Genomic DNA, 56,966 nt, shown 5'->3' on the forward strand with positions numbered 1-56,966 from the left:
GCACGGTGACGGGTGCGTACGAGAACGACGGCCTGCCGTTGCCGCTTGACGCGACGGGCTCGACGGAGGGTGAGGTGGTGTGTCGCTTCTGGAGTGCGCGACGAGCCTTCGCGCGGCGCACGCGCACCACCGAGCACTACCAGTACACCGACACCCCGGCGGGAACGTTCTTCGAGTCCACCCAAACCGGCACCGGCACGCCAGACGACTTCTCCATTACGTTGGGCGTCCCGTACGGCGAGTCCAAGTGGTTCCGTGGCCGCGAGACCCAGCTGCGCGAGGCGTCGACGTGCCCCGATGCGACGTGTTGCCGGCGTCCCCAGGACGGTCTTGCCGAACGTTGGGAGGGCAAGGGCTGGGCAAGCCCCCGCGTGCGTACGCACCTGTTTGCGCCGCTGCCTCACGGCACCTACCCGGGCGTGGACGACCGTGAGCTCCACGAATTCCTCGAGGCTCACGCCGGCATTGAGGCATAGTGAGGCGTGAAGTGCCGCGAGGCTGGCATCCGCGGACGATGCCAGCCTCTGCTCGATGCGTCCTAGACGTTACGGCCGGGTCTCACAGGCCAAGCCGTCATTGTCGGCATCGAGCCGGGCGAAGTCGCCGTAGTACGGGTAGTACTTCCGATACCAGGCCTGCGCCTCAGCGTGCGTCGCGAAGTCGGCGCAGTCCTTGTCGGCGGGCATCGACGGCTCGCTGGTGGTGGGCGCGGGTGGATTGCAGCTCGTCCAGTACAACGGCGTCCCGTTGCCCGTTTCGTAGCGGTACAAGAATGCCGCCATCGCTTCGCGCGTGATCGGGTCCTTGGGGCGGAACTCGCGGCACCCGTAGCCGGTGTTGAACCCGGTCGTGATGCCCTCCTGGGCGAGCCAATCAATCTCGTCGTAGAACTTGTCGTACCAGTCGACGTCCGTGAAGAGCTCGTCGTAGCTCGACCAATGATCTGCATCTGCCGCACGGTAGAGGAAGGCGGCCATCGCCTCGCGGGAAATGGCGTCCTTGGGGCGGAAGGTGCCGTCTGACCATCCCGTGGAGATCCCGCTCTTGGCGAGCCACACGATCTCTCGGTAGAACTGATCGCTCGTCTTGACGTCCACGAAGGGGGATCGTGTGGGGAGCGTCACCTTCGGCGAACCCTCGAGACGGAAAAGGAAGGCCGCGAAGGCCTCGCGGGTCACCGATGCTCGAGGCCTAAACGTGCCATCGGCATAGCCGGTCGTGACGCCGCGATTCGCGAGCCAGGTGATCTCGGAACTGAACTGGTGTGACGACGGGACGTCGCTGAACCGGCCGCCGGCGTGTGCCGGTGCTGCCGCCACGATTCCCGCCGTCATGGCAAGCACAACGGCGGCGATGGTCGGTCGAATGGCGCGCACGCGCGCCACGGCGTGGATTCGCATGGATTCCCCCTCAGAAATCTCTGTCGCGTGTCCTCAGCGACACGCTGGGAGGAGGCTATCAGTGCGTCCTTACGCGAGGAAGGCCAGCGCCAGCCCCGCGACGGCCGCCGCGACGGCGCCCACGCCCACCCAGTCGACGCGGCGCGAGAAGGCCGGGGCAGGGGGATGTCCGAGGGCCGATGCCGCGGTCGGCTCGACCGCCGTGTCCGCCGAGGCGCGGTAGGCATCCCACGCGGCGGTGATGAGCCCCGCAACCTCGGCCGACTTGCCGTCCTCCGCGGGGCGGACCCGGTCGCGGCCCGTGCGCGACGGCGCGGCGAACGCGCCCGCCTTCTTGTCGTCGTCGCCGACCAACTCGAGGGACCAGTGCGCCTCGAGGCCCGCGAGTCGAGAGAACGGCGCGACCACCGTCTGGGTGACGTTGCGCAGCTCCACGTGGTCCTCTCCCACGGCCACGCTGGGGCGGAGGAACGCCGCGTAACCCGCGGCGGCGAAGGCGACGGCGATGCCCAACGCGACGTGAATCTGCTCCAGCCCCGAGCCGATCAGCTGAATGAGGAGAATGAGCGCGCCGAGTCCGACGCACAACCATCCCCATACCTGCGACGACCGGCTGCGATAGATCTGCATGGCGACCATGGTCCCACGCACGCGGGCCGCCCGGCCCGCCGCAGCATCGGCCGCCCGTACGCGCGCCCTATACAATGGCCCCGTCCGTCCCGTTCGGGACCGCCTTCTCCCTCAACGAAACGAGACTCTGCTATGCCTGTGCGCTCCGACCTGCGCAACGTCGCGATCGTCGCCCACGTCGACCACGGAAAGACCACCCTCGTGGACGGCATGCTCGTCCAGGGCGGCGCCTATGGCGACCACGCCCACGTCGAGGAGCGCGCCATGGACTCCGGCGACCTCGAGCGCGAGAAGGGCATCACCATCCTCGCGAAGAACACCGCCATCCGTTACACGGGTGAGGCGGCGACCGAGGGCGGCGTCACCATCAACGTGATCGACACCCCGGGCCACGCCGACTTCGGTGGCGAGGTCGAGCGCGGCCTGTCGATGGTCGACGGCGTCGTGCTCCTCGTCGACGCCTCCGAGGGTCCGCTGCCCCAGACCCGCTTCGTGCTGCGCAAGGCGCTCGCGGCCAAGCTGCCCGTGATCATCGTCGTCAACAAGGTCGACCGTCCCGACGCTCGCATCAGCGAGGTCGTCGAGGAGACCCACGACCTCCTGCTGGGCCTCGCGTCCGACCTGTCCGACGAGGTCCCCGACCTGGACGTCGACTCGCTGCTCGAGGTGCCTGTGGTGTACGCGTCGGCCAAGGCCGGCCGTGCGTCGCTGAACCAGCCCGCCGACGGCGACCTGCCCGACTCCGAGAACCTCGAGCCGCTGTTCCAGACCATCATGCAGCGCATCCCCGGCCCCTCGTTCGAGGAGGGCCACCCGCTGCAGGCGCACGTCACCAACCTCGACGCGTCGCCGTTCCTCGGCCGCCTCGCGCTGCTACGCATCTTCAACGGTGAGCTGCGCAAGGGCCAGCAGGTCGCGTGGGCCCGCGCCGACGGCTCCATCTCCTCGGTGAAGATCACCGAGCTGCTCGAGACGAAGGGCCTCGAGCGCGTGCCCGCCGAGGTGGCGCGCCCCGGTGACATCGTCGCCGTGGCCGGCATCGAAGAGATCACCATCGGCGAGACGCTGACTGACATCAACGACCCGCGCCCCCTGCCGCGCATCACGGTCGACGACCCGGCCATCTCGATGACCATCGGTATCAACACCTCGCCGCTGGCCGGACGCGTCAAGGGTGCGAAGGTCACGGCGCGCCAGGTCAAGGACCGCCTCGACAAGGAGCTCATCGGCAACGTGTCGCTGCGCGTCCTGCCCACGGACCGCCCCGACGCGTGGGAGGTGCAGGGCCGCGGCGAGTTGGCACTGGCAATCCTCGTCGAGCAGATGCGCCGCGAGGGCTTCGAGCTCACCGTCGGCAAGCCCGTCGTCGTCACCAAGGAGATCGACGGCAAGAAGCACGAGCCGATGGAGCACATGACCATCGACGTGCCCGAGGAGCACCTCGGCGCCGTCACGCAGCTCATGGCGAGCCGCAAGGGACGCATGGAGTCGATGTCGAACCACGGCACCGGCTGGGTGCGTATGGAGTTCATCGTCCCCGCGCGTGGTCTCATCGGCTTCCGCTCGACCTTCCTCACGGATACTCGCGGCACCGGCATCGCCTCGTCGATCTCGCACGGCTACGCCCCGTGGGCCGGCCTCATCGAGTACCGCACCAACGGCTCGCTCGTCGCGGACCGTCAGGGCGCCGTGACGACCAACGCGCTCCTCACGCTTCAGGACCGCGGCACCTTCTTTGTCAAGCCCACCGAGGAGACGTACGAGGGCATGGTCGTCGGCGAGAACTCGCGCGGCGAGGACATGGACATCAACATCACCAAGGAAAAGAAGCTCAACAACATCCGGTCGGCGACCGGTGACGAGCTCGAGCGCCTCACGCCCCCGCGCCAGCTGACCCTCGAGGAGTCCCTCGAGTTCGCCGGCGACGACGAGTGTGTCGAGGTCACGCCCGAGAACATCCGTATCCGCAAGGTGATTCTCGACGCGACCGAGCGCGGCCGCGCCGCCTCGCGCGCCAAGCGCCAGGGCTAAGTCTCTACGCCTTCGAGGGCCCCGTCCGGTTCGCCGGGCGGGGCCCTTCTTTTCGTTCGGGCGGCCGATGTGGTCGTGCGGTGGGATGACTAGCATGCCTGGTATGCGGGGAATGCGAACAGTAGTGCCAGCGGTGCTGGCGGTCATGATGCTTGCGGCGTGCAGCGGGGGCGCCACCGAGACGGGGGCCGACGCCGAGGCCGCGTGGCCCGCGTGGGCGCCGCTTCCCGAGGGGGAGGCGCTCGCGTGGTACCACTCGGACACAGGCGGCGCTGAGACGTGGGGCGTCGCGCTCCCGGGCGGCGACCTGGGTGATGACGTGGTCTACGAGTCGGGTGCCGAGGACTGGGAAAGAGTTGCCTCCGGTACGGCGATCATGGTGGAGGGCATGTACGCCGGGCCCGACGGCCGCGACTGGATCCTCTGCCGTGACGGGGCGATGATGCAGATCTACGACTTCCCCGAGGAGTCCACGTTCGTCGACGGCACTGGCTTCGCGCAGGGAACCACCCAGGTATACGTCTACGAGCCTGGCACCGGTTGCTCCTGAGCCGGGTGGCGGCGCGGCGGCGTCGCCCTCACCGCCTATCCTGTGACCCATGAAGGACTCCATGGGCTACGTCGTGCTCGCGGTCGGGGGGCTCATCGTGGCCACGGTGGGCTCGATCGCGTACCGCTCGATCCCGCCCTGGGGGGCCGTCCTGGCGTGCGTGATGGTGTTGCTCGCGGCGGTCTTTGCGCGGGTGTGGCTGTCGTGGACCGGGCTCGGCACCTTCGCCGCGCTGTTTATGAGTGCGGCATTCGTGTGGACGCTCGAAGGGCCGGGCGGATCCGTGCTGATCGCGGCGGATGCGCTGGGGTACGCATGGCTCGCCGGGGGAGTCGTCGCGATCGTCGTGGCAGCGCTGCTGCCCAGGAAACTGCTGGTGGGGGACCATGTCAAGAGCTAGGAATCAGGCGCGCCTCGAGGCCGAGGCGCAGCGCGAACGTCGTCGTCACGGCGCCGCACACCGCGCGTTGCGCTCGCGCGCCGCTCGTGGCCAGGGCGCGCATTCGGATGCGACGCCGGTCCCCGTTGTCGAGCACACGCCCACCTCGGAGTTGGCTGCGCCGACCTGGCTCGCGGACGCCCCCGACGCGCCGCCGCTGGGGAGCACTCTCCCCGACACCGAGACCCCAACCTCCGACGACGACGTTGTCGAGGCCGACACCGACACGCGCCCGGTGGCTCGCGTGAGCCTGGCGGCCGCTGGAGCGGCAGCCGCCACGGCATCGGCTGAGACCGACGCCGAATCCGACGCCGACGCGACGGCGGTGCAGGCCGAGCCTGTCACCGCACCCACCACCGTGTTCCCGGCCGCCGCAGCGGCCCCCCGCGAGCCGTCCGCCTGGCCGGCCAGCGTCGACGACGTGCGTACGGAGGCCATGCTGAGCTCGCACCAGGCCACCGGGGAGCGCGGCTCCCATTCGAACAAGCGCGGCCGCGGCTGGCTCGCCGTGCCCGTCGTCGTCATCGTGCTGGCGGGACTCTATGTCGGAGCCCAGGCGCTGTTGTCAGGCACCGTGCCGCGCGAGACCGAGACGCTTGGTGTGGCGATCGGTGGGCAATCGACAGGAGCGGCGATCGCCTCCATCACCGAGGCGGCCGACGCTCTCGCGGCCCAGGACATCACCCTCACCGCCGAGGACGAGTCGACCGCATTCCCTGCCGCCGATGCCGGCCTGGGGGTCGATGCCGAGGCGACCATCGCCGATCTCACCGGTTTCACGTTGCGCCCCGAACGCCTGTGGCAGCACCTCGCGGGCGGCGGTCACATCGACCCGGTGGCGACCGTCGACGATGAAGCTCTCGCGTCTGCTGTGACGGCGGCCGCCGCGGACCTGGACCGCGAGGCCGTCGACGCTTCCGTGGAGATCGTCGGCACCGCGGGAGTCTCGCACCCCGGCACCGACGCCATCGAGGTCGATGTCGACGCGACCGCCGCGCTCGTCGACCAAGCATGGCCCACGTCGCTGACGGTCGAGGCGGTCGCGACGGTGACAGCCCCCTCCGTCACCGACGAGACGGCCGATTCTTTTGCGCAGGACCTGTCGCGACAGTTCCTCGCCGGTGACGTCACCCTCAGCGCGGAATCCGGCGAGGCCGTAATTACCGCCGACCAGGTGGCCGCGCACTCCAGCGTGCAGTCCGAGGGCGGCGACCTGACGCTCGTCGTGGATGGCGAGGCGATCGCGCCCGAGGTGATCGAGGCGCACCCGGAGCTCGAGACGGAACCCAAGGACGCCTCGGTCGAGTTCGCGTCCAACTCCGAGCTCACCATCGACGAGGGTGCCAACGGCATCACGATCGACGGCGCCGCGCTGGGCGATGCGATCGTCGCCGCTGCCGGCTCGCCCAACCGCGCCGGGGAACTGCCCGTAACGGTCGTGGAACCGGAGAACTCCGCCGAGTCGCTCGGCGTCAACGACTTCAAGGAGATCGTGTCCGCCTTCGACACACCTCTGACCAATGAGTACGTGCGCACCCAGAACCTCCGCACCGCAGCGGCCGACGTCAAGGGCACCATCATCATGCCGGGCGAGCAGTTCAACCTGCACGAGATCCTGTCGCCCATCACCGAGGCCGAGGGCTACGCCGACGCTCACGTGATCGTCGACGGGATCCTCACCGACGGCATCGGCGGCGGACTGTCCCAGATGGCGACCACCAGTTACAACGCCGCCTACTTCGCCGGCTACGACCTCATCCAGCACCGGCCGCACTCCGTGTGGTTCCCGCGCTACCCCGCGGGCCGCGAGTCGACGCTGTGGGGCACCACGATCAACGTCATCTTCGAGAACAACACGCCGTATGCGGCGCTGTTCAACTCGTACATCTCCGGCGGAGACCTGCACGTCGACGTGTGGTCGACGCCCCACTTCGAGGTAGAGACCTGGGCATCCGACAAGACGAACATCACGCAGCCCGGCGTCGACGAGGTGACGGCGGACAACTGCCAGGCCAAGGGCCCCGGCGAGCCCGGCTTCACCATCACGAATACGCGTGTCGTGACGCTCGACGGGGAAGAGGTCGACCGCAACGTGGATACCTGGACCTACGCGCCGAACGATGCGATCAAGTGCGTGGCGGACGACACGTCCGAGGACGATTGATGTCGCGCCCGCGACCGTGTCACCCCCGCGCTCACTCTGTCCTCGCGCCGTGTGTCCCGACCGGGGACCCGGCGCTATGATGAAGCGATCCGTATCGCCCCGGTTGGAGGAGACAAAGTGACTTACGTCATTGCATTGCCTTGTGTCGACGTCAAGGACAAGGCCTGCATCGACGAGTGTCCGGTCGACTGCATCTACGAGGGCGAGCGTTCGCTCTACATCCACCCCGACGAGTGCGTGGACTGCGGCGCATGCGAGCCCGTGTGCCCCGTCGAGGCGATCTACTACGAGGACGACGTCCCCGACAAGTGGGCCGACTACTACAACGCGAACGTGGAGTTCTTCTCCGAGATTGGTTCGCCCGGCGGCGCCGCGAAGATGGGTCTGATCGAGCACGATCACGACCTCATCAAGTCGTTGCCCCCGCAGAACTGACGCGGGCCGGCGCGCATGGGTCTGAGCCCACGCTCCCTGCCCGACTTCCCGTGGGACTCGCTCGCTCCCTTCCGTGAGCGCGCCTCGGCGCACCCCGAGGGCGTCGTGGATCTGTCGGTGGGCACGCCGGTCGACCCCACGCCCGAGGTGGTCCGCCATGCCCTCGCGGCAGCGGCCGATGCCCCCGGCTACCCCACGACGATCGGCACCGCGCAGCTGCGTCAGGCCATCATCGACTGGTTCGCCCGCACGCGCGGCGTCGCCGGTCTGACGCTGGACGGCGTCATGCCGACGGTGGGCTCCAAGGAGCTGGTGGCGTGGCTGCCGGCGCTCATGGGGCTCGGCGAGGGCGACATGGTGGTGCATCCCGCATCGGCGTACCCCACGTATGACGTGGGCGCGCGGCTGACCGGGGCCACCGCCCTCGCCACCGACGACGTCTCCGACTGGGCCGGCCGCGACGACGTGAAGCTCGTGTGGCTCAACTCGCCGTCCAACCCGACCGGCAAGGTCCTCGGACGGGACGAGCTGAGCGAGGTGGTCGAGGCTGCGCGCGCCATCGGTGCCGTGGTGGCCTCCGACGAGTGCTACGCGGCCCTCGCCTGGGAGGAGCCGTGGGCGAGCGGCGGTGTGCCGTCGGTTCTCGACCCTGCGGTCTGCGGCGGCTCCTTCGATGGTCTTCTCGCCGTCTACTCGTTGTCCAAGCAGTCCAACCTCGCGGGTTACCGTGCGGCGTTCGTGGCCGGCGACCCGGCGCTGGTCGGTGCGCTCGTCGAGGTGCGCAAGCACGCGGGCATGATCGTCCCTGCGCCGGTGCAGGCCGCCATGACGGTCGCGCTCGGCGACGACGCGCACACCGCCGCCCAGCGCGAGGTCTACCGGGCGCGGCGCGAGGCCCTGCTGCCCGCCGTGCAGAGCGCGGGCTTCTCGGTGCCGGGCTCCGAGGCCGGGCTCTATCTGTGGGCGACTCGCGACGAGGATTGCTGGGAGACGCTGGGCTTTCTCGCGGATCGGGGCATCATTGCGGCCCCGGGGGCGTTCTACGGTCCGGCGGCGCAGCAGTATGTGCGCATCGCCCTCACTGCGACGGACGAGCGCATCGGGCAGGCGGTCCTCCGTTTGTCCAAAGATGGGTAAACTCGCCCTCAAGCGAACGCACACAATGGCGCTGCGGTGCCCTGGAGGGTTTTCGGAATGACACGAGTGGTCGACGCACGTCTCACGGTCGATGGGACGACTCGAGAGTTGCCTATCGAGCGGTCAACGATCGGTAATGACGGTGTGGCCGTCTCCACCCTGCTGAAGGACACCGGTCTCGTCACCGTGGACCCGGGGTTCATGAACACCGCCTCCTGCGAGAGCTCGATCACCTACATCGATGGCGACGCGGGCATCTTGAAGTACCGGGGCTATCCCATCGAGCAGCTCGCCGAGAACTCGACGTTCCTCGAGGTCGCCTACCTGCTCATTCACGGTGAACTGCCCACCGAGGACCTTCTCAACGCGTTTAACAACCGCGTCTCGCGCCACATGCATGTGCACGAGGGCATCAAGACCTTCCTGGGTGCCTTCCCGCGCGACGCTCACCCGATGGCCGTGCTGTCCGGCGCGATCTCGGCGCTGTCGACCTTCTACCCGGAGTCGGTGGGCTCGGACGAGGAGCAGCTCGAACTCGCGACCGTCCTGCTGCTCGCGAAGTCCGCCACCGTCATCGCCTACCTTCAGCGCCGCGCCTCCGGCGGCGAGCTCATCGAGCCGCGCCAGGGCGGCAAGTACGTGGACGAGTTCATGCGCATCTGCTTCTCGGGTGCCGACGGTGAGCTCGACATCGACCCGGTCATGCGCAAGGCGCTCGACCTGCTGCTGATCCTCCACGCCGACCACGAGCAGAACTGCTCGACCTCGACGGTGCGCATCGTGGGCTCGTCGCAGGCCAACATTTACGCCTCGGTGGCCGCGGGCGTGGGCGCGTTGTCCGGTCCGCTGCACGGCGGCGCCAACGAGGCCGCACTGCGCATGTTCGACCAGATCAAGGAGTCGGGCGACTCGGTCGAGACGTTCGTCGCGAAGGTCAAGGACCGTGTCGAGGGAGCCCGCCTGATGGGCTTCGGGCACCGCGTCTACAAGTCGTACGACCCGCGCGGCGCGCAGGTCAAGAAGGTCGCGAACCAGGTGTTGGCGGAGCTGGGCGGCAACAACGAGACGTTCGAGATGGCGCAGCGCCTTGAGGAGATCGCGCTCTCCGACGAGTACTTCATCGAGCGCAAGCTGTACCCGAACGTCGACTTCTACACCGGTCTGCTGTATTCGGCCATGGGCTTCGACACCCCCATGTTCACGCCGCTGTTCGCGCTGGGCCGCATGCCCGGGTGGATCGCGCATTACCGCGAGATGCTCGCGGACCCGCGCACCAAGATTGGCCGCCCGCGCCAGATCTACACGGGCGAGACCGACCGCACGTACGCGCCCCTGTCGGAGCGCTAGGGGGCGCTCAATCCTCGCCGGGCGCCGCCGTCCGTAGCCACACCTCCGTGCCGTCGCCGCCGGTGACGGCGCCGGGGGAGGGGGAGACGGTCGCGGCGTCCTCGGCGCGCACCCACGTGCCGCCGCTACCGGACGCCACCGTGACGCCTTCGAATGCCGCCACGGCGACGGCCCACTCCTGGACGGCCCTGTCGGCCGTCGTATCGACCCCGCGCACGCGTAGCGCCGTGTCCGAGCCTGTGCCGGCGGTCCCCGCGACGCCGACGGCCTCGACTGCAAAGGCGCCGTCACCGAAGTCGTCTGCCAGGCGCTGCGTGAACGCGGCGGCCGTCGTGGGAGCATCGGCCTGGTCCAGGTCGCAGGTGACCGTGCCGCCGTGGCCGGTGAGGGCCGACGCCCACAAGCGCCCCTCCTCTTCGTGGTCGGCGTACGCCTCGGGAAAGCCTGAACGCTGCACGGCCTGCGCAGCGACCGTAATCTCGGCATCGGTCCAGCCGTCGACCTTGATGAGCGCCTCGTAGAACCGATCGGTCGCGTAGTACGGGTCCATGATTTCGTCGATCGAGCCCCAGCCCTGGGAGGGACGTTGCTGGAACAGGCCGATGCTGTCGCGGTCCCCGTAGTCGATGTTGCGCAGCGTGGATTCCTGGATCGCGGTGGCGACGGCGATGGTGGCTGCGCGTGCGGGCAGGCCCCAGCGCATCGAGCCGGCCACGATGATCGCAATGTTGTTGGCCTGCTCCGCGGTCTTGGAGTCGGTGCGCTCGCCGACCGTCACCGTGCAGGTGGTGGACGCGAAGTATTCGTCGCCGTAGCGCTCCCACAGGCGGGGCACGTAGACCACCGCCGCGACCGTGACGGCGGCGATGAGGACGAGCGCGAGCCAGCCGGCGCCGCGCCCGCGACGCCGGGCGGCCACGCTAGTTCGCGTGCAGGGCGGCGTTCAGCTCGATGCCCGAGCCCTGACGTGTGACGGCCTCGATGGCGCCGGTCACGGAGTTGCGCCAGTACTGGATGCCGTCGTGGCCGGACAGCTCACGGGCCTTCACGATGACCGGGTTGCCGTCCTCGTCGGTGCGGCCCTTCAGCGTGACCTTCGTACCGGCGGTGATGTACGTGCCGGCCTCCACGACGCAGTCCTCGCCGAGCGCGATGCCGACGCCAGCGTTGGCGCCCAGCAGCGAGCGCGCCCCGATTGAGACGACCTCCTTGCCGCCGCCAGACAGCGTGCCCATGATGGAGGCGCCGCCGCCGATGTCGGCGCCGTCGTGCACCACGACACCCGCAGAGATGCGGCCCTCGACCATCGAGTGGCCCAGCGTGCCGGCGTTGAAGTTCACGAACCCCTCGTGCATCACGGTGGTGCCCTCGGCGAGGTGAGCACCCAGGCGCACGCGGTCGGCATCGGCGATGCGCACGCCGGACGGCACGACGTAGTCCACCAGCCGCGGGAACTTGTCGACGCCGAACACGGTGAGGTGCTGGCCGGCGGCGCGAAAGCGCAGGCGCGTGTCCTCGAGCGTCGCGATCGCGCACGGCCCGGCAGAGGTCCACGCCACATTGGTGAGCGCGCCGAACAGGCCGTCGAGGTTGAGGCCATGGGGCTGCACCAGGCGGTGCGACAGAAGGTGCAGGCGCAGGTAGGCGTCCTCGACCGAGGCCGGGGCGGCATCAAGGTCGATGACCGTGCGCACGGCGCGGATCTCGACGGCGCGCAGCGCGTCGGTGCGTTCGGCCTCGACGAGCGCGTCCGGGATCTGCTGGCCCGCGGGGGCGTCCCCCAGGGCAGGGGCGGGGTACCACGTGTCGAGGGCCGTGCCCTCGGCGTCGTACGTCGCAAGTCCGAAACCATATGCGGGGCGAGTCATAGCGCCCATCCTACGGGCGGCCGATGTTCGGGCTCGGCGGGCGGACGCTCGGCAGGGTGCGCGGCCGTCGTCGGCCGCCTGGTTAGGCTGACGACATGGCCGCCCTCGACCTCACCGCCCCCGTCGCGCAGCTCGCGGCCGCCCTCATCGACATCGCCTCGGTCAGCGGAGGCGAGCACGAGATTGCCGACGTCGTCGAGGCGGCCCTCGCCGCCCATGCCCCGCACCTGAGCGTCACGCGCGACGGTGACGCCCTGATTGCCCGCACCGAACTGGGCCGCGCCGAGCGCGTGATCGTGGCCGGCCACCTCGACACCGTGCCTATCAAGGGCAACGTGCCGCACTCGTGGGAGAACGGCGGCGACACCCTCGTGGGACGTGGCAGCGTTGACATGAAGGCCGGGGTCGCCGTCATGCTCAGCCTCGCCGCGGCGCTGGACGCACCCACGCGGGACGTCACCTGGGTGATGTACGACCATGAGGAGGTCGAGGAGTCCAAGAACGGTCTGGGTCGCCTTTCCCGCCGCCACCCGCACCTGCTCGGGGCCGACTTTGCCGTGCTGGGCGAACCCACGAGCGCCGGCATCGAGGGCGGCTGCAACGGCACGCTGCGAGCCGACATCTCCGTGCGCGGCCGCGCCGCCCACAGCGCCCGCGCTTGGAAGGGTGTCAACGCGATCCACGGCCTGGCTCCGCTGCTGACCGCCCTGGCCGCCTACGAGCCGGCGACCGTCACGGTGGACGGCCTCGAGTACCGCGAGGGTCTGAACGCCGTCGGTGTGCGCGGCGGCATTGCCGGCAACGTCATCCCCGACGCCGCGACCGTCACGGTCAACTACCGCTTCGCGCCTGACAAGTCCGTGGCCGATGCCCAGGCTCACGTCGAGGGCGTCGTCGCCGCGAGCGGTGTCGCCGACTACGCCCTTGAGTGGACCGACCTCGCCGCCGGGTGCCGGCCCGGACTCGACGCCCCCCTCGCGCAGTCCTTCGCGGCCGCGGTGGCCGCAGTCGGCGGGGGAGCGCCCCGCGCCAAGGTGGGCTGGACCGACGTCGCCCGCTTCGGCGCTCTCGGTATCCCCGCCGTGAACTATGGCCCCGGAGACCCCGAGCTCGCCCACGCCGACGACGAGCATTGCCCGGTGTCCCACATCGTCGCGTGCCGCGCCGGCCTGGAGGCGTGGCTGACCGCCTGACCACGACCCGCGGCGAGGCGAGTAGGTCGCCCAGCCACGGCATCGGCCCCAACCGAGGAGGAATCCTATGAGCGAGTACCGCAAGGGACCCGTGCTGCTGCGCGGGCGCAACATCCCCCAGAGCTCGACTTCCGGCAGGTTGCTGGGCCACCAGGAGGCACCCGATTGGTTGCACGAGGACCCGTGGCGGGTGTTGCGCATTCAAAGCGAGTTCGTGGAGGGCTTCGGCGCGCTCGCGGAGATCGGTCCTGCTATCTCGGTGTTCGGATCGGCCCGCACCAAGGAGGGCGCGCCCGACTATGAGCAGGGCGAGACCATTGGCAGGCGCCTGGTCGAGGAGGGCTTCGCCGTCATCACCGGCGGTGGCCCCGGCGTCATGGAGGCCGCTAACAAGGGGGCGCAGGAGGCCGGCGGTGTATCGATCGGTCTCGGCATCGAGCTGCCGTTCGAGCAGGGCGTCAACCGGTTCGTGAACCTCGGCATCAACTTCCGCTACTTTTTCGCGCGCAAGACCATGTTCGTGAAGTACGCGCAGGGCTTCATCGCGCTGCCGGGCGGGTTCGGCACCATGGACGAGCTGTTCGAGGCGCTGACTTTGGTGCAGACCAGGACGATCACACGGTTCCCGATCGTGCTCGTCGGTCACGCCTACTGGGATGGATTGGTGCAGTGGCTGCGCGACTCCATGATCGCCGACGGCAAGGCGGCAGCGACGGATCTGGACCTCTTCCACGTGACCGACGACATCGAGGAGGCGATTGCGATCGTCAGCGACTACGCGCGCGGCGAGGGCACGGGGCCCGTGGAGCCCGAGCCTGGCCCGGTCACCGGGAGCATGTGACGCACCTCACCGCTGTGCGGGGACTATGGTCCTGAGGCCGTAGAATAGAGCCCGGTGCCGCGCGGCCTGCGCGGCTCATGCAGGAGAGCTTTCGAGGAGAAACGCATATGGCTGCGATGAAGCCCCGTACCGGTGACGGCCCCATGGAGGTCGTGAAGGAGGGTCGCGGCTACGTGATGCGCGTGCCGCTCGAAGGCGGTGGCCGCCTGGTCGTCGAGATCAATGCCGACGAGGTCGCGGCCCTGCGCGACGCCCTCGCTGGCGCCCTGCAGTAGGCGCCTCACCCCTCACTGTTTTCGCTTCAGTCCGGACGGCCGATGACATGGCCGCCCGGGCTTTGGCGTGTCCGGTGGCAGGGGGCATAGCCGCGCGCTGACGCGCGAGCCTCGGCCCGGAAACGAGCCGTTAGGGCGCGTTCTTGACCGCGACGAGCAGGCCGTCGCCCGAGGGCGTGAGCACGGCAGTGAGGCGCTCGTCGTCGCGCACCAGCTTGAGCGTCGAGCGGACGGCCGTGGTGGACTCGTCGCGCTGAGCGGGGTCGGGGACGCGTCCGTGCCACAGGGCGTTGTCGATCACGACCATGCCCCCCACGCGCAGCAGGCGCAGCGCCTGCTCGAGGTACTGGGGGTACTCGGCCTTGCGCGCGTCGATCAACACCATGTCGTAGCCGGCATCGGTCAGGCGCGGCAAGACGTCGAGGGCGCGGCCCGTGATCATGCGCGCACGCTCGGGGCGGAAGCCGCCGGCGCTCAGGGTGCGCTTGGCGGCCTTGTGATGCTCGGGCTCCATGTCGATGGTCGTGATGACGCCCTCGTCGCCCATGCCGCGCAGCAGATACGTGGTGGAGACGCCCGCGCCCGTGCCGATTTCTACGATGGAACGCGCGCCACTGACCTGGGCGAGCACCTGCAGCAGCTGGCCCGCACCAGGGTGCACGGGGGTGCAACCCAACTGGTCCGCCGTGTCCCGGGCCTCCAGGAGGACACGGTCCTCGGGCCGGAAGTCCTCGCAGTACGCCCAGTTCGCCGCTTCGATGCTCATCATCAGCCTCCTGGGAAGCATCGTAACGGCCCAGGTGGGACCGGGGTCTCAGCAAACTCCCAGCAAAGGGTGGGAACATGGTCCTAGCGACATCCGTTGACCCGAATGTGGAGGAGGGAAACACCATGACTCAGGCGCAAGACCTTGCCGCCGCGTCCTCCGCGACCCCTACGACCGCTACACACGATCTGACGTGGGAGCGCATCGTCGAGGAGCACTCCGGCCGGGTGTACCGGCTGGCCTATCACCTGACGGGCAATCAGCACGACGCCGAGGATCTCACGCAGGATGTGTTCATCCGCGTCTTCAACTCGCTGTCGCAGTACAAGCCCGGCACATTCGAAGGCTGGCTTCACCGCATCACGACCAACCTGTTCCTCGATCGTGTGCGCCGCAAGAAGCGCATCCGGTTCGACTTCATGGCCGACGACGATGCCTCCGTCGCCACGTCCGACAGCTTCGACCGCCACGAGCGGTCGGGACAGCCCGAGGACGCCTTCGACATGTCCCATCTGGGCGATGACATCATCGCCGCCCTCGCCGACCTTCAGCCGGAATACCGCGCCGCCGTGGTGCTGTCCGACATCGAGGGTCTGTCGTACGAGGAGATTGCCGCGACGCTCGGCATCAAGATGGGCACCGTCCGTTCCCGACTGTCTCGCGCCCGTGCGAAGCTTCGTGAGTCCCTGGCTCACCGCGCACCGACGCGAGGTGACGGGTGAGCGACGCACACCTCGGGAATCGCATCCACGACCTGCTCGACAATCGGCTGAGCGCCGAGCAGACGGCCGATGCCATGGCGCACCTTGACGCGTGCGCGGACTGTCGTCTCAGGTGGGATGACCTGCGTTCCGCGCGCGAGGCGCTACGCACCTCCTCCGCAGGCATCGACATGACCTTCGCGCGCCAACTGCTCGACCGCGACCACATGGCCGAGGTGGCGCGAGGCGAGTCCAAGCACGTCGCGCGGGCAGCCTCGGGACGGGGACACAACCCCGTGCTGATGCTCGCGATCGTGATGGCCGTCGTGGGCGCCTCCGTGGGCGTCCTGTATTCGCTTGGAGCGCCTCAGGAGGTGACGCTCGCAGCCGCGGAGGGCTCCGCCGATCAGGCAGCCGCGGTGCCCGTCAGCTTCTATGAGGCCTCGAAGATGCGCAGCGGTGACGAGCTGCGCGACTGGGCGAGTCCCGCATGGGACTCGGCCGACCTGGTGCCGGTCGAAGCGAAGGTGGTGACGGACAGCGCGGGTGGGATCGTGCTGGTGCAGTCACTCCTGTCCGGGCTCGACACCATCGTCATTACCGAGCAGCGCGGTGAGCTGGTCGACGATCTCGCCGAGCGATTCCCGACCGTCGACGTGGCCGGTAGCGCCGTCTATCTCGTCAACGAGAACCCCCATCAGATCGTGTGGCAATGCGGCGAACTGGTGATCTCGGCGACGTGTGACTGCGCCGTGGACACCCTCGAATCCGTCGCTGCCAGCTTCCCCTCCGATGATCCCGCTGGGGTCCTCGCCCGCGTCGTGGACGGCGTGGAGCGGATCGCCGACGTGGTCGCAGGAGACTGACCTTCAAAGGAGCCCCCTCATGTCTGACAACCCCTTTGCCTCCCCCAACGCCGACGCGTCCCGCCCTCAGGGTGGTGCGGGCGTGTCCAGCGACGACACCGAAGTGATCCCGACGCAGGGCGGCTCGCCCGCGCCGACGCCGGCCGCGCAGCAGGCCGCGCCCGCCACGAGCCCGGCCGCCCCGGCGGCGCCCGCTCAGCCCGCGCCCGCTCAGCCCGTGCCCCCTGTCGACGAGACCGCGCCCTACACGCCGCCGCTGACCCCGGCCTCCGACGGCACGATGTCGACTGCGCAGCCGCCGTATGACGGCACCGGCTACGGTGCGCCAGCACCGGTCGCTCCGCCCAAGGAGAAGAAGGGGCGCGTGGGTGCAGGCGCCGTCGCAGGGATCGCCGCCGGCGCGCTCCTGCTGGGCCTCGGTGGAGGCGTCGCCGGCGCCTGGGCGTTTGACGAGTTTGGCTCGCCCAGCGCGTCCCTGGCGATGACGACGGGCCAGAGCGTGGACCGTCCCGAGGGCTCCGTCGCCGCGGTCGCGGCCGCCGTGATGCCGTCCGTCGTGTCCATCGAGTCGACGATGCAGGGCGGCGCGGCCACCGGCTCGGGCTTCGTCATCCAGGACGACGGTTACATCCTCACCAACAACCACGTGGTCGACGGCGCCCAGGACATCACCGTGGTGTTCTCGGACGGCTCCGAGCACTCCGCCGAGCTCATCGGCGCCACCGCCGACTACGACCTGGCCGTCATCAAGGTCGATATCACCGGGCTCACCCCGCTGACCTTCGCCGACTCCGACGAGGTCGTCGTGGGTGACGCGACCATCGCCGTGGGCTCGCCGCTGGGCCTCGAGGGCACGGTGACGACCGGCATCGTGTCGTCGATGCATCGCCCCGTCACGGCAGGGGACACCCAGTCGCAGGCCTACATCGACGCGCTGCAGACTGACGCCGCCATCAACCCCGGCAATTCGGGCGGGCCACTGCTGAACGCCAACGGCGAGGTCATCGGCGTGAACTCCGCGATCGCCACCCTGTCGGGCGCAAGTTCGGAGACCGGCTCGATCGGCCTGGGTTTCGCGATCCCGTCTAACCAGGCCCAGCGCACCGCCGAACAACTCATCGAGAACGGCGTTGCTACCTACCCGGTCATCGGCGTTCAGCTCGACGGGCGTTACACCGGCGAGGGCGTGCAGGTGGTCGACAGCGATGCCGGCGTGGTCGCCGACGGCCCCGCCGACCAGGCGGGCATCGAGCCGGGCGACGTGATCACCGCGATCGACGGCCGGCCCATCACGCAGTCCGATGAGCTCATCGTCGCGATCCGTGCGAAGGACGCCGGCGACGAGGTGGTGTTGACCGTCCAGGACGGCGATAGCGAGCGCGATGTCACGGTCACGCTGGGCTCGAGCAACGAGGTCACGTACGAAGAGACCCCGTAAGCGGGCACAATAGTCGCGTGTTTGGCATCAACGGCGGCGAGCTTCTCGTCATCATCCTGGTCGCGATCCTGGTGGTCGGGCCCGAACGGATGCCCTCCTACGCCAAGCAGCTGCGCGACTGGGTGGTGCGCGGCCGCGACTACGTCAACCAGGGCAAGGACCAGCTGAAGAACGACGTCGGCGGCGACGTCGACTGGTCCCAGTACGACCCGCGCCAGTACGACCCGCGCCGCATCGTCCGCGAGGCGCTCGCGGAGCCCGCTCAGGCTCCGCGAGCGACCTCCGGCGCGGCCGCGGGCGGGACCGGCGCCGCCACCCCTGCCGCGGCCAACCCCGCCACGGCATCGGCTCCCGGCACGCCGGAAGGCGACGTCACGCTCAATGGTGCGCCGTACGACACCGAGGCCACGTAAGAAAGCCCGCCGCGGCATCGGCCGGTGTCCGCGTGGTCTCGCATCCACGCCAGTGACAAAGTGACGGTGATCCCGACGGGGTACTGCGTGTCGCGGCCGCTGACACGGCGTGTCCGCCAGAACGCCGTCACTTCGTCACTCGTGGGGCGTGATGCGTGGCGAGGCGAGCGGAAGCGGTCCCCCTGGCCCCGCGGAGTTTGGAATGATGGGGTGCATGAAGCCCCGCGTGTTTTCCGCCATGCAGCCCACCTCCGATTCCCTCCACCTGGGTAACTACCTGGGCGCGTTGGTGAACTGGGTGGCGCTGCAGGAGGACTACGACGCGATCTACTCGGTCGTCGACCTCCACGCCCTCACGGTGTCTCCCGAGCCCGAGCAGCTGCGTTCGCGCACCCGCCGCACCGCCGCGCAGTTCCTGGCCGCGGGGGTGGACCCCGCGCGCTCGCTCGTCTTCGTCCAGTCGCACGTCCCGGAGCACGCCGAGCTCGCATGGTTGCTGTCGACCTTCACGGGCTTCGGCGAGGCGTCACGCATGACGCAGTTCAAGGACAAGTCCGCGAAGGTGGGGGAGTCGGGCACCAATGTGGGCCTGTTCACCTACCCCGTGCTGATGGCCGCCGACATCCTGCTGTACGACACGGACCTGGTGCCCGTGGGCGAGGATCAGCGTCAGCACCTCGAGCTGTCCCGTGACCTCGCGGAGCGCCTCAACACGCGCCTGGGCGAGGGCTCGGCGACCGTGCCCGAGCCGTACATCGTCAAGGAGACGGCGAAGATCTACGACCTGCAGGAGCCCACCAAGAAGATGTCGAAGTCGGCATCCAACGGCAAGGGTCTCATCGAGATCCTCGAGGACCCGAAGAAGGTCGCGAAGTCCATCAAGTCCGCGGTCACGGACACCGGCGCCGAGATCCGCTTCGACCGCGAGACGAAGCCTGGCGTCTCGAGTTTGCTGTCGATCTATTCGGCGATCGACGGACGCTCCATCGAGCAGCTGGTCGAGGACTACCAGGGCAAGATGTACGGCCACCTCAAGGTCGACCTGGCCGATGCCGTGGTCGCGTACCTCACGCCGATTCGCGACAATGCGATGGAATGGATCGAGTCCCCCGACAGTTTGGACTCGGTACTGGACGAGGGCGCGACCAAGGCCTCCGCGATTGCTCGCGGAACGCTCGAGCGTCTGTATGACCGCGTAGGACTGTTGAAGCCACAGCGCTGGAGGTGAGCCGATGAGCGGCCGTGACGACCCTCACGCCCACGCCGCGCAGGCAGCGCACGAGACGCAGGTCTCGGTGCAGCGGCGTGCCCGCGAGGAAGACATGGGCGCCATCGACCGCACCAAGGAGGCGATCGGTCAGGCCAAGGAGAAGAAGGCGTGGTTCGAGTCCACCCGCGCGGGCCGCACGCTGCAGGTCATGAAGGATCGCAACGCGATGATCCTGTCGGGCGGCATCGCCTACTACTCCTTGACGTCGCTCGCGGCCGGGGTCGTCATCGCGATCACGCTGTCGAGCTTCCTCCTGGCGGGTAACGAGGAGTGGCAGGACCGCTTCTATTCGTTCTTGAACGAGGCCATTCCCGGGGTCGTCGCCACGGGCGGCGAGGAGGGGCTCATCACCCCGGATTCGATCCAGCCCGAGACCATCAACGGGATTGTCGGTCTCGTGTCCTTCCTGGTCCTGTTCAACACCGCGACCCGATACCTCCGCGGCGTGCGGCTCGGAGTGCGCGCGATGCTGGGGCTCAGCGAGGCGTCCCCGGCGCAGGGCAAGATCCGTGACTTCATCGCGCTCTTCGCGATCATCATCCTGGTGGTCTCCGGCATTGTGCTGCAGGTGCTGGCCTCCCAGTTCGCCACGCTGCTGGCGTCGTTCCTATCCGACGGGCTCGCCTCCGATTGGATCATCCGCGGTCCCGCGATCGCCGTCGGAGTGCTCCTCGATGCCGCGTTTGTCGCCCTCGCGATCGTGGTGCTCGGCGGCTACCGCGGTCCCGTGAGACCGCTGCTGTGGACGCTGCTGCTGTCCGCACTGGCGATCGGGGTGCTGCGCCAGGGCGTCAACATCATGGTCGAGTCGGTGTCGTCGAACCCCGTCCTGGGATCCGTGACCGCAGTGTTCACCATCATGATCTTCGTGGACTTCACCGCACGGATCATCTTGGGAGCCGCCGCCTGGCTGGGCACCCACCCGGAGGTCGCGGAGAGCATCGACGATGAGCCGATCGCCGAGATGCCGACGCCCTCGCGCCGCGCGCGCGGGTCGGTCACGACGCGCCGCGCGACGGGGCGTGCCGCGTCCTAGCGGGTGACCGTCGGGCAGGCTCGGGGTGGCGCGAACCGGCGGTTACCAGTACATTCTCTCGCGTCAGCGACGAAGGAGAATCCGTGACCGACTACGACCCGTTCCGCCAGCCCTCCTCGGGCTCGCGCAAGGACTCCGACGTCCCCGTCACGGAGCCGATGCCCACGACGCCGCAATCGTTCGAGCCCCAGGCAGCGCCCTCGTGGGCGCCCGAATCCGGCACGCCGGCGTCGCCCGCCTACGCCGCCACGCCGGCGCCGGGCTCCTCGTCGGCCTACGGCGCCTCCTCGGCAGCCCCGCCCACCACGCCTCCGCCCGCCTATGGCGCCGCCTACTCCTACGGTCAGACGGGCCCGGCAAAGCCCAGTTACGACGGCGTCTCGATCGCCGCCTTCGTCACCGGTCTGCTGGGCTTCGCGGTCGTGTCGATCGCGCTCGGCGCTGTGGGCTTGCGCCGCACCGCTCAGGACTTGCGTCGCGGCACCTGGATGGCCGTGACGGGGCTCGTCCTGGGCGTGATCGGGACCATCGCCTGGGCCGCGGCTGGCACCGCGATGATCATGGGCGCCGCGTTCCTCTCCGGACTTGAGACCTCGGACGGCGAGAGCTTCACGGAGCAGTTTGAGGATTCGTGGGACAACTACAGCGCCCAAAACTACGGGGACGACCCCCAGCTGGACGCGCTCTACGACCAGTGCGCCGCGGGAGACAACGTTGCCTGCGACGACCTGTATTGGGACAGCGGTACGGGCTCGGAGTACGAATCGTTTGCGCAGGATTGCGGCGGCCGCGGCATGCCCGAAGGTCAGCTGTGGTGCGACCCCGACTCGCAGTGGTGACGCCCGGACGCTAGGCGGCCACGGCATCGGCCGTCCGCTGTGGTCCCGCCGCTCCTGGCGGCCGAAAATGCGGCACCAGACCGCCGTTCGCGCCGCAAATGGCCTCATTTGCGGCGCGAACGGCGGGTGGGCTCAGACGTTGCCCGTGGTGAGCGCTCGCTTCACCTCGGAGATGGCCTTGGTGACCTCGATGCCGCGCGGGCACGCCTCGGTGCAGTTGAACGCCGTGCGGCACTTCCACACGCCGGCCTTGTCGTTGAGGATCTCGAGGCGGTCCCACTCGCCCTCGTCGCGCGAGTCGAAGATGAACCGGTGTGCACCGACGATGGCCTGCGGGCCAAAGTACTGGCCGTCGGTCCAGAACACCGGGCAGCTCGTCGTGCACGCCGCGCACAGGATGCACTTCGTGGTGTCGTCGAACTTGGCGCGGTCCTCGGGGGACTGCAGGCGTTCGCGCTCCGGGGTGGGGCCGCTCGTCATGAGGAATGGCATGATCTCGCGATAGGACGCGAAGAACGGCTCCATGTCGACGATGAGGTCCTTCTCGACCGGCAGGCCCTTGATGGGCTCGACGGTGATGGGGCGCGAAGGGTTGAGGTCCTTCAGGAGCGTCTTGCAGGCCAGGCGGTTGCGCGCGTTGATGCGCATCGCGTCCGAGCCACACACGCCGTGCGCGCACGAGCGACGGAACGCGAGCGTGCCGTCGATGTCCCACTTGATCTTGTGCAGGGCGTCGAGCACGCGGTCGGTGGCGTGCGCCTCGACCGTGAACTCCTCCCAGTACTCCGAGCCCGGTTCGCGGCCGTCGAGGCCATCGGGGTCGAAGCGCAGGATCTTCAGCGTCACCGTCATCGACGGGACGGCGCCGGCCTTCGCGGGCGCCTCGGCTGTTGCGGTCATGTCGGTGCCCTCCCTTAGTACTTGCGCTCCATCGGCTGATACCGGGTCACCACGACGGGCTTCCAGTCCAGCTCGACGGTGCCGTCGGCGCGCTTGTAGGCCATGGTGTGCTGCATGAAGTTCTCATCGTCACGCGTGGGGAAGTCCTCGCGGTAGTGGCCGCCGCGGGACTCCTTGCGGGCCTCGGCGCCGGCGATGACCACCTCGGACAACTCCAGCAGGAAGCCCAGCTCGATCGCCTCCAGCAGGTCCGTGTTGAAGCGCGTGCCGCGGTCGTGGATCGCGATGTTCGTGTAACGCTCCTGGAGGTCCTTGACCACGCGGTGGGCCTCGGCCAGCGACTCGGCCGTGCGGAACACCTGGACGTTCATGTCCATGGTCTCCTGGAGCTCGCGGCGCAGTTGCGCCACGCGCTCGGTGCCGTCGCCACCCACGGTTGCCCTCAGCGAGGCGACCGTCTGTTCCAGGCCGGCCGATGCATCGGCCGGGAGGGAGGGAATGGCGTCAGTCGCGTTGGCATACTCCGCGGCGGCGATGCCGGCGCGGCGGCCGAACACGTTGATGTCGAGCAGCGAGTTGGTGCCCAGGCGGTTGGCGCCGTGCACGGAGACGCAGGCGCACTCGCCCGCGGCGTAGAGGCCCTTGACGACGTGGGTGTTGTCGCGCAGCACCTCGCCCTGAACCGTGGTGGGGATGCCACCCATCGCGTAGTGCGCGGTGGGGAACACCGGCACGGGCTCGGTGTACGGCTCGACGCCCAGGTACGTGCGGGCGAACTCCGTGATGTCGGGCAGCTTCGCGTCGATGTGCGCGGGCTCGAGGTGGGTGAGGTCGAGCAGCACGTAGTCCTTGTTCGGACCGCAGCCGCGGCCCTCGCGCACCTCGTTGGCCATCGCGCGGGCGACCATGTCACGCGGCGCGAGGTCCTTGATGGTGGGGGCATAGCGCTCCATGAAGCGCTCACCCTCGGAGTTGCGCAAGATGCCGCCCTCGCCGCGCGCGGCTTCCGACAGCAGGATGCCGAGCCCCGCGAGGCCTGTGGGGTGGAACTGGAAGAACTCCATGTCCTCAAGCGGGATGCCGGCGCGCAGCGCGATGCCCATGCCGTCGCCCGTGAGCGTGTGGGCGTTGGACGTGGTCTTGAAGACCTTGCCGGCGCCGCCGGTGGCGAAGATGACGGACTTGGCGCGGAACGTGTGGATCTCGCCGCTGGCGAGCGAGTAGGCCACGACGCCGGAGACGGACACCTCGCCGTCCTCGCCCGCGGCCTGCGGGTCGCCGTCGAGGATGAGGTCGAGCGCATAGAACTCGTTGAAGAACTCCACCTCCTGCTTGATGCACTGTTGGTACAGCGTCTGCAGGATCATGTGGCCGGTGCGGTCTGCGGCGTAGCAGGCGCGGCGCACCGCAGCCTCGCCGTGGTTGCGGGTGTGGCCGCCGAAGCGGCGCTGGTCCACCTTGCCCTCGGGGGTGCGGTTGAACGGCAGGCCCATCTTCTCGAGGTCGAGCACGGCGTCGATGGCCTCGTTGCAGAGGATTTCGGCGGCGTCCTGGTCGACGAGGTAGTCGCCGCCCTTGATCGTGTCGAAGGTGTGCCACTCGGCGTTGTCGTCCTCGACGTTTGACAGGGCGGCCGCCATGCCCCCCTGCGCCGCGCCCGTGTGGGAGCGGGTGGGGTACAGCTTGGTGATGACGGCCGTCTTGGCGCGCTGGGAGCTTTCCAGCGCGGCGCGCATGCCGGCGCCGCCTGCGCCCACGATGACGACGTCGAACTCGTGCTCGGTGGCCATTTAGATGTCCTCGCAAAGGCTGGGGAGAAGGGACGGGTCGGCGTCCGCGGGGCAGGGATCGAAGGTGAAGAGCACCAGCGTGCCGAGCACCACGATGATCACGGTGGCGATGCGCAGCGCCCACTGCAGGGTGGCGCGCCATGCGGGGTTGCGGGCATAGTCGTCGATGATCATGCGCATGCCGTTGGCGCCGTGAATCATCGCGAGGGTGAGCATCAGGAAGTCGAACCACTGCCAGAAGGGGCTCGCGAGCTTGCCCGCGACGAAGGCGAAGTCGATCTGGTTAATGCCGTCGCCCCACCACAGGTTGATGAAGAGGTGGGTGAAGATCAGCACGATGAGGACGACGCCCGAGATGCGCTGGAACATCCACGACCAGCGCTGGGCGCGGCCCAGGGTCGAGTGGCTGACGGGACGCTTGGGGGCGGTGAGGTCGGGAGCCTGAGCCATCATGCACCTCCGAAGGCGTGCATCAGGTGGCGCGGCAGGAAGCCGAGCATGAGGATCGCAAAGCCGATCCACACCGCCCAGACGAGCTGGCGCTGGTGGCGCAGGGCCCACGTCGAGCGGTCCACGGCGATGATGCGCAGGCCGTTGAAGGCGTGCAGCGCGATCGCGGCGACGAGCCCGGCCTCGATGATCGCGTACAAGGGCGTCTTGTACGAGCCGATCACCTCGTTATAGGCCTCGGGCGACACGCGCACGAGCGCGGTATCGAGCACGTGGACGAGCAAGAAAAAGAAGACGGCGACGCCTGTCGTGCGGTGCACGACCCACATCCACATCCCCTCATGGCCCCTGTACAGCGTCGTCGCTGGCGACACGGAGACTCCTTCGATGGTTCCGGGATTCCGCGACCCATCCTAATCTGGTCGCATGACAGCTGAGGTCACTCCTGAGAACGTCGTCCCCGATTTCATCGCCGTGGTGCCGGCGGGAGGCGTCGGCTCGCGCCTATGGCCCCTGTCGCAGCCCTCGCGACCCAAGTTCCTGATCGATCTCCTGGACACCGGTGCGACCCTGATCCAGGACACGGTGGCGCGCCTCGCTCCGCTCGCGGAGGAGACCGTGATCGTGACCGGCGCTCGGCATGCCGATGCCGTCGCTTCGCAGCTCCCGGGGGTCCCCGAGGGCGACATCATCGCCGAGCCGAGCCCGCGCGACTCGATGGCGGCCATCGCGCTGGCGGCCGCGGTCATCGAGCAGCGCCATGGCGAGCGCATCATGGGGTCCTTCGCGGCCGACCACGTCATCCCCGAGGCGTCCGGCTTTCACGCCGCGGTGCGCCTGGCCGTCGAGGCCGCCAGGACCGGCAAGGTGGTGACGATCGGGATTACGCCCGATGCCCCGTCGAGTGCGTTCGGGTACATCAAGGCGGGGGCATCCTTGCCCGAGGTCGCCGGCGCCTTCGCCGTCGAGGCCTTCACCGAGAAGCCCGACGAGGAGACCGCGACGGCCATGCTCGCCGAGGGCGGCTACTCCTGGAACGCCGGCATGTTCGTGGTCTCGACCTCGGTGTTGCTTGCGCACCTCGCCCGCCTGCAACCCACGCTTGAGGCGGGCGTGCGTGAGATTGCCGCGGCATGGGACGGCCCCGAGCGCGACGAGGTGACGGCGCGCGTGTGGCCGACGTTGACGAAGATCGCGATCGACCACGCCATTGCGGAGCCCGTCGCCGCCGAGGGCGGCGTCGCCATGGTGCCAGGAGACTTCCCGTGGCACGACGTGGGCGACTTTGACTCCCTCGCGTCGCTGTTGGCGGCCGATGCCGATGGCGCCATCCGGGTCAACCGTTCCGGTCCCGTGTCGCTCGTGGGCGCGCCTGGCGCCGTCGTCGTGGGCGGCACCAAGCCGCTCGCGATCGTGGGGATGGCCGATGCGGTGGTCGTCGACACCGACGAGGCGCTGCTGGTCTTGAGCCGCGAGGCCGCCCAGCGCGTCAAGGATGTGCAATTACCCGGTTAAGACTTGTTCTGGACGGCGCCTACCAGGACAGATTGATACCGAACCGTAGCCTGCGAGCAACATTTGAGACGGTCTGCGTAACACGCCCATGCGTAGCATGTCTCACAACGCAAGAGCCTGGCGTACCCCTACAGGCACGACAAGTGAGGAATCACATGAAGACCATGATTCGTATTGGTGCGGTGGCCGCTGCCTCCGCCCTCGCGCTCGCCGCGTGTGCCTCGGCCCCCGAGGACGAGCCCACCGAGGAGACCACCACCGGTGCCGAGACCTCCGAGACCGCCGCTCCCGCCGAGGACGTCGACTTCATGGCCTGCATGGTCTCCGACGCCGGTGGCTTCGACGACAAGTCGTTCAACCAGTCCGCGTACGAGGGCCTCGAGCGCGCCGTCGCCGAGCTGGGCATCACCAAGGCCGAGGCCGAGTCCACCTCGGACTCCGACTACGGCCCCAACCTCGAGGCGCAGGTCGCCGCGGGTTGCGACCTCATCATCACCGTGGGCTTCCTGCTGAGCCAGGCCACCGTCGACTCGGCCCTGGCCAACCCCGACGTGTCGTACGCGATCATCGACGACCTCGCGGACAACGACTTCGACGGCACCACGGATGCCCCGAACATCAAGCCCATCACGTTCGAGACCGACGAGGCCGCGTTCCTCGCCGGCTACGCGGCGGCCTCGGCCTCCACGACCGGCACCGTGGGCACCTTCGGCGGCATCGAGATCCCCTCGGTCACCATCTTCATGACCGGCTACCAGGCGGGTGTCGAGTACTACAACGAGCAGAACGACGCCGACGTGCAGGTCCTGGGTATGGACTCGTTCTCCGGTGACTTCGACGACCAGTCGCAGGGCACCAACATCACCAACGGCTTCCTCGACCAGGGCGCGGACATCGTCATGCCCGTGGCCGGCCCGGTGGGCCTCGGCGCCGCCTCGGCGATTCAGTCGGCGGGTGACGCCTGGCTGATCGGTGTGGACTCCGACTGGACCCAGACCGCTCCCGAGTACGCCGACATCGTGTTCACGTCGGTGCTGAAGAACATCGGTAACTCGGTGTTCGACACCATCGAGTCGACGGTCAACGACGGCTTCGTGGCGGACCCCTACGTGGGCACGCTCGAGAACGAGGGCGTCGGCGTGGCCGACTTCGCCGAGGGCACCGTCTCCGACGACGTCATCGCCGCGCTCGACGAGATCTCGGCCGGCATCATCGCCGGTGACATCGAGGCCTCCGGCGCCGCCGAGTAACCAGCAGTACCAGGGGAACTATCCCCCCACAAGCGAGGGGCGTGCCGCGTGGACGCGGCACGCCCCTCGTGCTTGACTTGAACGAACAGCCGCGCATCCGCGGCGCTGGAAGGGACGATGGCGTGAAACTCGAGTTGCGGGGCATCACCAAGAAGTTCGGGGACTTCACGGCGAACGACAGCATTGACTTGGTGGTCGAACCCGGCACGGTGCACGCCCTGCTCGGTGAAAACGGCGCCGGCAAATCCACCCTCATGAACGTGCTCTTCGGGCTCTATGACGCCGACGGCGGCGACATCCTGCTCGACGATGAGCCCACCGTCTTTGCTGGCCCCGGCGACGCCATGGCCGCGGGTATCGGCATGGTCCACCAGCACTTCATGCTCGTGCCCGTCTTCACCGTCGCCGAATCCGTCATGCTCGGGCACGAAGAGGTGACCGGCCCCGCGAAGCTCCTGGACCTCGGGGCCGCGCGCGCCAAGGTCAAGGAGATCTCCGACCGGTTCGGCTTCCATATCGACCCCGATGCCGTCATCGAGGATCTGTCGGTGGGCGCCCAGCAGCGCGTCGAGATCATCAAGGCGCTGTCGCGCGACGCCGAGGTGTTGATCCTCGACGAGCCCACCGCCGTGCTCACCCCGCAGGAGACCGACGAGCTTCTCGAGATCATCGGCCAGTTGCGCGACACCGGCACCGCCGTCGTCTTGATCACCCACAAGCTCCGCGAGGTCAAGGCCATCGCGGACCAGATCACTGTCATCCGCCGCGGCAAGGTGGTCGGCACCGCCGAGCCCACGGCCTCGCAGGAGGAACTCGCCTCGCTCATGGTGGGGCGCGACGTGTCCATGACCGTCTCCAAGGAGCCCGCCCAGCCCGGCGAACCCATGCTTGTCGTCGACGGTCTGTCCGTCGTGGACCCCGCGACGTCGCTCAAGCACCTTGACCGTGTCAGCTTCGAGGTGCGCGCAGGGGAGATCCTCGCCGTCGCGGGTGTGCAGGGCAACGGCCAGACCGAGCTCGCCGAGGCGATTCTTGGAATCGTCCCCTCGGCCGAGGGCGCCGTCACGCTCGATGGACGCCGGCTCACAGGCAGCTCGATCCGTGAGGCGCTCGACGCCGGCATCGGCTTTGTGCCCGAGGACCGCACGGAGGATGGCGTGGTCGCCGACTTCACCATCACGAACAACCTCATCCTCGACCTGTACGACAAGGCGCCGTACTCCAAGGCGGGCGCGATCGACACGGCGTTCGCCGCGAAAAACGCCGAGGAGCAGGTCGAACGCTTCGATGTGCGCACCACGTCGACGCAGGCCCTCGCCGGCTCGCTGTCGGGTGGAAACCAGCAGAAGGTCGTCCTCGCGCGCGAACTCGCCCGTGACCTGAAGCTACTCATCGCGTCGCAGCCCACGCGCGGCCTCGACGTCGGCTCGATCGAGTTCGTGCACAAGCGCATCATCGAGGAGCGCGACAACGGAGCCGCCGTGCTCATCGTGAGCTCGGAGTTGGACGAGGTATATGCCCTCGCCGACCGCATCGCGGTGATGTACCACGGACGCATCGTCGACATTGTCCCGCCGGACACCGACCGCGACACCCTCGGCCTCATGATGGCCGGAGCCCACGAGGAGGAGGCAGCGTGAGCGCCACCGCAGTGACCGAGGCGCCCCAGCAGCCCCAAACCCCGAGCCGCGCGAAGCAGGTGCTTCGCGAGATTCTCGAGAGCTCGACGCTTGTCGTCATCATGGCGGTGGTGGCGTCGCTCATCATCGGAGCGATTCTGATCGTCATCGCGGACGAGGACGTGCGTACGGCATCGGCCTACTTCTTCTCTCGCCCGGGCGACACCCTGTCGGCGATGTGGGATGCCATCTGGGGCGCCTACACCGCGATGTTCCAGGGTGCGATCTACAACACCAGGGCCGACACATTCGCGGCTGCGATCAAGCCGTTTACGCAGACCCTCACCATGGCGACGCCCCTCATCTTCGCCGGTCTGGGTCTCGGCATCGGCTTCCGTGCTGGCCTGTTCAACATCGGCGCCCAGGGTCAAATCATCATCGGCGCCACGCTCGGCGGCTGGGTGGGCTTCGCATGGGACCTCCCCGGGTTCACTCACCTGCTTGTCGCGGTGATCGGCTGCGCCCTCGGTGGTGCGATCTGGGGCTTCATCCCCGGCTTCCTGAAGGCACGGACCGGCGCGCACGAGGTGATCGTGACGATCATGCTCAACTACGTGGCACTGAACCTGCTGAGCTACCTGCTGTCGCTCGAGGCCTTCCAGCGTGAGGGCCAGAACAACCCCATCTCGCCCACCGTGGCCGAGAACGCGCAGTACCCCCTCTTGTTGGGCAGCCAGTTCCCGCTGCATTGGGGCTTCGTGCTGGCCATCGCCTGCGCCTTCGGTGTGTGGTGGCTCATGGAGCGCTCGACGCTCGGCTTCGAGTTCCGCGCCGTGGGCGCCAACCCGCGCGCCGCGCGCACGGCCGGTATGTCGGTTGCGAAGGGCACCATCCTCGTCATGGTGATCGCCGGCGCGCTCGCGGGCCTCGCCGGCTCTGCTCAGGTGCTCGGCACCGAGAAGAACCTCACCCTCGACATCGCTGGGTCCATCGGCTTCGACGCGATCACCGTGGCGCTGCTAGGCCGCTCGCGCCCGCTCGGTACTGTTTTGGCCGCGATCCTCTTCGGCGGCCTGAAGGCGTCCGGACCGTCGTTGCAGGTGCTCGCGGGTCTGCCCGTCGATATCGTGTTCGTCATCCAGGCGACCATCGTGCTCTTTATCGCGGCCCCGCCGCTCGTGCGGTCGATCTTCCGCTTGCCTGCCCCCGCCCACGAGAAGGAGGTGGCGGCATGAGCGCCACGACGGTTGACACCGCCACCCCGGACGCCGCCGCGTCGGGCGACGTGCTGAAGACGAAGAGCTGGAAGGGCCCCATTGGCCTCGGCGTCGTGGCCCTCATCTCGCTGCTGATCTTCGGGTTCGGGACGCCCTCGGGCTCGGACACGACGTTCGTGGTCGCGACGAGCTCCGACTTCGTCCACCTCCCCACGCTGACGCTGCCGTCGAAGATCGCGGCGATCGTGCTGTCGGTCATTGCGCTCGCGCTCGCGGGGTACTCCGCGTACCTCGCGAACCAGTACCGCAAGCCCGGGCTGTGGCTTCCCATCGTCTATGGCATGGCCGTGATGGGAGCGCTGCTGTCGTGGGCGGGTGCCGGTCGCGACAACACCAGCATCCAGATCACAGGCCTGCTGACCTCATCGCTGTTCCTCGCCGTGCCGCTCATCTTTGGTGCCCTCGCCGGCACCCTGTGCGAGCGCTCGGGCATCGTCAACATCGCCATCGAAGGCCAGCTGCTTGCCGGCGCGTTCTTCGCGGCGCTCATGGCCTCCATGGTGGGCAACGCCTACGTGGGCCTCATCGCCGCGCCCCTCGCCGGAGCGCTGGTCGGCGCCGTGCTCGCCATTTTCGCCACCAAGTACTGGGTGAACCAGATCGTCGTGGGCGTGGTGCTGAACATGCTCGTGATCGGCCTGACGAGCTTCTTCTTCTCGACCGTGATGTCCGACAACCCCGACCTCAACCGCTCGCTGGGCCTCGCGGCACTGCCGATCCCGCTGCTGTCGTCGATCCCCATCATCGGCCCCGTGCTGTTCGACCAGAACCTGCTGGTCTACACGATGTATGTCGTCGTGATCGTGTTCCAGATCATGCTGTTCAAGTCCCGCTGGGGACTGCGTGTGCGCGCCGTGGGCGAGCACCCCAAGGCCGCCGACACCGTCGGCATCAAGGTCAACCGCACCCGCGTGCGCAACACCATCCTGGGCGGCGCCATCGCCGGTCTGGGTGGCGCGTTCTTCACCGTGGCGTCGGGGCTCGCGTTCGGCAAGGAGATGACGGCTGGCAAGGGCTACATCGCGCTGGCGGCCATGATCCTCGGCCGGTGGAGCCCGCGCGGTGCCCTCGCCGCGGCGCTGCTGTTCGGCTTCGCCGACGCCCTGCGGGTGCAGCTGGGCATCATCGGCTCCGACATCCCCTCGCAGTTCCTCGCGATGTTCCCGTACCTCGCGACCATCTTCGCCGTCGCCGGCCTCGTGGGCCACTCGCGCCCGCCGGCCGCCGAAGGCATCCCGTACAAGAAGTAGAGAGGCACCCGTGCCCGACATTGACTGGGACGGCCTGCGAGCCGCCGCTCGCGAGGCCTCGACCCGCGCCTACGTTCCCTACTCGAAGTTCCCCGTGGGCGTCGCAGCCCTCACCGACACCGGCGAGGTGGTGATCGGCGCGAACGTCGAGAACGCCTCGTACGGCCTCACGCTGTGCGCCGAGTGCGCGCTCGTGTCCAAGCTGCACACCGACGGAGCCGGCTCTCGTTTGGTCGCCTTCACGTGCGTGGACGGCAACGGGGAGATTTTGGCTCCGTGCGGCCGATGCCGCCAGCTGCTTTTCGAGCACGGTGGCCGCTCGCTGTTGGTCGAGACCGCCAGCGGCATCATGACCATGGACGAGTTCCTGCCCGGCGCGTTCGGGCCGGAGGACCTGGAGAAGGTGCAGTGAGTACCGAAAGGCACGACGCCGTCGACGTCATTCGCGTGAAGCGCGATGGCGGCACGCTGAGCGATGACCAGATCGACTGGGTCGTCGACGCCTACACGCGCGGCGTGGTGGCCGACGAGCAGATGAGTTCGCTCGCGATGGCGATCCTGCAGCGCGGCATGTCCCGCGCCGAGATCGCCCGCTGGACCGCCGCGATGATCGCGACGGGGGAGCGGCTCGACTTCTCGGGCCTCGGCAAGCCCACCGCTGACAAGCACTCGACCGGCGGTGTGGGCGACAAGATCACCCTGCCCCTCGCGCCGTTGGTGGCCGTCTACGGAGTGGCCGTGCCGCAGCTCTCGGGTCGCGGCCTGGGTCACACCGGCGGCACGCTCGACAAGCTCGAGTCGATCCCCGGTTGGCGCGCGGCGCTCAGCAACGAGGAGATGCAGGCGCAGTTGCGCGAGGTGGGTCCGGTCATCTGCGCGGCCGGCTCCGGCCTCGCCCCCGCGGACAAGAAGCTGTACGCGCTGCGCGACGTCACCGGCACGGTGGAGTCGATTCCCATGATCGCCGCGTCGATCATGTCGAAGAAGATCGCCGAAGGTACCGGGGTGTTGGTGCTCGACGTCAAGGTCGGCTCGGGCGCCTTCATGAAGGACCTCGACAACGCGCGTGAGCTCGCCGAGACCATGGTGAACCTCGGCACCGACGCCGGCGTGAAGACCACCGCGCTGCTGACCGACATGTCGACCCCGCTGGGCCTCACCATCGGCAACGGGCTCGAGGTCACCGAGTCGGTCGAGGTGCTCGCCGGCGGCGGCCCCGCCGACGTGGTGGAACTGACCGTTGCCCTCGCGCGCGAGATGCTCGCCGGCGCGGGCGTCACGGACGTGGACCCGGCCGACGCACTCAAGGACGGCCGGGCGATGGACGTGTGGCGCCGTATGATCGCGGCCCAGGGCGGCGACCCGGATGCGACCATGCCCTCCGCACAGCACACCGAAGAGGTGCGCGCGGAGCGCGACGGCGTCATCACCCGGCTCGACGCGCTCGGTACAGGCATCGCCGCGTGGCGACTGGGCGCGGGCCGTGCGCGCAAGGAGGACCCCGTCGAGGTGTCGTCGGGCATCACCCTGCACAAGACGCTGGGCGACACGGTGAAGGCCGGCGACGTCATCGCGACGCTGCACACGGAGACGGAGGCGCGCATGCCGCGCGGCCTCGCTGCGCTGGCCGAGGCGTGCGACGGCGCGGGAGCCATCGACATCGGTGACGCCTCCGTGGAGCGCCGCATCCTGCTCGACCGCGTCGACGCGGACAGCTGATGGGGTGGACCCTCACGTCGCTCGCCGTGCAGGCGGGCCGTTTCGTGGGGGCCACGGGGCAGTGGCGAGGCGTGGCCCAGGTGGCGCACGCCCGCGAGGTCGCCGAGCACGGCGTGCGGCCGGACGGCGCCACGGTGACGGCCCGCGTCTACGCGCGCAGGCTTGAGGCCGCCTCGCCGGCCGATCGCAAGGCACTCGAGGCCGCGCTGTCAGAGTTGGGCGACGACGCCGCCGTCATCGAACGCGCGACCGCGTCGGGCGCCCCGCTCACGGCCGTTGCCGCGCTCGCGGCAGCCTGGCATCGCCTGCCCGACACGGCGAAGGAAACGATCCGTCGTCCCGCCGGCCGCGGCATCGGCCCCGTGCGGTTCGGATCGATACGGGCGGTGCAGGTCGACCGGACCACGTGTGGCGCCGCGGTCATGGCGATGATGCTGATGCGGGGCGACCCGTTCGCGGCCGCGTGGGTCGCGACGGGACGCTCTCTGGGAGATCACCTTCCCTCGGAGGCCGCGGCCGCGCTCGAGTATGGGCCGCGCACCATCGAGGAGCGCTGGCACGCGCTGCAGCGGGTGATGCACGGAGCGACCACGTCGCGCGCGTTGGGTGTCGCCCCGTGGCCGCGGGGGTTCGGGACGCCGCCCTGGCGCGTCGACGATGTGACCAGGTACTCCGGGCTGCGCTTTCGAGGCGCGATCCTCGACGACACGGACTCGGAGACGATGGAGGCCGCGCTCGCGCACGCCTCGGCCGCGCTGCGTGATGGCATTCCCGTGCCGCTGTACGTGGGCGGCGACTCGAGCGGTGGGCTCGACCAGGTGATGCCGCGCCACGTCGTGCTCATGACCGCGCGCACGGAGGCGGGCCTCGAGATCTACGAACCCTCGTCGGGCCGGGTGCTCCCGCTCGGCGTCGACCGGTTCGTGGAGGGCGGCGGCAAGGAACCCGCGCTGGGTCACTGGTCGCGGCTGTCGTGGATGGTGCTGCCTCGCCCCGCGAGGCGCTGATGTGGCCGGGCGCCGCTAGCCTGGTGCCATGACACTCACTCACGACGAGATCGTCGCCCTGCCCAAGGTCCTGCTACATGATCACCTCGACGGCGGACTGCGCCCGTCGACCCTCATCGAGCTCGCCGCCGCCATCGGCCACGAGCTGCCCTCGACCGACCCGGATGAGCTCGCGCGCATCTTCGCCGAGAACGCTAGCTCGGGCGACCTGGTGCGCTACCTTGAGGCCTTCGCCCACACCATCGCCGTCATGCAGACGGAGGAGAACCTTCGCCGCATCGCCCGCGAGGCCGTGGTGGACCTCGCCGCCGACGGCGTCATCTACGCCGAGCTGCGCTACGCCCCCGAGCAGCACGTCTCCGGTGGCCTGGACCTCCAGCAGGTCGTCGAGGCCGTGCAGGCCGGCATCGAGGAGGGCATCGCCGAGGCAGCCGAGGCCGGCAGCGCCATCCGTGTGGGCGCCATTCTCGACGCTATGCGCCACCTGGACCGGTCGCCCGAGATCGCCGCTCTCGCCATCGTCAACCGTGACCGTTGCTGCGTGGGCTTCGACATCGCGGGCCCCGAGAACGGCTTCTCCGCGGGCAATCACGCGCCCGCCTTCGCCGCGCTGCGCGCCGCTCATTTCCCCGTGACCATCCACGCGGGCGAGGCCGACGGCGCCGACTCGGTGGGCGAGGCCCTGTTCCAGGGCGCCCGCCGCATCGGCCACGGCGTGCGCATCCACGAGGACATCGAGGACTTCGACGGCGAGGAGCCCACGCTGGGCGTTATCGCGCGTCACGCGCTCGACCAGCAGATCCCGCTCGAGTGCTGCCCCACGTCCAACGTGCAGACTGCCGCGGCGCCGTCGATCGAGAACCACCCCATGCACACGCTGCGCGACCTGGGCTTCGCCGTGACCATCAACACGGATAACCGCCTGGTGTCCGGCGTGACGATGTCGGGCGAGTTTGAGGTGCTGCAGGGCGCCGGTTGGACCAAGGAGGACCTCCTTGAGGCCACTCTTACCGCCGCGTGGGGAGCCTTCCTGCCCTACGAGGAGCGCGGCGAACTCGCCGAGACCATCCTCGAGGCGTACGGCTTCGAGGACTGACGCTCTCTCGCGGCCCGCGCCCGCGTGATGTGCACCATGGGACGCTCACCGTCGCTCTGAGGAGATTTGTGTCTCCTGGGGGACGGTGAGCGTCCGTTCGCCTTAGTGCAGCGCCTTGAGTCCTACGACGCACCCCACGATCCCGAGGATCAGCAGCACCTTGGTGAGCGAAGCGGTCTCCGCGCCCGTCGCCATCGCGTAGCCGACGGTGAGGGCCGCGCCGATGCCCACCCACACCGCATAGGCCGTGCCAACCGGCAGCGTGCGCATGGCATACGCCAGGCCGCCCATCGACGCGACGAGCGCGACGACGAACACGAGGCTCGGCCCGAGCCGCGAGAATCCCTCGGACTTGCCTAAGGCCGTCGCCCAGACGGCCTCGAGGACGCCCGAGATGATGAGAATGATCCACGCCATGAGGTCTCTCCTGTGAGACGTCTTGTCGCGTGGCCGGGTACGTCACTTCGTCCGGTGGGGCCGGGTCGGCCGCATCTGGAGGTTCTCACATCGCGTGCGCGGCGGCAAGCCGCGCCCGTAGGCTGGTGACATGACTCTCACCCGTGCCGAACTGGCCCAGTACGTCGACCACACCCTCCTGAAGCCCGAGGCCACCCCCGGCGACGTCGAGGCCCTCGCCGCCGAGGCCGCCCGCCTCGGCGTATTCTCGATCTGCGTCTCGCCGTCGATGCTCCCGGTCGAGGTTCCCGAGTCCGTCGCGGTCGCGACCGTGTGCGGGTTCCCGTCGGGCAAGCACCACTCGTCCGTGAAGGCCGCCGAGGCCGCACTGTCCATCGCGCAGGGTGCCGACGAGATCGACATGGTGATCGACGTCGCCGCCGCTATCGAGGGCCGCTTCAAGGAGGTCGAAGCCGACATCGCCGCCGTGCGCGCCGCCGTGCCCGAGGGCAAGATCCTTAAGGTCATCATCGAGTCCGCGGCGCTGAGCGACCAGGCGATCGTGGGCGCCTGCGGGGCCGCCGTCGCCGCCGGCGCCGACTTCGTGAAGACCTCGACCGGCTTCCACCCCGCCGGTGGTGCGTCGGTCGAGGCCGTCGCGCTCATGCGCACGACGGTCGGTGACGCCTTGGGTGTGAAGGCTTCCGGTGGCATCAGGACGGCCGATGCCGCACTCGCCATGATCGAGGCCGGCGCCTCCCGCCTGGGGCTGTCGGGCACGCAGGCCGTGCTCGACGGGCTCGACGGTGCGGCCGGTTCCGACGATGCGGGCGACGGCGGGTACTGAAACTACTCCTCGTGAGCGTCGTCAGATCGCCCTGAGCCGGACATATACCGGGTAAGGGTGACAAGGAGACGACGATGCGTGACGACTTAATCGATGAGCTGCTCGACGCGAGCGGACCCATGACAAGCAAACCAACTCCGGCGCGGACTGCTGAGGTGTTGCGTCTCGCGGTACGTACACGGCCATCGGATAATGTGCGGCGGGCGGCAGCCACCGCCATCGGCGCGGTCGCGCTGATGGGACTCGGAGGCGTCGCGGCGGCTTCGGGGATATGGAACGCTCCGTGGGCCGACGAGGCTCTTATCGAGTACATCTACGCGGCGCCAGGTGGAGACGGTATCTGCAAGGGCATCGTCGGCGACCTTGACGGCGACGACCCACGTGCCGTTAAGGCCGCCCGAGATTTCTTGAGCGATCCAGACTTGATGTCGCGTGTTGACATTCCGAGCCGAGAGTCATCGAACCGGATCTCATACGCACGCGATGGCGTAGCCTTCGACGCCAATTATCTTCGGGAGACGTCGAGCAACGACGCGATCTTTGCAGCGACTCTCGACCACGTGAGTGCGCTGGGGTACTCGATCTCGCATCTGAATTGGAGCGGGGAATTCACGTGCCCGACAGTGAGCGGGGTCTACGGTGGATGACGTTGAAGCAATTCTCCACGAGAACGGCGAAGCCCTCCTTGCTTACCTCGAAAGGCGCATTGGTGTTGACGATGCGCCCGACGCGCTGGCCGAGACAATGGCCATTGTGTGGCGCCGCCGCAACGCGCTTCCCGCGGATGAGACTGGAGCACGCATGTGGCTCTTCGGAATTGCTCGCGGAGTCGTGCGAAATGCCCAGCGTGGGCACGTGCGGCGCACGCGACTCGCGAGCCGACTTCGACTCGTGACCCAGGGTGCCGTAGCGCTGGCCGCTGATGACGGCTTGCCGGTGCGCGATGCGATCGCGCGCCTGGAGCCCAGCGATGCTGAGTTGCTCCGCCTGGTCCACTGGGACGGCTTCACGCTCGCCGAGGTGGCGGCATTGGAGCAGGTGCCTCCTTCGACCATCCGCAGTCGGTACGCGCGAGCGAAGGCGGCAGTTGCGTTGATGCTGGCACCAGCACAACGCTGAGCGCCCCATAGGACACCCAGATTCGCTCAGAGCAACGGTGGGTGTCCCATGGGGCGCTGGGGCGTGCGAGCCGCTGGGCTAGACCCCCAGGAGGGAACGGATGTCCGCCTCGAGGGCGTCCATGGCGTCCTCGGCGCGCAGGCGCGCGTCCTCGACAGCGTCTGACGGCTGTTCGATGACTTCGAGGTAGGCCTTGACCTTGGGCTCCGTGCCGGACGGACGGATGATGACGCGCGCGCCGGACTCGGTGGCCAGGTGCAGTCCGTTCGTGGCGGGTAGTCCGTGGAAGCCCTCGTTCATGTCGTCGGTGGCCGTGACGGGCGAGCCTGCGAGCGCCTCCGGGGGCGAGGCCAGCAGCTCAGACATCAGCGCGGGGATCTGCGCGATGTCGGTGAACCGCGCCGAGACCTGACGGGTCAGGTGCACGCCGTACGCACGCGAGAGGTCGTCGATCGCGTCCGCGAGGGTGCGGCCCGACGCCTTGAGTTCCGCGACGTAGTCGGCGATCATCACGGCGGCCGAGATGCCGTCCTTGTCGCGCACCAGGTCCGGCGCCACGCAGTAGCCCAGCGCCTCCTCGTAGCCGAACACGAGGCCAGGCTCGCGCGCGATCCACTTGAACCCGGTCAGGGTGTGGGCGTGGGACAGCCCGTGGGCGGCGGCGATTCGTCCCAGCATCTGCGACGACACGATCGAGTTGGCGAGCACGGAGCCCTCGGGGAAGCCGCCGCGGGAGGCGATGCGCTCGCCGAGCAGGGCGCCCACCACGTCGCCATGGAGCATCTGCCAGCGGCCGTCGATGTCGGTGGCCACAGCGCAGCGGTCGGCGTCGGGGTCGTTCGCGATGACCACGTCGGCGCCCACCTCCTCGGCGAGCGCAAGCGACAGGTCGATCGCTCCGGGCTCCTCGGGGTTGGGGAAGTCGACCGTGGGGAAGTCGGGGTCGGGCGCGGCCTGCTGGCGCACCGTGTGCAGGTCGGTGAAGCCCGCCGTCGACAGGGTCGCCTCGACGGTGCCGCCGCCCACGCCGTGCAGGGGCGTGAGGACGATGCGCACGTCGTCGCGCGAGCCGTCCGCCGGGGGCATGCCGACCAGGCTGGCGACCTCGGACACGTAACGCGCGAGCACCGTCATGTCGAGGCTCTCCCAGCCGGACTCGGCGCGCGGCACCGACTCGACCGACTCGACCTCGGCGATGCGCGCGGCGATGCCCGCGTCGTGCGGTGGCACGATCTGCGCTCCCTGGCCCTCGTCGGCGACGACGCGTCCACCCAGGTAGACCTTGTAGCCGTTGTCCTGGGGCGGGTTGTGGGAGGCGGTGACCATCACGCCCGCATCGGCGTCCAGCGAGCGCGTGATGTAGGCGAGCACCGGGGTGGGAAGCGCGCTGGGCAGCACCATCGCGTGGTGGCCCGCCGCGGTCATGACGGCCGCGGTGTCGGTCGCGAATTCGTGGGAGCCGTGGCGGGCGTCATACCCGATCGCCACGCGCGCAGGTCCGTCGATTCCGAGCTCGACCAGCGAGTCGGTGAGGTAGCGCGCGAGCCCCGCGGCGGCGCGGATGACCACGGCGCGGTTCATGCGGTTCGGCCCGGCTCCGAGCTTGCCGCGCAGGCCCGCGGTGCCGAACTGCAGCATGCCGCGGAAGGCGTCGGCGAGTTCGTGGACGGCGTCGTCGTAGCCCGCCTCGGCGCCGGCAATGAGCGCCTCGAGCTCTTCGCGCGTGGCCGGGTCGGGGTCGTCGGCGGCCCAGGCACGCGCGGCGGTGATGGGGCCCTCGATGCCGGTCATCGCATGGCCTCCACGATGTCTGCGAGCAGTCGCGAGATGCGCGGGCCCGCGGCGGCGCCCGCGTCGAGCACCTCCTGATGGTTCAGCGTCTCGCCGCCGATGCCCGCGCCGAGGTTCGTCACGAGCGACAGACCCAGGACCTCGAGCCCGGCCTCGCGTGCCGCGATCACCTCGAGCGTCGTGGACATGCCCACCAGGTCGGCGCCCAGCGTCTTGGCCATCCGCACCTCGGCTGGGGTCTCGTACTGCGGGCCCGTGAACTGGGCGTACACACCGCCCGGCAGCGACGCGTCGATCGAGCGGGCGAGGTCGCGCAGACGAGGCGAGTAGGCCTGCGTCATATCGACGAAGGTGGCGCCCTCGAGTGGCGTGGCCCCGGTGAGGTTCAGGTGGTCGTCAATCACCACGACGGAGCCGGGGCCCACCTCGGGGCGGGTCGAGCCGCAGCCGTTGGTGACGACCAGCGTCGAGCATCCCGTGGCCGCGGCGGTGCGCACCGCGTGGGCAACCTTGCCGGCGTCGCGTACCTGGTAGAAGTGCTGGCGCGCGCCCAGAACGAGCACGTGGCGGCCGTCCTCGGTGCGCAGCGAGCGCAGTGTGGCGTGGTGGCCGGCGACCACGTGTCCGGAGAAGCCGGGGATCTCCGCGGCGGGGACGGAGGCGACTTCCTCGCCGATGAGCTCGGCGGCGCCGCCCCATCCCGAGCCCAGGATGAGGGCGATGTCGTGATGCTCGACGCCGGTAGCAGCGGCGATGGACTGGGCGGCCTCGGAGGCGAGGGTGGTGGCTTCACTCATACGCCGAGCCTAATGGGCCTACCGGGCCGATGCATCGGCCGGCATTCGTACGTCACTGGCGACGGCATCGGCCATCCGTGAGGGGGTTGTGCCTGGCAGTCTCAGCATGCGGGACAATGGTCCTATGTCCCCACGCATTGTCATTGTTGGTGGCGGCCCGGGCGGGTATGAAGCCGCCCTCGTCGCAGTCAAGCAGGGGGCCGATGTCACCCTGATCGAACGTCAGGGTCTCGGCGGCAACGCCGTGCTCACCGACGTGGTCCCCTCCAAGACCGTGATCGCCACCGCCGAGTGGCGCACCATCGCGGACCGTGCCCCGCAGCTGGGCATCCGCGACCGCGACGGCTCCGACACGTCCGAGGTGTCGGAGCACAAGGTCGACCTCGCGGCCGTGAACGAGCGGGTGCGCAAGCTGGTGCTGAAGCAGTCGTACGACATCGCGACGCGCATGGCGAAGAACGACATCCAGGTGGTCGAGGGGGAGGGGCGGCTGGTCAGCCCGACCCGTGTGGAGACGGAAAACGACGCGTTTGAGGCCGATGCCGTGCTGCTCGCGCTGGGCGCGCGCCCGCGCATCCTGCCCGACGCGCAGCCCGACGGCGAGCGCATCCTCACCTGGACGCAGCTGTATGACCTGAAGGCGCTGCCCGAGCACCTCATCGTGGTCGGCTCGGGTGTGACCGGAGCCGAGTTCGCGGGCGCCTACAACCTCCTCGGCTGCGAGGTGACGCTCGTCGCCTCCGGAGACCGCGTGCTGTCGACGCAGGACCCCGAGGCGTCCGACCTCATCACCGAGATCTTCCACCAGCGCGGGATGCACGTGGTCGGTGGGCGAGCCCAGTCCGCCGAGAACACGGGAAGCGGAGTGCGCGTGACGCTCGCGGACGGCACGGTGCTGGAAGGAAGCCACTGCCTGATGGCCGTCGGCTCGGTGCCCAACACCACCGGCGTGGGGCTCGACGAGGCCGGCGTGACCCTCGACCCGCGTGGCTACATTCAGGTCGACAAGGTCTCGCGCACCTCCGCGCGCGGCGTCTACGCGGCGGGCGACTGCACCGGTGTGCTGCCGCTGGCCTCGGTGGCCGCGACGCAGGGGCGCATCGCCATGGCGCACGCCCTGGGCGATGCGGTCACGCCGATCGACTTGCGCCAGGTCGCCTCGAACGTGTTCACCGCACCTGAGATTGCTTCGGTGGGCGCCACGGAGGCCGAGCTCCAGGAGCGCGGCATCTTCTACGAGGTGTCCAAACTGGACCTCGCGCGCAATCCGCGCGCCAAGATGCTGGGCATCGACCAAGGCTTCGTGAAGATCTTTGGCCACACCGTCACGGGCCAGGTGCTCGGGGCGGTCATCGTGGGCTCGCGTGCCGGCGAGCATATCTTCCCGCTGACACTGGCGCTGGCCAACCACCTGACCGTGGACCAGATCGCCTCGGCGTTCACGGTCTACCCGTCGCTGTCGGGCACGGTGTCCGAGGTGGCGCGCCGCCTGCACCACATGGGTGACGCGTCGCGCAGCTGAGGTACCTGGGGCGTCGCCCTACTCGGCGCTGACGCTCACCGAGGGCGACGGGGTGGGGCTGGCCTCCACCTCGTCGTCTGGGGCTTCATCGTCGACCGGCGCCACCGCATCGGCCGCATTCACCGTGGCGAGGAGCGGCGCGTGGTCGGAGCCGGGGGCGGCCACCACGGCGGTGTCCGCGAACGTGACCTCGCGGCCCACGAGCACTCCCACCTCGGCGAGGACTTCGCCGTCCTGCGTGGCGGTGCCGGTGGCCACGGCGCTCAAGCCGCCGTCCGCGAACGTGGCCAGCGCCGGTGACGACGTCTGTGTGGTGGGATCGCCGGGGAGGTCAGCGCCGACGACGACGGGGCCGGCGCCCGCCAAGCCATCGACGATGGCGGCGGCCTCAGTGCCCGCCTCGTCGATGTTCGTGGCGAACGTCGCGGTCACGTAGGTGGTGCCCATGAAGGTCACCGTGAGGGCCGCGCGGTCGGAGCCATCGCCGTCGGGAAGCTCGGTCACGTCCGCGTCGCTGTGGGGGCCCGAGGTGAGGATCGCGTGGCCCACCTGGGGGCTGAGGCCCGGGGCCGAGGACGCGACCATGCCCGTCTCTCCGGCGAGGAACTCGACCATGTCGGCGCCGCCGCCTAGCAGGGATCCCCGGCTGACCTCTTGCAGCATGGCGACGTCCACGCCGTCGAGGGCGGCCGCGATGGCTCCTGCGTCGAGTCCGGGTCCGCCCTGCGCCGAGGGTGTGATGCCCTGGTGGAGGTTCCAGGTGGCGACCACGGGGGAGGCGAGCGTGTCCGGGGGCATGTCATCGGCACGCTCGTAGCTTGCCCATGTCCAGGTGACGACGGCGGCCGCGCCGAGGGCACCGACGCCGAGCCGCAGCCACACGCCCCTGAGGGCGCGCTCCACGGGCGCGGTACCCGCACGCATCGCGGCGCGGATCATGACGGCCGAAAGCCCCACAAAGGGCACGATGGCGGCGGGCACGGGGAGGTCGACCGATCGGTCGATGGTGACGAGGACGAGCGGTCCGACGATGGCCGCGATGAAGACGAACGACGCGCCCAGGCGCCCCAGGGATGACACCTCGCCCGGCCGGATGACGAGTGCGGCGCCCAGTGCGCCGGTGGCGGCTGCGACGGGCACAGCGATCGCCGCTTCGGTGCCCATGGTGAGGAAGGCGGCGGCCGCGGCGACGACGCCGAGACAGAGCAGGACGACGCGCACCCCCTCGGTCATGGCACGTGACTGGGAGGCGAGGTGGGCGCCCACGAGCGTGCCGGCGAGCGCGAGGGCGAGCCCGCCTGACATCCGGACGTCGGCCTGGGTGTTCACCCATGCGACGTTGGCGAACGCATACAGCAGCGTCGACCAATACAGGCCCAGCGCCCACCAGCCACGCGAGCTGGGGGCGGCATCGAGGTGGCGGCCCCTCACGGCGTTCACGACGGCGAGCGCGGCGAGTAGCGCCAGGGCGTTCCAGCCCCACTCATCCCCGCGCCAGGGCGCGTCCCACGTGCGCAGGAGGCCCTGCTCGGCCAGGGCAGCCGCCGCTCCCAGCGACGTTCCGGCCACCGCGGCGGCCCCACCGCCGTTGCCCAGGGCCACTCGGCTCGCGAGGACTACGCCGGCGAGCGCGAGGGCCGCAAGGTACAGGCCCACCCCGATGAGCCACGTGCCTGACAAGACGGGCAGTGCTAGGCGGAACACCGCGACGACGATGAGGACGAAGCCGACGGTCGGCCCGTGGCCAAAGTGACGCCCAGCCTCGGCTGCGATCCAGGCGAGGACGGCGCCTCCCACCGCCGTCGCCACGACCGCGATGAGTGCCGGCGTCATCCTCGGCTCGCCCAAATCGAGGAGGAGCGGCCCCGCGGTGCGAACCGCGTCGATCAGCAACCAGGCTGCGACGGCGACGACTCCGAGGGCGCGGCGCTGTGCGGTGTCCATGCTGGTCACGCTACCTGCGTGGGCCCGAGGCGGCGAAACGGGCGCGGTCGCGGGGGCAGCTGAGCTGCTGCGACCTCGCGCCTTACGACGCGTCGGCGATCTCGCAGATGACCGTGCCCGAGGACACCGAGGCACCCACCGCGTGCGTGAGGCCGCTCACGGTGCCGGCCTTGTGCGCCACGAGCGGCTGCTCCATCTTCATCGCCTCGAGCACGACGATGAGGTCGCCGGCCTCGACGGTGGCGCCGTCTTCCACGGCCACCTTCACGATGGTGCCCTGCATGGGGGAGGCCAGCGAGTCGCCGGTCGCGGCGCGGGCGCCGCCAGCGTTGGAGCGTCGCGGCGCGCGCCTCGCGGCGCCGCCAGCGCTGCGCGCGTTGGCGCGTCCCGCACGGGCGAGCCCGGCGGGAAGGACGACCTCGAGGCGCTTGCCTCCCACCTCGACGACGACACGCTCGGTGGCAGCGGCATCGGCCGCCTCCTCGACGCCGGAACCGGCGGAGCCGAGCGACGCGACAATCTCAGCGAACTCCGACTCGATCCAGGTGGTGTAGACGCCAAAGGTGCCCGCAGCCGCCGTGAACTCGGGGGCGTCGAGCACCGCGCGGTGGAACGGAACGACGGTCGGCATGCCCTCGACGACCATCTCCGCCAGGGCGCGGCGGGCGCGCTGCAGCGCCTCGTCGCGGCTCGCGCCGGTGACGATGACCTTCGCGATCATGGAGTCGAAGTTGCCCGAGACGGTGTCGCCCTGGCGCACGCCGGCGTCGACGCGGACTCCGGGGCCGGACGGGAACACCAGCGTCGACAGGGTGCCGGGCGCGGGCATGAAGTTTCGGCCCGGGTCCTCACCGTTGATGCGGAACTCGATCGAGTGGCCGCGGGTGACGGGCTCGAGCACGGAGATGGGCTCGCCGGCGGCGATGCGGAACTGTTCGCGCACCAGGTCCACGCCGGTGACCTCCTCGGTCACGGGGTGTTCCACCTGCAGGCGGGTGTTGACCTCGAGGAAGCTGATGGTGCCGTCCGCGCCGACCAGGAACTCGCACGTGCCAGCGCCCACGTATCCGGCCTCCGCGAGGATGGCCTTCGACGACTCGATGAGGCGCGTGTTCTGCTCATCGGTGAGGAAGGGTGCCGGGGCTTCCTCGACGAGCTTCTGATGACGGCGCTGCAGCGAGCAGTCGCGCGTCGAGACGACCACCACGTTGCCGTGCTCGTCGGCCAGACACTGGGTCTCGACGTGGCGCGGCTTGTCGAGGAACCGCTCCACGAAGCACTCGCCGCGGCCGAACGCGGCGACGGCCTCGCGGGTCGCGGAGTCGAACAGTTCAGGAATCTCCTCGCGGGTACGGGCGACCTTGAGGCCGCGGCCGCCGCCGCCGAAGGCCGCCTTGATGGCGACCGGGAGGCCGTGCTCGTCGGCGAAGGCGAGCACCTCGTCCGCGTTCGCCACGGGATCCTTGGTGCCGGGGACCAGGGGAGCGCCGGCGCGCTGCGCGATGTGGCGCGCGCTGACCTTATCGCCCAGGCCGTCGATCGCGGCGGGCGGAGGGCCGACCCAGGTCAGGCCGGCATCGATGACCGCCTGCGCGAACTGGGCATTCTCGGACAGGAAGCCGTAGCCGGGGTGGATGGCCTGCGCACCCGAGCGCTGGGCGACCTCGATGATCTTGGCGATGTCGAGGTAGGTCTCCGCCGCCGTGGATCCGCCCAGCGCGTAGGCCTCGTCGGCGAGCCGCACGTGGGGGGCGTCGCGGTCGGGCTCGGCGTAGACGGCGATCGACGTCAGGCCCGCGTCGGCGCAGGCACGGATGACGCGAACCGCGATCTCGCCGCGGTTGGCGATGAGGACGGAAGAGAAACGTGGCACGCGGTCACGGTATCGCGCGGCCCGCACCCGGCCACGGTCCGCGCTGGGCGCGCGGGGCAAGTTTGGCCTGCCGGGACACGCCGCCGGGCGGCCTTTGTAGGTAAGCGACAACGAACTTGGCGATTCCTTGGGTTACGGGCGCGTAGGTTGTCGCCAGTCCACAAATGGCCGATGCTGTGGCCGGCCTTCCTTCGACGCCTACGCCTCGGTGCGGAGCGCGTGGATGGGCACGTCGATCTCGGCGAGCAGGTGACGCAGCAGCGGTAGGGAGACGCCCACCACGCCGTGATAGTCGCCGTCGATGCCCTCGACATACGGTCCGCCCAGGCCGTCGACGGTGAACGCGCCGGCGACCTGCAAGGGCTCGCCCGTCGCGACGTAGGCATCGATCTCGTCGTCGGTGAGGCGCGCGAAGCGGACGGTGGTGGAGGAGGTGGCGCCGAGCGATCCGCGCGAGCCGTCCTCGCGGTCGTCGACGATCCAGTGGCCGGTGTGAAGGACACCGGTGCGCCCCCGCATGATGCGCCAGCGCTCGCGCGCCGCGGCGGCGTCCGCGGGCTTGCCGTGGATCTCGCCGTCGAGCTCGAGCATCGAGTCGCAGCCCAGCACCATCGCCCCGGTCTCGTACTGGCTCGCCACGTGCTCGGCCTTGGCGCGTGCCAGGGCGAGGACGGCATCGGCCGGATCCGGGGTGCCCCAGCCCTCGCGCTCGTGGTGGGCGCGGAGCTGGGTGAGCACCGCATCCTCGTCCACGCCGCTGACGAGGACCTCGGGCTCGATGCCGGCCGAGCGCAGGGTGGCCAGGCGCGCGGGGGACTGGGAGGCGAGGACGAAGGGCATGGTCATGTCCGCGAGCCTAACGGCGTCGCCTCCCGGTCCGGTTCAGGACAGGTACGGCGCCACCGTCGCGGCGAAGGACTCGGCCGTGTGGCCTGCAACCTCGTCGCACGGAGCGTTCCAGATCTCGGCGTTGAAGATCTCGACCTCGATGTCGCCCGTGTATCCCGCCGCCTCGACGGCCGCCGTGAGGGAGGCGAAGTCGATGATGCCGTCGCCCATGTAGCGCCGGCCCAACAGCACGTCGGCCGGCAGCGGGGTGGCCCAGTCGCACACCTGGTAGGTGGCGATGCGGCCCTCGCGGCCCGCGCGGGAGATCTGGCCCAAGACGTCGGGGTCCCACCAGATGTGGAACGTGTCGACGGCGACGCCTACCGCGGACGAGTCAAACCGTGCGGCAAGATCCAGTGCCTGGCCGAGCGTCGAGACAACCGCGCGGTCCGAGCAGTACATCGGGTGGAGCGGTTCGATCGCCAAGGTGACCCCGGCATCGATGGCGTGGGGGACGAGGTCGGCTAGCGCATCGGCCACCCGCGAGCGCGCGCCGACGATGTCGCGCGAACCGTCCGGCAGCCCTCCGGCCACCAGGACGAGCACGGGTCGTGAGCCCTCGGCACCGGCGGCCGCAAGCACGGCCGTCTCCTCGATGGCGCGCCGGTTGTCGTCGAGTGACGCGATGCGCTCGGGGCCGTCAGGCATGGTGAAGAAGCCCGAGCGGCAGTGGGTCGAGACCCTGAGGCCCGAGTCCGCGATCATGCGTGCAGCCTCATCGAGACCCACGTCCTGCACGGGCTCGCGCCAGGTGCCGATGGCCTGGTATCCGGCCTGTTGGACGCTCGCGATGGCCTCGGCGAGGGTGGCCTTCTTGAGGGTCGCCTGGTTCATCGAGAGGCGGGGGTGGGCGCTCATGCGGCCTCGATTCCGTTGAGGCCGAGCAAGGCGTGCCAGCGCTGCGCGGCGAGGTCCGGTTGCTCGAGTGCGCCGCACGCGTTCGCGAGCTCGACGATGCGCGACAGGTGCGACAGCGAGCGCGCCGAGTGCAGCCCGCCCACCATCTGGAAGGCCTCCTGGTGGCCGTTGAGCCACGACATGAACGCGACGCCGGTCTTGTAGTAGAAGGTGGGGGCGGCGAAGATCTGCCGGCTGAGTTCCTCCGTGGGCTGGAGGATCTCGCGGTAGCGGACCACGTCGCCCTCGCCGAGCGCCTGGATGGCGCCCGAGGCGTGCGGGCCGAGCGCCGCGAAGGCGCCCAGGAGCGCGTCCGAGTTTCCCTGCTCGTCACCCTCGATGAGTTCGCAATAGTGGAAGTCGTCGCCCGTGAACATGCGCGCGCTCGTTGGCAGGCGCCGGCGTACGGCGATTTCCGACTGGGAGTCCAGCAGACTCATCTTGATGCCCGAGACGGTCTGCGGGTTACTCGCGATGATGTCGACCACCGTGTCGGCGGCCACGCGCCAGTCGTCGGAGCCGAAGTAGCCCGCAAGCTGCGGGTCGAACGCGGTGCCGAGCCAGTGCAGCACCACCGGCTGGCTCGCGACGGCGAGGACCTCGTCGTAGACGCGGCGATAGTCGTCGGCCGACTCGGCGGCGCGCACCAGGTGGCGGCTGGCCATCAGCACGGCGCCCGCGCCCGCGTCCTCCGCGTGGAACAGCTGCTCCTTGTAGGCGTCGATCACCTGGGGCAGCGTGATGACCTCGTCCTCGACATGGTCGGTGTTGACGCCCACGACGATGCGCGCGCCCGCCGCGGACGCCTCCGCCGCCGAGCGGGAGATGAGCTCCCGCACCGCGGCCGGGTCGAGGCCCATGTTGCGCTGGGCGGTATCCATGGCATCGGCCACGCCCAGGCCCCACGAAAACAGGTGGTGACGGTAGGCGAGGGTGGCGTCCCAGTCGATGTCCGCCGGCTGGCCGGGGGTGTTGTCGGCCGATGCACGGGGCACCACGTGCGCGGCGGCGTACGCCACGCGGGCGGTGAGCGGTCCATGGGGTCGGGTAAGGGCGGTGGGCTCGCTGACGGCGACGGCGCGGGTGGCGCCGTCGCCGGAGAGCAACGTGAGGCTGTCGGACATGGAGGGGCTCAGCGCTCCGTACGTGCCGGTTCGCCGGCCTCCGCGCCCTCGGCGGTGTCCGGGACGCGGTCGGCGGAAATCTCCGGCAGGTCGATACGCGCGCCGGAGCGGTGCGATTCGAGCCCCTTCTCGGCGAGCAGCATGCCGCGCGCGCCGGCGAGGAAGTCGTAGCGGTGCTCGGTGTCGGCGACGACGTGGCGGATGAACTCCTCCCACTGCGCGCGGAAGCCGTTGACCGACTCCTCGGTGTCGGGCACCTCCACCCAGGTCGAGTCGAAGTCGATCTCGTTCTTCAGGTCCGGGTTCCACACGGGCTTGGGGGTCGCGTTGCGCGGCTGAATCTTGCAGCCGAACAGGCCCACCACCGCGGAGCCATGCGTGCCATCGACCTGGAACTCGACCAGCTCGTCGCGGTTGACTCGGGTGGTCCAGGAGGAGTTGATCTGGGCGGTGATGCCGCCGGCGAGCTCGAAGATGCCGTAGGCGGCGTCGTCGGCGGTCGCTGCGTAGGCCTGGCCGGATTCGTCCACACGCTCCGGGATCTCGGTGACCGCTCGGGCGTAGACGGATTCGACGCGTCCAAAGAGGTTTTCGAGCACATAGTTCCAGTGCGGGAACATGTCGACCACGATGCCGCCGCCGTCCTCGGCCCGGTAGTTCCACGACGGGCGCTGCGACGGGTGCCAGTCGCCCTCGAAGACCCAGTAGCCGAACTCGCCGCGCACGGACAGGATGCGGCCGAAGAAGCCCGAGTCAATCAGGCGGCGCAACTTGATGAGGCCGGGCAGGTACAGCTTGTCGTGGACCACGCCATTCTTGATGCCGGCCGCGGTGGCGAGGCGGGCGAGTTCGAGGGCCTCGTCGAAGGACTCGGCGGTGGGCTTCTCGGTGTAGATCGCCTTGCCGGCGGCGATGGCCTTCTTGATCGCGGCGGCGCGGGCCTTGGTGACCAGGAAGTCGGCGTAGATCTGCCAGCGGTCGTCCGCGAGCGCCTCGTCGAGGTTGGTGGTGTAGTGCTCGATGTGGTGCTTCTTGGCGAGCTCGGCGAGCTTTGCCTCGGAGCGTCCGACGAGAAGAGGCTCGACCTGCACCTTGGTGCCGTCGGGCAGTTCCACGCCGCCCGCGTCGCGGATGGCGAGGATGGAGCGCACCAGGTGCTGGCGGTAGCCCATGCGTCCCGAGACGCCGTTCATGATGATGCCGATGGTCTGCGTGGTCACGGTGTGGTCCCTCACTGTGTTGGGCGATGGCGGCCTCGTTGCCGCCATGCGGGCGTGTGTGCTCGGTCCGGGAGCGGTGCGTGGCGAGCGGCCACGATGGTCACCTGCCTGGCATTTCCCTAGCGGAAAGCGTTTACCGAATGGTACGCGGAAGTGAGCGCGTGGCGCAAGTGGGCTGGTAAGCGGGTAGCTGGTGGGTGGATGGTCGGTCGCTGGTGGGACGCGGCGCACCCGTGCGCCCTCGAGAGCGGTGGCTGCGAGTTTCCGTGCGCGCACTCGCGTGAGCCGCCTCCAGGTGGCGCACCGCCTCACGGGGACGCGTATGCCGGACAAGTCCCTTGAGGCTGTCTTGGTCACTTGCACGCAAAAAGTGACCATCGCAGCCTCAAGGAATCGAGACGACGGCCGGGTGGGCCCGCTATCGTCCCGGCGTCGACTCTCGGACGGCGACCTCGGCCTCGAGGAGGGCAGGCGACCCGGCCTCCTCGGCCAGCGCGAGAGCCAGCGCCTCCTCGCCCACACGCTCGAGGGGCAGGCTGGCGGTGGTGAGGCGCGGGGTGACGTCGCGCAGGGTGGGGATGTCGTCGAACCCGGCGATGGCGATGTCGCGTCCAGGGATGAGACCGGCGTCGCGCGCGGCGCTCATGGCGCCCACGGCCATGACGTCGTTGACGGCGAACACCAGGTCGATGTCGCCGAGGGTGGGTCCGTGCGTCGTCAACAGCTGCTGCATACCCTCGTAGCCGCCGTCGCGCGTAAACGCCGTTGACACCACGCGCTCGGGCGGAACCTCGATCCCGTGCTCGGCAAGGCCGGCGCGGAACCCGCTGAGGCGGTCCTCGGAGGTGCGCAGCGGCGGGGCATCCTCGCCGCCGGGGCCCGCCAGGATGGCCACGCTGCGGTAGCCCATCGCGGCGAGCTGTGTTCCGAGCGCTCTCGCGCCGCCGGCGTTGTCGACGTGAAGCATGCGAAACGGCGCGTCGACGGTGGAGATGAAGACCACGCGTCCGCCGCCGGACTCATATTTGCTGAGTTCCTCGGCCAGGGCATCGGCATGCGGGTCGCCCACACGGCGAGACGCGGCCAAGATGATGGCGCGCGGACGTTGACCGCGAAGCGCGCGCACCATCTCGACCTCACGCTCCGTGTCGCGCCTGGTCTCGGCCATGGTGACGACCAGATGGTGATCCTCGGCGGCACCCACCACGCCTGCGGCGATCGACGAGAAGTACGGGTCGGCGATGTCACCCACGAGGAGCGCGACGGTGGTGGTCGTGCCGCGGGCGACGGCCTGCGCGGAGGCGTTGGCGCTGTAGCCCAGGCGCTCGGCGGCCTCGAGGACGCGCTCGCGGTTCGCGGCCTTGACGTTGCGCGTGGAGCCGTTCAGCGAACGCGAGGCCGTGGCGAGTGACACTCCGGCCTCGCGCGCCACGTCATGGAGCGTGACGGGGGAGGTGCGGGCGGTGTCGGTCACGTGAGGCCTTTCGACGGGTGGGCATGGCCGATGCGCCACCGAGATGAGAGATGCACGCGTCCGCCGTCATCGCCCTTGACGCCGACGAACCCGTGGCTTTCCCCTAGCCTGGCACGATGGCGGGCCGATGTCATGGACGCCGCGCGGATCACGCCCTAGGGTGGAGAGCGCTTTCCGCAACCGCAATGCCGGGCGATACATGCCCCGCAGGAAGAAGGTCGACGTTGACCGACATCGTCCTGGACGACCGCGGCGACCGCGTGGTGCTCAGCCACGCGGGCCGCGATCTCGCCCACTACGTGTACCGCCCCACCGACGTGACACTTGAGTCGCCTCGGCCCTACTTCAGTCCGCTCCGGACGCTGGGCGGAGCGGTGGTGTCCCTGTTCAGGCCGCACGATCACGTGTGGCACAAGGGCATCGCGTGGTCGCTGCCGGTCGTGGGTGACGAGAACTTCTGGGGTGGCCCGACCTTCGTGCGTGACGAGGGCTACGTGCAGCTGGCGAACAACGGCGAGCAGGTCCACGTCGGCTTCGCTTCGCTCGACTCGGGCCGCGAGGCACGCATCGTCGAGACTCTCGACTGGGTCACAGAAGGCGGCGAACTCGTGTTCACCGAGGCCCGCGCGATCGGCGCGACCATCCTCGACGACGACTCCTGGCTCCTGACCTTCGAGACTCGGATGCGTAACGCCACCGAGCGCAGCATCCCGATCGGTTCGCCCACCACGCGCGGGCGGGACAACGCCGGCTACGGCGGCCTGTTTTGGCGCGGCCCGCGCTCCTTCACGGGAGGAGTCATCCTCTCTCCCCAGGGAGAAGGCGGAGAGGAGATGCGAGGCTCTCGCGCCCCGTGGATGGGCTTTCGCGGCCGTCATGATGAGGTGGACCGCACCTCAACGATCCTCATGGTCGACGATCCGTCCAACGTCGCCCATCCGCCGGAGTGGTTCGCGCGCACCGAGCAGTTCGCCTGCCTGTGCCCCGCGCCGTTCTTCTCCGTGGAGCGCGAGATCGCCCCAGGGGAGACTCTCACCGAACGCTACGGCGTGGTCGTCGCTGACGGCGGGCTGACGGCCGATGCTGCGGCTGGGGTGGCAGCGGCCGTCGCCTCGCGCTGGGGTGAGCGGGCGTGAACGAGTTCCCGGCGGGGGCTTCGGTCAGCAATCTCGAGGTCTATTCCTCGGTGGCGCCAGACGGGCTCGCGGGCGGCACCCCCCACCTGCACACCGTGGCAAGCGAGGCCTACCTCGTCGTCTCCGGGCGTGGCGAGCTCCATACGCTCGACGCAACGGGCTTTACCGTCAGCCCGCTGGTCCCCGGCGACACCGTGTGGTTCACGCCGGGTGTGGTTCACCGTGCGGTGAACAAGGGGGAGCTGCACCTGAGGGTGGTGATGTCGCACGCCGGTCTTCCCGAGGCGGGCGACGCGGTGATGACCTTCCCCGACGACATCCTCGCCGACCCCGACGCGTACGCCGCGGCCGCAGCCCTGCCTGGACCTGAGGCGTCTCACGATGAGCGGCTGGCCGCGGCGGCAAAACGCCGCGATCTCGCCGTCGAGGGCTATGGCGCCCTCACTCGTAGCGGCGCGGTGGATCCCGACGCCCTCGCCACGCTGTACCGCAGGGCGGCCGCGTTGGTCAGCCGCCGCATCGGCCACTGGAAAGACACCTGGGAGCATAATCTCGCCGCCCAGGCGCGCCACGCGGAGGCCGCCTTTGCGGCCCTGGCCGCGGGCAGCCCCACGACCTTGGCCGGCGGGCGCGTCACTCGGCCCGCCACCGCACCGGCCTTCGGCATGTGCGGACTTCTCACCACCCTCAGTCTCGAAGGAGCATCATGACCACCACCCTGCGCGCCGCGATTGTCGGCACGGGAGCGATCGCTCACGCCCACGCTCAGGCGCTGGCGGCGCTCGACGGAGCAGAACTCGTGGGCGTCACGGACCGAGACCCCGATACGGCGCAGCGCTTCGTCGAGACGTACGGAGGCGAGGTGTTCGGCGATCTCGGCGTCATGCTCGCGACGGCGTCGCCGGACGTGGTCCATGTCTGCACGCCGCCCGGCGTTCACGCGCCCCAGGCCATCGCTGCCATGGAGGCGGGGGCGCACGTGGTGTGCGAGAAGCCGGCGGCACTGTCGCTCGCGGAACTCGATGCGATGATCGCCGCCTCGGAGCGCGCCGACAGGCGGCTCGCCATCGTGTTCCAGCAGCGCACCGGCACGGCGGCGGCGCACGTGAAGGGCCTGGTCAAATCCGGGGCGCTGGGCCGGCCGCTTGTCGCGGTGTGCCAGACACTGTGGTTCCGCGATCAGGCATACTTCGATGTGCCGTGGCGAGGCTCGTGGGCGACCGAGGGGGGTGGTCCGACTCTGGGCCACGCGATCCACCAAATCGACCTGCTCGCGTACCTGCTCGGCGACTGGGAGTCGGTTCGTGCGGACCTCTGGCGCGTGGGACGCGACACTGGCACGGAGGATTCGTCGACGGCGACAGTGGCATTCGCGTCGGGAGCGGTGGCGACGGTGGTGACCTCGGCCGTGTCGCCACGCGAGGTCAGCGCGATCCGCATCGACACCGAGAAGGCGACCGTCACGCTCGAGCACTTGTACGGACACGGCCACGACCACTGGCGCATCACGCCCGCCCCGGGAGTGGACGAGGCAGAGGTCGCGCGCTGGGCGCTGCCCGACGCGGAGGAGCCCAGCGGGCACGTGCCGCTCCTCAGGGGCGTCTACGCGGCGCTCGCCGCTGGCGAGCCACTGCCGCCCGAGGCCGCCGAACCCGCGCGATCCTTCGAGATCGTCACCGCCGTGTATTCCTCGGCCGCTCACGACGGCGCGCGCATCACGCCCGCGCAGCTGCGTGCCGACGGTGCTCGCATGGCGAGCCTCGAGGCCCCGGTCAACGAGCGCCGGCCCGGGCACGTGGGGGACGAGGTCTGCTAAACCGGGCCCCCGCGCACTCGCGCCGACCGCCATGGGCTGGACCTCGGGGCGGTCGGCGCGTGATGCGCGAGCAGAGTCTGAGGCTGCGTTCGCCCGGTCTCATCTCTGGGACCAAGGTCTCAGAATGGTCACGATTGAAACGTTTCCGGTTTCGGCGTTGACCGCGCACAATCGATGGGTTACGTTACGGATAGCGCTTTCCAAAGGAGGGGGCGCATCGGCCCGTTTCGACAGGCCGCGCACCACGAGAGAACAACGAAGTTTTCGGGAGGAAATGACATGGTGAACGTTCACAAGCGCCGCCGATTCATGGCGCTCGTCGCGCTGACGGCGGCAAGCGGCATCGCGCTCAGCGCCTGCTCGTCCGACGCGGAGGGTGAGGCGGATCCCACCGGTTCCGCGTCCGGCGAAGAGTCCAGCGAGGGTGAGGCAGCCAGCGGTGAAGACGTCACGCTCGACTTCGCCTTCTGGGGCAACGACGTCCGCGCGGACATGTACGCGCAGTCCATCGACCTGTTCGAAGAGCAGTACCCCAACATCACGGTCAACGAGACGTTCCTGGGCTTCCCCGAGTTTTGGGAGAAGCGCCAGACGGAGGCCGCCGGTGGTGGCCTGCCCGACGTGATGCAGTTCGACTACTCGTACCTGCGTCAGTACTCGCAGAACGGCCTGCTACTCGACCTGGGCCCGTACCTGGGCAGCGAGATCAACACCGATGGCCTCACGGAGCAGATCCTGGGCATCGGCGTGGTTGACGGTGTCACCACCGGTATCGCCACGTCGACCAACGCGTGGGGCATGTACACCAACCCCAAGCTCCTTGACGAGGCCGGCGTTGCCGAATTTGGCGGGGGCACGTGGGACGAGTACTCCGAGTGGATCGGAGAGGTCACCGCGGCCTCGGGTGACGATGTTTACGGTGGCGGTGATTACACCGGCCGCATCCAGAACTTCGAGGTGCAGCTGCGCGCCGAGGGCAAGAACCTCTTCAACGAGGACGGCACCCCCGGCTTCGACGAGGCGCGCCTGACCGAGTTCTGGGAGTCCGGATCCGAGCTGCGCGGCGAGAACAATATCGGTATCTCTCAGCAGAAGCTCGAAGAGATCTACCCCATCTCGGGCTTCGGTGGCGGCTTCACCGCCTCCGAACTGACGTGGGACAACTTCGGCGCCGGCTACCTCGGTGAGCTAGGCGAGTCCTACACCGAGCTGGGCCTCATCGAGCCTCCCGTGACCGTCGAGGGTGCGAAGGACCTTTACCAGAAGCCCTCGATGTTGCACACTATCTCCGCAAACACCGAGCACCCCGCCGAGTCCGCCATGCTCGTGGACTTCCTGATCAACTCGCCCGAGGTGGGCGCGATCTTCGGCACCAACCGCGGACTGCCGGCCTCCCAGTCGATGCGTGACGGCATCACGTTCGAAGGCATGGACGCGCAGATCCTCGAGTATGAAGAGTCCATCGCCGACCGCCTGGGCGACGCCCCGCCCGTGCCGCTCGTCGGCTACGGCACGCTCGAGGAGAAGTTCCGTGTCCTCGGCACCGAGCTGGGCTTCGGCACCGTCACCGTGGAGGACGCCGTGTCGCAGTTCTTCGCCGAGATGGACGTGGTCCTGAACTCCTGACCGCATCTCCGTGGGGCCCGAGCCGTCGCTTGGGCCCCACGGGGTAGCCTCTTTGCGACGGAAGGATCAATGGTGACCAGCACCGTGAACCGTGTCGATGACGCCACGGACCAGCAGAGGGCCAGCGCCTCGCCGCGCGACCCCAAGGGACTCACCCGCAAGCAGCGCCACTGGCGCGAGAACATCGCCGGCTACGGCTTCCTGACCCCGTGGCTCGTGGGCTTCTTCGGGCTCACGTTGGTCCCGATGCTCTACTCGCTGTATCTCAGCTTCACGCGGTACAACCTGTTCTCGCCGCCCGAGTGGATCGGCTTCGACAACTACATCCGCATGTTCACCGAGGACCCCAACTACACGCAGTCGGTGAAGATCACCCTGATCTACGTGCTCGTGGGTACCCCGATCAAGCTCGCCGCCGCTCTCGGCGTCGCGATGCTCCTGAACTACCGCGACCGCGGCGCCGGATTCTTCCGCTCGTCGTTCTACGCGCCCTCGCTGATCGGCGCCTCGGTATCCGTCGCGATCGTGTGGCGCGCCATGTTCTCGACGGACGGCCCGGTCGACAACTCCCTGAGTTTCTTTGGCCTCGAGATTGGCGGCTGGGTCGGCAACGTCGCCCTCGTGGTGCCCATGATGATCCTGCTGGCCGTGTGGCAGTTTGGTGCCCCGATGGTCATCTTCCTTGCGGGCCTCAAGCAGGTGCCGCGCGAGCTGTATGAGGCCGCCGACATGGACGGCGCGGGCCCGGTCAAGAAGTTCAGGTCGATCACCCTGCCGATGCTCTCGTCCGTGGTGTTCTTCAACCTCTTGCTCGAGCTGATCGGCGCGTTCCAGGTGTTCTCGTCCGCGTACATCATCTCGAACGGCTCGGGTGGCCCGGCCGGCATGACGAACTTCTACACCCTGTACCTGTACAAGCGGGCGTTCAGCGACGGCCAGATGGGCTACGCCTCCGCGATGGCCTGGACGCTCGTGATCGTGGTC

Annotated in this window: 55 protein-coding genes and 1 riboswitch (2 of these 56 running past the window's edge); of the genes, 36 read left to right on the forward strand and 19 right to left on the reverse strand. The window is 69.2% G+C overall.

Going from position 1 to position 56,966, the window contains the following annotated elements:
- On the forward strand, nt 1-476 hold the final stretch of the coding sequence (locus B7K24_RS06410) for a helix-turn-helix domain-containing protein (RefSeq protein WP_084129361.1). 961 nt of this gene lie to the left of the window's left edge; the window shows 476 of its 1,437 coding nt (coding positions 962-1,437); the start codon falls outside the window, past its left edge; it ends in the stop codon at nt 474-476.
- 69 nt (nt 477-545) lie between these two features.
- Here B7K24_RS06410 and B7K24_RS06415 read toward each other — a convergent pair whose 3' ends face one another.
- Together B7K24_RS06415 and B7K24_RS06420 are read right to left on the reverse strand one after the other, a co-directional pair.
- Nucleotides 546-1,400, reverse strand: coding sequence for an S-layer homology domain-containing protein (locus tag B7K24_RS06415; RefSeq protein WP_084129362.1), 855 nt, complete (start codon nt 1,398-1,400; stop codon nt 546-548).
- Between the two features lie 69 nt (nt 1,401-1,469).
- Nucleotides 1,470-2,030: a PH domain-containing protein gene (locus B7K24_RS06420; RefSeq protein ID WP_159449171.1), complete on the reverse strand. Its 561-nt coding sequence runs from the start codon at nt 2,028-2,030 to the stop codon at nt 1,470-1,472.
- Nucleotides 2,031-2,162: 132 nt separating this feature from the next.
- Between B7K24_RS06420 and typA the strand changes: the two genes are divergently transcribed.
- The 7 genes from typA to B7K24_RS06455 all read left to right on the forward strand — a co-directional run bounded on the left by typA (nt 2,163) and on the right by B7K24_RS06455 (nt 10,133).
- The gene (gene typA / locus B7K24_RS06425; RefSeq protein WP_084129364.1) at nt 2,163-4,061 is read left to right on the forward strand and encodes a translational GTPase TypA; all 1,899 of its coding nucleotides are present in this window, start codon (nt 2,163-2,165) and stop codon (nt 4,059-4,061) included.
- 103 nt (nt 4,062-4,164) lie between these two features.
- On the forward strand, nt 4,165-4,611 hold the full coding sequence (locus B7K24_RS06430) for a hypothetical protein (RefSeq protein WP_144268180.1): 447 nt from the start codon (nt 4,165-4,167) through the stop codon (nt 4,609-4,611).
- A gap of 49 nt (nt 4,612-4,660) precedes the next feature.
- A complete protein-coding gene (locus B7K24_RS06435) occupies nt 4,661-5,011 on the forward strand; it encodes a hypothetical protein (protein WP_144268181.1) in 351 nt (116 codons plus the stop codon).
- Complete coding sequence (locus tag B7K24_RS06440; RefSeq protein WP_084129367.1) at nt 4,998-7,214, forward strand: VanW family protein; 2,217 nt, start codon at nt 4,998-5,000, stop codon at nt 7,212-7,214. The genes B7K24_RS06435 and B7K24_RS06440 overlap by 14 nt, the downstream gene beginning before the upstream one ends.
- A 117-nt stretch (nt 7,215-7,331) precedes the next feature.
- Entirely contained in the window at nt 7,332-7,649 is a 318-nt protein-coding gene (fdxA, locus tag B7K24_RS06445; protein ID WP_084078924.1) for a ferredoxin, read from the forward strand.
- A gap of 15 nt (nt 7,650-7,664) precedes the next feature.
- Entirely contained in the window at nt 7,665-8,786 is a 1,122-nt protein-coding gene (gene dapC, locus B7K24_RS06450; RefSeq protein ID WP_084129368.1) for a succinyldiaminopimelate transaminase, read from the forward strand.
- A 57-nt stretch (nt 8,787-8,843) separates the two neighbouring features.
- Nucleotides 8,844-10,133: a citrate synthase gene (locus tag B7K24_RS06455; RefSeq protein ID WP_084129369.1), complete on the forward strand. Its 1,290-nt coding sequence runs from the start codon at nt 8,844-8,846 to the stop codon at nt 10,131-10,133.
- Between the two features lie 7 nt (nt 10,134-10,140).
- On the opposite strand, the gene B7K24_RS13545 is transcribed toward B7K24_RS06455, so the two are convergent.
- Nucleotides 10,141-11,052, reverse strand: coding sequence for a hypothetical protein (locus tag B7K24_RS13545; RefSeq protein WP_084129370.1), 912 nt, complete (start codon nt 11,050-11,052; stop codon nt 10,141-10,143).
- 1 nt (nt 11,053) lies between these two features.
- Nucleotides 11,054-12,001 (reverse strand): 2,3,4,5-tetrahydropyridine-2,6-dicarboxylate N-succinyltransferase, encoded by a 948-nt coding sequence (dapD, locus tag B7K24_RS06465; protein WP_084129371.1) that lies wholly within the window; start codon nt 11,999-12,001, stop codon nt 11,054-11,056.
- Nucleotides 12,002-12,096: 95 nt separating this feature from the next.
- Between dapD and dapE the strand changes: the two genes are divergently transcribed.
- The 3 genes from dapE to B7K24_RS06480 all read left to right on the forward strand — a co-directional run bounded on the left by dapE (nt 12,097) and on the right by B7K24_RS06480 (nt 14,310).
- Nucleotides 12,097-13,194 (forward strand): succinyl-diaminopimelate desuccinylase, encoded by a 1,098-nt coding sequence (gene dapE, locus B7K24_RS06470; protein ID WP_084129372.1) that lies wholly within the window; start codon nt 12,097-12,099, stop codon nt 13,192-13,194.
- A 67-nt stretch (nt 13,195-13,261) separates the two neighbouring features.
- Entirely contained in the window at nt 13,262-14,035 is a 774-nt protein-coding gene (locus B7K24_RS06475; RefSeq protein WP_084129373.1) for a TIGR00730 family Rossman fold protein, read from the forward strand.
- Nucleotides 14,036-14,142: 107 nt separating this feature from the next.
- Nucleotides 14,143-14,310 (forward strand): DUF3117 domain-containing protein, encoded by a 168-nt coding sequence (locus B7K24_RS06480; RefSeq protein WP_084078917.1) that lies wholly within the window; start codon nt 14,143-14,145, stop codon nt 14,308-14,310.
- A gap of 130 nt (nt 14,311-14,440) precedes the next feature.
- On the opposite strand, the gene B7K24_RS06485 is transcribed toward B7K24_RS06480, so the two are convergent.
- Nucleotides 14,441-15,079 (reverse strand): O-methyltransferase, encoded by a 639-nt coding sequence (locus B7K24_RS06485; protein WP_084129374.1) that lies wholly within the window; start codon nt 15,077-15,079, stop codon nt 14,441-14,443.
- A gap of 122 nt (nt 15,080-15,201) precedes the next feature.
- Here B7K24_RS06485 and sigE point away from each other — a divergent pair, with 122 nt between their 5' ends.
- From sigE to B7K24_RS13425, 7 genes are all read left to right on the forward strand, one after another.
- Nucleotides 15,202-15,798 (forward strand): RNA polymerase sigma factor SigE, encoded by a 597-nt coding sequence (gene sigE / locus B7K24_RS06490; RefSeq protein WP_144268183.1) that lies wholly within the window; start codon nt 15,202-15,204, stop codon nt 15,796-15,798.
- Entirely contained in the window at nt 15,795-16,643 is an 849-nt protein-coding gene (locus B7K24_RS06495) for an anti-sigma factor (RefSeq protein ID WP_084129376.1), read from the forward strand. Before sigE ends, B7K24_RS06495 begins: the two co-directional genes overlap by 4 nt.
- Nucleotides 16,644-16,662: 19 nt before the next feature.
- Nucleotides 16,663-18,081 (forward strand): S1C family serine protease, encoded by a 1,419-nt coding sequence (locus tag B7K24_RS06500; RefSeq protein ID WP_084129377.1) that lies wholly within the window; start codon nt 16,663-16,665, stop codon nt 18,079-18,081.
- Nucleotides 18,082-18,098: 17 nt separating this feature from the next.
- On the forward strand, nt 18,099-18,494 hold the full coding sequence (locus B7K24_RS06505) for a twin-arginine translocase TatA/TatE family subunit (protein ID WP_084129378.1): 396 nt from the start codon (nt 18,099-18,101) through the stop codon (nt 18,492-18,494).
- Between the two features lie 214 nt (nt 18,495-18,708).
- The gene (trpS, locus tag B7K24_RS06510; protein WP_373994160.1) at nt 18,709-19,722 is read left to right on the forward strand and encodes a tryptophan--tRNA ligase; all 1,014 of its coding nucleotides are present in this window, start codon (nt 18,709-18,711) and stop codon (nt 19,720-19,722) included.
- Between the two features lie 4 nt (nt 19,723-19,726).
- Nucleotides 19,727-20,800, forward strand: coding sequence for a YihY/virulence factor BrkB family protein (locus tag B7K24_RS06515; protein WP_084129380.1), 1,074 nt, complete (start codon nt 19,727-19,729; stop codon nt 20,798-20,800).
- A gap of 83 nt (nt 20,801-20,883) precedes the next feature.
- Complete coding sequence (locus B7K24_RS13425; protein WP_084129381.1) at nt 20,884-21,639, forward strand: DUF4190 domain-containing protein; 756 nt, start codon at nt 20,884-20,886, stop codon at nt 21,637-21,639.
- Nucleotides 21,640-21,771: 132 nt separating this feature from the next.
- Here B7K24_RS13425 and B7K24_RS06525 read toward each other — a convergent pair whose 3' ends face one another.
- Genes B7K24_RS06525 through sdhC form a run of 4 tightly spaced genes read right to left on the reverse strand, consistent with a single transcriptional unit; the run spans nt 21,772 to nt 25,114 of the window.
- Complete coding sequence (locus B7K24_RS06525) at nt 21,772-22,539, reverse strand: succinate dehydrogenase iron-sulfur subunit (RefSeq protein WP_084129382.1); 768 nt, start codon at nt 22,537-22,539, stop codon at nt 21,772-21,774.
- A gap of 14 nt (nt 22,540-22,553) precedes the next feature.
- Nucleotides 22,554-24,329, reverse strand: a complete 1,776-nt coding sequence (gene sdhA / locus B7K24_RS06530) for a succinate dehydrogenase flavoprotein subunit (protein WP_084129383.1) — start codon at nt 24,327-24,329, stop codon at nt 22,554-22,556.
- Nucleotides 24,330-24,782 (reverse strand): succinate dehydrogenase, hydrophobic membrane anchor protein, encoded by a 453-nt coding sequence (gene sdhD, locus B7K24_RS06535; protein ID WP_144268184.1) that lies wholly within the window; start codon nt 24,780-24,782, stop codon nt 24,330-24,332.
- Nucleotides 24,779-25,114 (reverse strand): succinate dehydrogenase, cytochrome b556 subunit, encoded by a 336-nt coding sequence (gene sdhC, locus B7K24_RS06540; RefSeq protein WP_084129385.1) that lies wholly within the window; start codon nt 25,112-25,114, stop codon nt 24,779-24,781. The genes sdhD and sdhC overlap by 4 nt, the downstream gene beginning before the upstream one ends.
- A gap of 91 nt (nt 25,115-25,205) precedes the next feature.
- On the opposite strand from sdhC, the gene B7K24_RS06545 reads away from it, so the two are divergent.
- The 9 genes from B7K24_RS06545 to B7K24_RS06585 all read left to right on the forward strand — a co-directional run bounded on the left by B7K24_RS06545 (nt 25,206) and on the right by B7K24_RS06585 (nt 35,512).
- Entirely contained in the window at nt 25,206-26,294 is a 1,089-nt protein-coding gene (locus B7K24_RS06545; RefSeq protein WP_084129386.1) for a mannose-1-phosphate guanylyltransferase, read from the forward strand.
- Between the two features lie 155 nt (nt 26,295-26,449).
- Entirely contained in the window at nt 26,450-27,544 is a 1,095-nt protein-coding gene (locus B7K24_RS06550) for a BMP family protein (protein ID WP_084129387.1), read from the forward strand.
- Nucleotides 27,545-27,666: 122 nt separating this feature from the next.
- A complete protein-coding gene (locus tag B7K24_RS06555) occupies nt 27,667-29,184 on the forward strand; it encodes an ABC transporter ATP-binding protein (RefSeq protein WP_084129388.1) in 1,518 nt (505 codons plus the stop codon).
- Nucleotides 29,181-30,398, forward strand: coding sequence for an ABC transporter permease (locus tag B7K24_RS06560; protein WP_234986599.1), 1,218 nt, complete (start codon nt 29,181-29,183; stop codon nt 30,396-30,398). The genes B7K24_RS06555 and B7K24_RS06560 overlap by 4 nt, the downstream gene beginning before the upstream one ends.
- Nucleotides 30,395-31,690 (forward strand): ABC transporter permease, encoded by a 1,296-nt coding sequence (locus B7K24_RS06565; protein ID WP_084129389.1) that lies wholly within the window; start codon nt 30,395-30,397, stop codon nt 31,688-31,690. Before B7K24_RS06560 ends, B7K24_RS06565 begins: the two co-directional genes overlap by 4 nt.
- Nucleotides 31,691-31,700: 10 nt before the next feature.
- Nucleotides 31,701-32,102, forward strand: coding sequence for a cytidine deaminase (locus B7K24_RS06570; protein ID WP_084129390.1), 402 nt, complete (start codon nt 31,701-31,703; stop codon nt 32,100-32,102).
- Nucleotides 32,099-33,409, forward strand: coding sequence for a thymidine phosphorylase (locus B7K24_RS06575; RefSeq protein ID WP_084129391.1), 1,311 nt, complete (start codon nt 32,099-32,101; stop codon nt 33,407-33,409). The genes B7K24_RS06570 and B7K24_RS06575 overlap by 4 nt, the downstream gene beginning before the upstream one ends.
- Complete coding sequence (locus tag B7K24_RS06580; RefSeq protein ID WP_084129392.1) at nt 33,409-34,416, forward strand: hypothetical protein; 1,008 nt, start codon at nt 33,409-33,411, stop codon at nt 34,414-34,416. Before B7K24_RS06575 ends, B7K24_RS06580 begins: the two co-directional genes overlap by 1 nt.
- A 28-nt stretch (nt 34,417-34,444) precedes the next feature.
- Nucleotides 34,445-35,512, forward strand: a complete 1,068-nt coding sequence (locus B7K24_RS06585) for an adenosine deaminase (RefSeq protein ID WP_084129393.1) — start codon at nt 34,445-34,447, stop codon at nt 35,510-35,512.
- 102 nt (nt 35,513-35,614) lie between these two features.
- Here B7K24_RS06585 and B7K24_RS06590 read toward each other — a convergent pair whose 3' ends face one another.
- Nucleotides 35,615-35,929 (reverse strand): multidrug efflux SMR transporter, encoded by a 315-nt coding sequence (locus tag B7K24_RS06590; RefSeq protein WP_084129394.1) that lies wholly within the window; start codon nt 35,927-35,929, stop codon nt 35,615-35,617.
- Between the two features lie 11 nt (nt 35,930-35,940).
- Nucleotides 35,941-36,005: riboswitch (guanidine-III (ykkC-III) riboswitch) on the reverse strand.
- A gap of 54 nt (nt 36,006-36,059) precedes the next feature.
- Here B7K24_RS06590 and deoC point away from each other — a divergent pair.
- From deoC to B7K24_RS06605, 3 genes are all read left to right on the forward strand, one after another.
- Nucleotides 36,060-36,755: a deoxyribose-phosphate aldolase gene (gene deoC, locus B7K24_RS06595; protein ID WP_084129395.1), complete on the forward strand. Its 696-nt coding sequence runs from the start codon at nt 36,060-36,062 to the stop codon at nt 36,753-36,755.
- A gap of 74 nt (nt 36,756-36,829) precedes the next feature.
- The gene (locus tag B7K24_RS06600) at nt 36,830-37,402 is read left to right on the forward strand and encodes a hypothetical protein (protein WP_084129396.1); all 573 of its coding nucleotides are present in this window, start codon (nt 36,830-36,832) and stop codon (nt 37,400-37,402) included.
- Complete coding sequence (locus B7K24_RS06605) at nt 37,395-37,874, forward strand: RNA polymerase sigma factor (RefSeq protein ID WP_084129397.1); 480 nt, start codon at nt 37,395-37,397, stop codon at nt 37,872-37,874. Before B7K24_RS06600 ends, B7K24_RS06605 begins: the two co-directional genes overlap by 8 nt.
- A 78-nt stretch (nt 37,875-37,952) precedes the next feature.
- On the opposite strand, the gene B7K24_RS06610 is transcribed toward B7K24_RS06605, so the two are convergent.
- Together B7K24_RS06610 and B7K24_RS06615 are read right to left on the reverse strand one after the other, a co-directional pair.
- Complete coding sequence (locus tag B7K24_RS06610) at nt 37,953-39,665, reverse strand: phospho-sugar mutase (RefSeq protein WP_084129398.1); 1,713 nt, start codon at nt 39,663-39,665, stop codon at nt 37,953-37,955.
- Nucleotides 39,662-40,462, reverse strand: a complete 801-nt coding sequence (locus B7K24_RS06615) for a purine-nucleoside phosphorylase (RefSeq protein ID WP_084129399.1) — start codon at nt 40,460-40,462, stop codon at nt 39,662-39,664. The genes B7K24_RS06610 and B7K24_RS06615 overlap by 4 nt, the downstream gene beginning before the upstream one ends.
- Nucleotides 40,463-40,586: 124 nt before the next feature.
- On the opposite strand from B7K24_RS06615, the gene B7K24_RS06620 reads away from it, so the two are divergent.
- Nucleotides 40,587-41,984 carry an NAD(P)H-quinone dehydrogenase gene (locus B7K24_RS06620; RefSeq protein WP_234986600.1) on the forward strand — a complete coding sequence of 466 codons (1,398 nt, stop codon included), beginning with the start codon at nt 40,587-40,589 and terminating at the stop codon, nt 41,982-41,984.
- 18 nt (nt 41,985-42,002) lie between these two features.
- On the opposite strand, the gene B7K24_RS06625 is transcribed toward B7K24_RS06620, so the two are convergent.
- The 7 genes from B7K24_RS06625 to B7K24_RS06655 form a co-directional block, all read right to left on the reverse strand.
- Nucleotides 42,003-43,928: a hypothetical protein gene (locus B7K24_RS06625; RefSeq protein WP_084129401.1), complete on the reverse strand. Its 1,926-nt coding sequence runs from the start codon at nt 43,926-43,928 to the stop codon at nt 42,003-42,005.
- Nucleotides 43,929-44,010: 82 nt separating this feature from the next.
- Nucleotides 44,011-45,801: a biotin carboxylase N-terminal domain-containing protein gene (locus B7K24_RS06630; protein WP_084129504.1), complete on the reverse strand. Its 1,791-nt coding sequence runs from the start codon at nt 45,799-45,801 to the stop codon at nt 44,011-44,013.
- 198 nt (nt 45,802-45,999) lie between these two features.
- Entirely contained in the window at nt 46,000-46,647 is a 648-nt protein-coding gene (locus B7K24_RS06635) for a nucleoside triphosphate pyrophosphatase (protein WP_084129402.1), read from the reverse strand.
- 36 nt (nt 46,648-46,683) lie between these two features.
- On the reverse strand, nt 46,684-47,547 hold the full coding sequence (locus tag B7K24_RS06640) for a sugar phosphate isomerase/epimerase (protein WP_084129403.1): 864 nt from the start codon (nt 47,545-47,547) through the stop codon (nt 46,684-46,686).
- Nucleotides 47,544-48,710 (reverse strand): dihydrodipicolinate synthase family protein, encoded by a 1,167-nt coding sequence (locus B7K24_RS06645; protein ID WP_084129404.1) that lies wholly within the window; start codon nt 48,708-48,710, stop codon nt 47,544-47,546. The genes B7K24_RS06640 and B7K24_RS06645 overlap by 4 nt, the downstream gene beginning before the upstream one ends.
- 8 nt (nt 48,711-48,718) lie before the next feature.
- Nucleotides 48,719-49,978, reverse strand: coding sequence for a Gfo/Idh/MocA family protein (locus B7K24_RS06650; protein WP_084129405.1), 1,260 nt, complete (start codon nt 49,976-49,978; stop codon nt 48,719-48,721).
- Nucleotides 49,979-50,348: 370 nt separating this feature from the next.
- Complete coding sequence (locus B7K24_RS06655) at nt 50,349-51,404, reverse strand: LacI family DNA-binding transcriptional regulator (RefSeq protein WP_084129406.1); 1,056 nt, start codon at nt 51,402-51,404, stop codon at nt 50,349-50,351.
- Between the two features lie 224 nt (nt 51,405-51,628).
- Here B7K24_RS06655 and B7K24_RS06660 point away from each other — a divergent pair, with 224 nt between their 5' ends.
- The 5 genes from B7K24_RS06660 to B7K24_RS06680 all read left to right on the forward strand — a co-directional run.
- Nucleotides 51,629-52,540: a PmoA family protein gene (locus tag B7K24_RS06660; RefSeq protein ID WP_234986601.1), complete on the forward strand. Its 912-nt coding sequence runs from the start codon at nt 51,629-51,631 to the stop codon at nt 52,538-52,540.
- On the forward strand, nt 52,537-53,250 hold the full coding sequence (locus B7K24_RS06665) for a cupin domain-containing protein (RefSeq protein WP_084129408.1): 714 nt from the start codon (nt 52,537-52,539) through the stop codon (nt 53,248-53,250). Before B7K24_RS06660 ends, B7K24_RS06665 begins: the two co-directional genes overlap by 4 nt.
- Complete coding sequence (locus B7K24_RS06670) at nt 53,247-54,356, forward strand: Gfo/Idh/MocA family protein (protein WP_084129409.1); 1,110 nt, start codon at nt 53,247-53,249, stop codon at nt 54,354-54,356. The genes B7K24_RS06665 and B7K24_RS06670 overlap by 4 nt, the downstream gene beginning before the upstream one ends.
- A 279-nt stretch (nt 54,357-54,635) precedes the next feature.
- On the forward strand, nt 54,636-55,982 hold the full coding sequence (locus tag B7K24_RS06675) for an ABC transporter substrate-binding protein (RefSeq protein WP_084129410.1): 1,347 nt from the start codon (nt 54,636-54,638) through the stop codon (nt 55,980-55,982).
- A gap of 183 nt (nt 55,983-56,165) precedes the next feature.
- Nucleotides 56,166-56,966, forward strand: partial view of a carbohydrate ABC transporter permease gene (locus tag B7K24_RS06680; protein WP_234986611.1) — the 5' portion only. 69 nt of this gene lie beyond the right edge of the window; only the first 801 of its 870 coding nucleotides appear in the window; its start codon is at nt 56,166-56,168; its stop codon lies off the right edge, out of view.

The organism is Demequina sp. NBRC 110055 (assembly GCF_002090135.1).
GTDB lineage: Bacteria > Actinomycetota > Actinomycetes > Actinomycetales > Demequinaceae > Demequina.

Coding starts and splice junctions, on each gene's coding strand:
- B7K24_RS06415 (WP_084129362.1), bottom strand. CDS start 1,400: ATGCGAATCCACGCCGTGGCGCGCGTGCGCGCCATTCGACCGACCATC.
- B7K24_RS06420 (WP_159449171.1), bottom strand. CDS start 2,030: ATGCAGATCTATCGCAGCCGGTCGTCGCAGGTATGGGGATGGTTGTGC.
- typA (WP_084129364.1), top strand. CDS start 2,163: ATGCCTGTGCGCTCCGACCTGCGCAACGTCGCGATCGTCGCCCACGTC.
- B7K24_RS06430 (WP_144268180.1), top strand. CDS start 4,165: ATGCGGGGAATGCGAACAGTAGTGCCAGCGGTGCTGGCGGTCATGATG.
- B7K24_RS06435 (WP_144268181.1), top strand. CDS start 4,661: ATGAAGGACTCCATGGGCTACGTCGTGCTCGCGGTCGGGGGGCTCATC.
- B7K24_RS06440 (WP_084129367.1), top strand. CDS start 4,998: ATGTCAAGAGCTAGGAATCAGGCGCGCCTCGAGGCCGAGGCGCAGCGC.
- dapC (WP_084129368.1), top strand. CDS start 7,665: ATGGGTCTGAGCCCACGCTCCCTGCCCGACTTCCCGTGGGACTCGCTC.
- B7K24_RS06455 (WP_084129369.1), top strand. CDS start 8,844: ATGACACGAGTGGTCGACGCACGTCTCACGGTCGATGGGACGACTCGA.
- dapD (WP_084129371.1), bottom strand. CDS start 12,001: ATGACTCGCCCCGCATATGGTTTCGGACTTGCGACGTACGACGCCGAG.
- dapE (WP_084129372.1), top strand. CDS start 12,097: ATGGCCGCCCTCGACCTCACCGCCCCCGTCGCGCAGCTCGCGGCCGCC.
- B7K24_RS06475 (WP_084129373.1), top strand. CDS start 13,262: ATGAGCGAGTACCGCAAGGGACCCGTGCTGCTGCGCGGGCGCAACATC.
- B7K24_RS06480 (WP_084078917.1), top strand. CDS start 14,143: ATGGCTGCGATGAAGCCCCGTACCGGTGACGGCCCCATGGAGGTCGTG.
- B7K24_RS06485 (WP_084129374.1), bottom strand. CDS start 15,079: ATGATGAGCATCGAAGCGGCGAACTGGGCGTACTGCGAGGACTTCCGG.
- sigE (WP_144268183.1), top strand. CDS start 15,202: ATGACTCAGGCGCAAGACCTTGCCGCCGCGTCCTCCGCGACCCCTACG.
- B7K24_RS06500 (WP_084129377.1), top strand. CDS start 16,663: ATGTCTGACAACCCCTTTGCCTCCCCCAACGCCGACGCGTCCCGCCCT.
- trpS (WP_373994160.1), top strand. CDS start 18,709: ATGAAGCCCCGCGTGTTTTCCGCCATGCAGCCCACCTCCGATTCCCTC.
- B7K24_RS06515 (WP_084129380.1), top strand. CDS start 19,727: ATGAGCGGCCGTGACGACCCTCACGCCCACGCCGCGCAGGCAGCGCAC.
- B7K24_RS06525 (WP_084129382.1), bottom strand. CDS start 22,539: ATGACCGCAACAGCCGAGGCGCCCGCGAAGGCCGGCGCCGTCCCGTCG.
- sdhA (WP_084129383.1), bottom strand. CDS start 24,329: ATGGCCACCGAGCACGAGTTCGACGTCGTCATCGTGGGCGCAGGCGGC.
- sdhD (WP_144268184.1), bottom strand. CDS start 24,782: ATGATGGCTCAGGCTCCCGACCTCACCGCCCCCAAGCGTCCCGTCAGC.
- sdhC (WP_084129385.1), bottom strand. CDS start 25,114: ATGTGGATGTGGGTCGTGCACCGCACGACAGGCGTCGCCGTCTTCTTT.
- B7K24_RS06545 (WP_084129386.1), top strand. CDS start 25,206: ATGACAGCTGAGGTCACTCCTGAGAACGTCGTCCCCGATTTCATCGCC.
- B7K24_RS06550 (WP_084129387.1), top strand. CDS start 26,450: ATGAAGACCATGATTCGTATTGGTGCGGTGGCCGCTGCCTCCGCCCTC.
- B7K24_RS06565 (WP_084129389.1), top strand. CDS start 30,395: ATGAGCGCCACGACGGTTGACACCGCCACCCCGGACGCCGCCGCGTCG.
- B7K24_RS06580 (WP_084129392.1), top strand. CDS start 33,409: ATGGGGTGGACCCTCACGTCGCTCGCCGTGCAGGCGGGCCGTTTCGTG.
- B7K24_RS06585 (WP_084129393.1), top strand. CDS start 34,445: ATGACACTCACTCACGACGAGATCGTCGCCCTGCCCAAGGTCCTGCTA.
- B7K24_RS06590 (WP_084129394.1), bottom strand. CDS start 35,929: ATGGCGTGGATCATTCTCATCATCTCGGGCGTCCTCGAGGCCGTCTGG.
- deoC (WP_084129395.1), top strand. CDS start 36,060: ATGACTCTCACCCGTGCCGAACTGGCCCAGTACGTCGACCACACCCTC.
- B7K24_RS06600 (WP_084129396.1), top strand. CDS start 36,830: ATGCGTGACGACTTAATCGATGAGCTGCTCGACGCGAGCGGACCCATG.
- B7K24_RS06610 (WP_084129398.1), bottom strand. CDS start 39,665: ATGACCGGCATCGAGGGCCCCATCACCGCCGCGCGTGCCTGGGCCGCC.
- B7K24_RS06615 (WP_084129399.1), bottom strand. CDS start 40,462: ATGAGTGAAGCCACCACCCTCGCCTCCGAGGCCGCCCAGTCCATCGCC.
- B7K24_RS06620 (WP_234986600.1), top strand. CDS start 40,587: ATGTCCCCACGCATTGTCATTGTTGGTGGCGGCCCGGGCGGGTATGAA.
- B7K24_RS06625 (WP_084129401.1), bottom strand. CDS start 43,928: ATGGACACCGCACAGCGCCGCGCCCTCGGAGTCGTCGCCGTCGCAGCC.
- B7K24_RS06635 (WP_084129402.1), bottom strand. CDS start 46,647: ATGACCATGCCCTTCGTCCTCGCCTCCCAGTCCCCCGCGCGCCTGGCC.
- B7K24_RS06640 (WP_084129403.1), bottom strand. CDS start 47,547: ATGAGCGCCCACCCCCGCCTCTCGATGAACCAGGCGACCCTCAAGAAG.
- B7K24_RS06645 (WP_084129404.1), bottom strand. CDS start 48,710: ATGTCCGACAGCCTCACGTTGCTCTCCGGCGACGGCGCCACCCGCGCC.
- B7K24_RS06650 (WP_084129405.1), bottom strand. CDS start 49,978: ATGGCGGCAACGAGGCCGCCATCGCCCAACACAGTGAGGGACCACACC.
- B7K24_RS06670 (WP_084129409.1), top strand. CDS start 53,247: ATGACCACCACCCTGCGCGCCGCGATTGTCGGCACGGGAGCGATCGCT.
- B7K24_RS06675 (WP_084129410.1), top strand. CDS start 54,636: ATGGTGAACGTTCACAAGCGCCGCCGATTCATGGCGCTCGTCGCGCTG.